Annotated in this window: 52 protein-coding genes and 1 tRNA gene (2 of these 53 only partly in view); 23 read left to right on the top strand and 30 right to left on the bottom strand. The window is 69.1% G+C overall.

The features are described 5' to 3' along the window. The 3 genes in view from ACTIE5_RS24630 to ACTIE5_RS24620 are tightly spaced (at most 14 nt apart) and all read right to left on the bottom strand, a layout consistent with a single transcriptional unit that may run on beyond the window. Positions 1-4 carry the beginning of a PDR/VanB family oxidoreductase gene (locus ACTIE5_RS24630; protein WP_439552373.1) on the bottom strand. The gene continues 1010 nt to the left of window position 1, outside the view, so the window shows 4 of its 1014 coding nt (coding positions 1-4); its start codon is at positions 2-4; its stop codon lies off the left edge, out of view. Positions 5-18: 14 nt separating this feature from the next. Continuing rightward, positions 19-744: a GntR family transcriptional regulator gene (locus tag ACTIE5_RS24625; protein WP_439552372.1), complete on the bottom strand. Its 726-nt coding sequence runs from the start codon at positions 742-744 to the stop codon at positions 19-21. Between the two features lies 1 nt (position 745). Next, positions 746-1798: an aromatic ring-hydroxylating dioxygenase subunit alpha gene (locus ACTIE5_RS24620; protein WP_439552371.1), complete on the bottom strand. Its 1053-nt coding sequence runs from the start codon at positions 1796-1798 to the stop codon at positions 746-748. A 251-nt stretch (positions 1799-2049) separates the two neighbouring features. Between ACTIE5_RS24620 and ACTIE5_RS24615 the strand changes: the two genes are divergently transcribed. Next, the gene (locus ACTIE5_RS24615; protein WP_439552370.1) at positions 2050-3033 is read left to right on the top strand and encodes a Bug family tripartite tricarboxylate transporter substrate binding protein; all 984 of its coding nucleotides are present in this window, start codon (positions 2050-2052) and stop codon (positions 3031-3033) included. A gap of 55 nt (positions 3034-3088) precedes the next feature. On the opposite strand, the gene ACTIE5_RS24610 is transcribed toward ACTIE5_RS24615, so the two are convergent. Then, entirely contained in the window at positions 3089-3544 is a 456-nt protein-coding gene (locus ACTIE5_RS24610) for an Lrp/AsnC family transcriptional regulator (protein WP_439552369.1), read from the bottom strand. A gap of 110 nt (positions 3545-3654) precedes the next feature. Here ACTIE5_RS24610 and ACTIE5_RS24605 point away from each other — a divergent pair, with 110 nt between their 5' ends. Next, positions 3655-7083, top strand: a complete 3429-nt coding sequence (locus tag ACTIE5_RS24605; RefSeq protein WP_439552368.1) for an indolepyruvate ferredoxin oxidoreductase family protein — start codon at positions 3655-3657, stop codon at positions 7081-7083. A gap of 170 nt (positions 7084-7253) precedes the next feature. Then, complete coding sequence (locus ACTIE5_RS24600; protein ID WP_439552367.1) at positions 7254-7826, top strand: hypothetical protein; 573 nt, start codon at positions 7254-7256, stop codon at positions 7824-7826. Between the two features lie 45 nt (positions 7827-7871). On the opposite strand, the gene ACTIE5_RS24595 is transcribed toward ACTIE5_RS24600, so the two are convergent. Both ACTIE5_RS24595 and ACTIE5_RS24590 read right to left on the bottom strand, forming a co-directional pair. Continuing rightward, on the bottom strand, positions 7872-8588 hold the full coding sequence (locus ACTIE5_RS24595) for a response regulator transcription factor (RefSeq protein WP_439552366.1): 717 nt from the start codon (positions 8586-8588) through the stop codon (positions 7872-7874). Further along, the gene (locus ACTIE5_RS24590) at positions 8585-10186 is read right to left on the bottom strand and encodes a sensor histidine kinase (protein WP_439552365.1); all 1602 of its coding nucleotides are present in this window, start codon (positions 10184-10186) and stop codon (positions 8585-8587) included. The genes ACTIE5_RS24595 and ACTIE5_RS24590 overlap by 4 nt, the downstream gene beginning before the upstream one ends. A 233-nt stretch (positions 10187-10419) precedes the next feature. On the opposite strand from ACTIE5_RS24590, the gene ACTIE5_RS24585 reads away from it, so the two are divergent. Beyond that, positions 10420-11730 (top strand): tyrosine-type recombinase/integrase, encoded by a 1311-nt coding sequence (locus tag ACTIE5_RS24585; protein WP_439552364.1) that lies wholly within the window; start codon positions 10420-10422, stop codon positions 11728-11730. A gap of 614 nt (positions 11731-12344) precedes the next feature. Next, a complete protein-coding gene (locus ACTIE5_RS24580) occupies positions 12345-13463 on the top strand; it encodes a DUF3631 domain-containing protein (protein ID WP_439552363.1) in 1119 nt (372 codons plus the stop codon). A 1042-nt stretch (positions 13464-14505) separates the two neighbouring features. On the opposite strand, the gene ACTIE5_RS24575 is transcribed toward ACTIE5_RS24580, so the two are convergent. Beyond that, positions 14506-15195, bottom strand: a complete 690-nt coding sequence (locus ACTIE5_RS24575; RefSeq protein WP_439552362.1) for a GIY-YIG nuclease family protein — start codon at positions 15193-15195, stop codon at positions 14506-14508. Positions 15196-15831: 636 nt separating this feature from the next. Continuing rightward, a tRNA-Ser gene (locus ACTIE5_RS24570) sits at positions 15832-15921 on the bottom strand. 110 nt (positions 15922-16031) lie between these two features. Here ACTIE5_RS24570 and add point away from each other — a divergent pair. Further along, positions 16032-17174 carry an adenosine deaminase gene (add, locus tag ACTIE5_RS24565; protein ID WP_439552361.1) on the top strand — a complete coding sequence of 381 codons (1143 nt, stop codon included), beginning with the start codon at positions 16032-16034 and terminating at the stop codon, positions 17172-17174. A 113-nt stretch (positions 17175-17287) separates the two neighbouring features. Here the strand turns inward: add and ACTIE5_RS24560 are convergent, their stop codons facing one another. After that, a complete protein-coding gene (locus ACTIE5_RS24560) occupies positions 17288-18271 on the bottom strand; it encodes a tripartite tricarboxylate transporter substrate-binding protein (protein WP_439552360.1) in 984 nt (327 codons plus the stop codon). Between the two features lie 234 nt (positions 18272-18505). On the opposite strand from ACTIE5_RS24560, the gene ACTIE5_RS24555 reads away from it, so the two are divergent. After that, on the top strand, positions 18506-19495 hold the full coding sequence (locus tag ACTIE5_RS24555; RefSeq protein ID WP_439552359.1) for a Bug family tripartite tricarboxylate transporter substrate binding protein: 990 nt from the start codon (positions 18506-18508) through the stop codon (positions 19493-19495). A gap of 62 nt (positions 19496-19557) precedes the next feature. Here the strand turns inward: ACTIE5_RS24555 and lepA are convergent, their stop codons facing one another. Together lepA and ACTIE5_RS24545 are read right to left on the bottom strand one after the other, a co-directional pair. Beyond that, the gene (lepA, locus tag ACTIE5_RS24550; RefSeq protein ID WP_439552358.1) at positions 19558-21363 is read right to left on the bottom strand and encodes a translation elongation factor 4; all 1806 of its coding nucleotides are present in this window, start codon (positions 21361-21363) and stop codon (positions 19558-19560) included. A gap of 60 nt (positions 21364-21423) precedes the next feature. Further along, entirely contained in the window at positions 21424-22581 is a 1158-nt protein-coding gene (locus tag ACTIE5_RS24545; protein WP_439552357.1) for an MFS transporter, read from the bottom strand. Between the two features lie 124 nt (positions 22582-22705). On the opposite strand from ACTIE5_RS24545, the gene ACTIE5_RS24540 reads away from it, so the two are divergent. Next, positions 22706-23110: a VOC family protein gene (locus tag ACTIE5_RS24540; RefSeq protein WP_439552356.1), complete on the top strand. Its 405-nt coding sequence runs from the start codon at positions 22706-22708 to the stop codon at positions 23108-23110. A gap of 6 nt (positions 23111-23116) precedes the next feature. On the opposite strand, the gene ACTIE5_RS24535 is transcribed toward ACTIE5_RS24540, so the two are convergent. Beyond that, the gene (locus ACTIE5_RS24535) at positions 23117-24118 is read right to left on the bottom strand and encodes a Bug family tripartite tricarboxylate transporter substrate binding protein (RefSeq protein ID WP_439552355.1); all 1002 of its coding nucleotides are present in this window, start codon (positions 24116-24118) and stop codon (positions 23117-23119) included. 136 nt (positions 24119-24254) lie between these two features. Here ACTIE5_RS24535 and ACTIE5_RS24530 point away from each other — a divergent pair, with 136 nt between their 5' ends. The 3 genes from ACTIE5_RS24530 (at position 24255) to ACTIE5_RS24520 (ending at position 25582) form a co-directional block, all read left to right on the top strand. Further along, positions 24255-24638: a RidA family protein gene (locus ACTIE5_RS24530; protein ID WP_439552354.1), complete on the top strand. Its 384-nt coding sequence runs from the start codon at positions 24255-24257 to the stop codon at positions 24636-24638. Between the two features lie 99 nt (positions 24639-24737). Next, complete coding sequence (locus ACTIE5_RS24525; RefSeq protein WP_439552353.1) at positions 24738-25295, top strand: PadR family transcriptional regulator; 558 nt, start codon at positions 24738-24740, stop codon at positions 25293-25295. 5 nt (positions 25296-25300) lie between these two features. Next, positions 25301-25582 (top strand): DUF2218 domain-containing protein, encoded by a 282-nt coding sequence (locus ACTIE5_RS24520; RefSeq protein ID WP_439552352.1) that lies wholly within the window; start codon positions 25301-25303, stop codon positions 25580-25582. Here the strand turns inward: ACTIE5_RS24520 and pheT are convergent. From pheT to rpmI, 4 genes are all read right to left on the bottom strand, one after another. Further along, positions 25579-28053 (bottom strand): phenylalanine--tRNA ligase subunit beta, encoded by a 2475-nt coding sequence (gene pheT, locus ACTIE5_RS24515; protein ID WP_439552351.1) that lies wholly within the window; start codon positions 28051-28053, stop codon positions 25579-25581. The two genes, ACTIE5_RS24520 and pheT, sit on opposite strands and share 4 nt — an antisense overlap. 4 nt (positions 28054-28057) lie before the next feature. Next, positions 28058-29143, bottom strand: coding sequence for a phenylalanine--tRNA ligase subunit alpha (pheS, locus tag ACTIE5_RS24510; RefSeq protein ID WP_439552350.1), 1086 nt, complete (start codon positions 29141-29143; stop codon positions 28058-28060). A 100-nt stretch (positions 29144-29243) separates the two neighbouring features. Continuing rightward, positions 29244-29609 (bottom strand): 50S ribosomal protein L20, encoded by a 366-nt coding sequence (gene rplT / locus ACTIE5_RS24505; protein ID WP_439552349.1) that lies wholly within the window; start codon positions 29607-29609, stop codon positions 29244-29246. 15 nt (positions 29610-29624) lie between these two features. Then, positions 29625-29831, bottom strand: a complete 207-nt coding sequence (gene rpmI / locus ACTIE5_RS24500; RefSeq protein ID WP_439552348.1) for a 50S ribosomal protein L35 — start codon at positions 29829-29831, stop codon at positions 29625-29627. Between the two features lie 228 nt (positions 29832-30059). Between rpmI and ACTIE5_RS24495 the strand changes: the two genes are divergently transcribed. Both ACTIE5_RS24495 and ACTIE5_RS24490 read left to right on the top strand, forming a co-directional pair. Beyond that, entirely contained in the window at positions 30060-30269 is a 210-nt protein-coding gene (locus ACTIE5_RS24495; protein WP_439552347.1) for a hypothetical protein, read from the top strand. A gap of 8 nt (positions 30270-30277) precedes the next feature. Continuing rightward, complete coding sequence (locus ACTIE5_RS24490; protein ID WP_439552346.1) at positions 30278-30625, top strand: hypothetical protein; 348 nt, start codon at positions 30278-30280, stop codon at positions 30623-30625. Between the two features lie 207 nt (positions 30626-30832). Here the strand turns inward: ACTIE5_RS24490 and ACTIE5_RS24485 are convergent, their stop codons facing one another. The 3 genes from ACTIE5_RS24485 to ACTIE5_RS24475 form a co-directional block, all read right to left on the bottom strand. Further along, the gene (locus tag ACTIE5_RS24485; RefSeq protein ID WP_439552345.1) at positions 30833-31804 is read right to left on the bottom strand and encodes an ATP-grasp domain-containing protein; all 972 of its coding nucleotides are present in this window, start codon (positions 31802-31804) and stop codon (positions 30833-30835) included. A gap of 157 nt (positions 31805-31961) precedes the next feature. Beyond that, the gene (locus ACTIE5_RS24480) at positions 31962-32810 is read right to left on the bottom strand and encodes a metallophosphoesterase family protein (RefSeq protein WP_439552344.1); all 849 of its coding nucleotides are present in this window, start codon (positions 32808-32810) and stop codon (positions 31962-31964) included. Between the two features lie 11 nt (positions 32811-32821). Continuing rightward, complete coding sequence (locus ACTIE5_RS24475; RefSeq protein WP_439552343.1) at positions 32822-34375, bottom strand: ABC transporter substrate-binding protein; 1554 nt, start codon at positions 34373-34375, stop codon at positions 32822-32824. Positions 34376-34492: 117 nt separating this feature from the next. Between ACTIE5_RS24475 and dapF the strand changes: the two genes are divergently transcribed. From dapF to ACTIE5_RS24445, 6 genes are all read left to right on the top strand, one after another. Further along, positions 34493-35359, top strand: a complete 867-nt coding sequence (dapF, locus tag ACTIE5_RS24470; protein WP_439552342.1) for a diaminopimelate epimerase — start codon at positions 34493-34495, stop codon at positions 35357-35359. Further along, positions 35356-36603 (top strand): tRNA (N(6)-L-threonylcarbamoyladenosine(37)-C(2))-methylthiotransferase MtaB, encoded by a 1248-nt coding sequence (mtaB, locus tag ACTIE5_RS24465; protein ID WP_439552341.1) that lies wholly within the window; start codon positions 35356-35358, stop codon positions 36601-36603. Before dapF ends, mtaB begins: the two co-directional genes overlap by 4 nt. A gap of 299 nt (positions 36604-36902) precedes the next feature. Continuing rightward, a complete protein-coding gene (ftsY, locus tag ACTIE5_RS24460; protein ID WP_439552379.1) occupies positions 36903-37853 on the top strand; it encodes a signal recognition particle-docking protein FtsY in 951 nt (316 codons plus the stop codon). Between the two features lie 191 nt (positions 37854-38044). Further along, the gene (locus ACTIE5_RS24455; protein WP_439552340.1) at positions 38045-38866 is read left to right on the top strand and encodes a DUF4189 domain-containing protein; all 822 of its coding nucleotides are present in this window, start codon (positions 38045-38047) and stop codon (positions 38864-38866) included. A gap of 10 nt (positions 38867-38876) precedes the next feature. Next, positions 38877-39890: a transporter substrate-binding domain-containing protein gene (locus ACTIE5_RS24450; RefSeq protein WP_439552339.1), complete on the top strand. Its 1014-nt coding sequence runs from the start codon at positions 38877-38879 to the stop codon at positions 39888-39890. Positions 39891-39906: 16 nt separating this feature from the next. Further along, a complete protein-coding gene (locus ACTIE5_RS24445) occupies positions 39907-40914 on the top strand; it encodes a transporter substrate-binding domain-containing protein (protein WP_439552338.1) in 1008 nt (335 codons plus the stop codon). Between the two features lie 135 nt (positions 40915-41049). Here the strand turns inward: ACTIE5_RS24445 and ACTIE5_RS24440 are convergent, their stop codons facing one another. The 4 genes from ACTIE5_RS24440 to ACTIE5_RS24425 form a co-directional block, all read right to left on the bottom strand. Beyond that, positions 41050-41541, bottom strand: coding sequence for a hypothetical protein (locus ACTIE5_RS24440; RefSeq protein WP_439552337.1), 492 nt, complete (start codon positions 41539-41541; stop codon positions 41050-41052). Continuing rightward, a complete protein-coding gene (locus ACTIE5_RS24435) occupies positions 41538-42092 on the bottom strand; it encodes an NUDIX domain-containing protein (RefSeq protein ID WP_439552336.1) in 555 nt (184 codons plus the stop codon). Before ACTIE5_RS24435 ends, ACTIE5_RS24440 begins: the two co-directional genes overlap by 4 nt. A 213-nt stretch (positions 42093-42305) precedes the next feature. After that, positions 42306-42581: a hypothetical protein gene (locus ACTIE5_RS24430; RefSeq protein ID WP_439552335.1), complete on the bottom strand. Its 276-nt coding sequence runs from the start codon at positions 42579-42581 to the stop codon at positions 42306-42308. A gap of 121 nt (positions 42582-42702) precedes the next feature. Further along, the gene (locus ACTIE5_RS24425; RefSeq protein WP_439552334.1) at positions 42703-43896 is read right to left on the bottom strand and encodes a phosphoglycerate kinase; all 1194 of its coding nucleotides are present in this window, start codon (positions 43894-43896) and stop codon (positions 42703-42705) included. Between the two features lie 108 nt (positions 43897-44004). On the opposite strand from ACTIE5_RS24425, the gene ACTIE5_RS24420 reads away from it, so the two are divergent. Then, positions 44005-44325: a DUF6636 domain-containing protein gene (locus ACTIE5_RS24420; protein WP_439552333.1), complete on the top strand. Its 321-nt coding sequence runs from the start codon at positions 44005-44007 to the stop codon at positions 44323-44325. A 133-nt stretch (positions 44326-44458) separates the two neighbouring features. Further along, positions 44459-44857: a DUF6636 domain-containing protein gene (locus tag ACTIE5_RS24415; protein ID WP_439552332.1), complete on the top strand. Its 399-nt coding sequence runs from the start codon at positions 44459-44461 to the stop codon at positions 44855-44857. Positions 44858-44900: 43 nt separating this feature from the next. Here ACTIE5_RS24415 and gap read toward each other — a convergent pair whose 3' ends face one another. The 4 genes from gap to ACTIE5_RS24395 form a co-directional block, all read right to left on the bottom strand. Beyond that, positions 44901-45923 (bottom strand): type I glyceraldehyde-3-phosphate dehydrogenase, encoded by a 1023-nt coding sequence (gene gap / locus ACTIE5_RS24410; protein ID WP_439552331.1) that lies wholly within the window; start codon positions 45921-45923, stop codon positions 44901-44903. Positions 45924-45945: 22 nt separating this feature from the next. Beyond that, positions 45946-47889: a transketolase gene (gene tkt, locus ACTIE5_RS24405; RefSeq protein WP_439552378.1), complete on the bottom strand. Its 1944-nt coding sequence runs from the start codon at positions 47887-47889 to the stop codon at positions 45946-45948. A gap of 216 nt (positions 47890-48105) precedes the next feature. Continuing rightward, positions 48106-49185 carry a calcium:proton antiporter gene (locus ACTIE5_RS24400; RefSeq protein ID WP_439552330.1) on the bottom strand — a complete coding sequence of 360 codons (1080 nt, stop codon included), beginning with the start codon at positions 49183-49185 and terminating at the stop codon, positions 48106-48108. 39 nt (positions 49186-49224) lie between these two features. Continuing rightward, on the bottom strand, positions 49225-50265 hold the full coding sequence (locus tag ACTIE5_RS24395) for an esterase (protein ID WP_439552329.1): 1041 nt from the start codon (positions 50263-50265) through the stop codon (positions 49225-49227). 109 nt (positions 50266-50374) lie between these two features. Between ACTIE5_RS24395 and ACTIE5_RS24390 the strand changes: the two genes are divergently transcribed. Further along, a complete protein-coding gene (locus tag ACTIE5_RS24390) occupies positions 50375-51112 on the top strand; it encodes a VIT1/CCC1 transporter family protein (RefSeq protein WP_439552328.1) in 738 nt (245 codons plus the stop codon). Positions 51113-51180: 68 nt separating this feature from the next. Here ACTIE5_RS24390 and ACTIE5_RS24385 read toward each other — a convergent pair whose 3' ends face one another. From ACTIE5_RS24385 to ACTIE5_RS24375, 3 genes are all read right to left on the bottom strand, one after another. Continuing rightward, a complete protein-coding gene (locus tag ACTIE5_RS24385) occupies positions 51181-52650 on the bottom strand; it encodes a hypothetical protein (RefSeq protein WP_439552327.1) in 1470 nt (489 codons plus the stop codon). A 137-nt stretch (positions 52651-52787) separates the two neighbouring features. Next, positions 52788-54065 (bottom strand): Zn-dependent hydrolase, encoded by a 1278-nt coding sequence (locus tag ACTIE5_RS24380; protein ID WP_439552326.1) that lies wholly within the window; start codon positions 54063-54065, stop codon positions 52788-52790. A 91-nt stretch (positions 54066-54156) separates the two neighbouring features. Continuing rightward, positions 54157-54726, bottom strand: coding sequence for a peroxidase-related enzyme (locus tag ACTIE5_RS24375; RefSeq protein ID WP_439552325.1), 570 nt, complete (start codon positions 54724-54726; stop codon positions 54157-54159). 69 nt (positions 54727-54795) lie between these two features. Here ACTIE5_RS24375 and ACTIE5_RS24370 point away from each other — a divergent pair, with 69 nt between their 5' ends. Next, positions 54796-55239, top strand: the 5' portion of a protein-coding gene (locus ACTIE5_RS24370) for an aldolase (RefSeq protein ID WP_439552324.1). It continues 345 nt past the right edge of the window; 444 of the gene's 789 nt are visible here — the first part of the coding sequence; it begins with the start codon at positions 54796-54798; the stop codon falls past the right edge of the window.

The following is a 55239-nucleotide window of genomic DNA, read 5'->3' as shown; positions in this document are numbered from 1 at the left end:
CCATGGCGTCTTCCTGCTTCAGGCCCAGCCGCGCCGGCGGATCAGGGCACCGCCCGGCACCAGGCGAAGTGAGTCCTGGTTGCGCATGACGAAATCCAGGTTCCGTCGTGCCAGCCGCGCATGTTCGCGCATCAGGGCCTCGGCGCGCGCGCCCTCCCGATGCTCGATCGCATCGACCACCGCCCGGTGATGCTCCTGCGCGGTGGTGAGGACGCGGTGCGCCTCCGGCAAGGCGGCCTGGGCGAGGACGAAGCCGGAGGGGGAGGCAAAGGGCAGCGCGACCACGCGGCCTATCTGGCGTGCGACGACGGAGCTTCCGGCGGCCTCCACCAGCAATTCGTGGAAATGTGCGTTCAGCGCGACGTAATCCGTGAAGTTCGCCTCCCGGATCGGGGGGCTGGTGGCCTCGTCCATCCGGGCGACCAGGCGCTTCATCTCTACCAGCGCTGCCGCGGGGGCACCCCGTTCGGCAGCGAGCCGGGCTGCGTGGCCTTCCAGCGTCCCGCGCAACTCGATGGCGTCCTTGATCTCCTCCTCCGCGAAGGACCGCACGGCGAAGCCGCCGGAGGGGATGGGTTCCACCAGGCCTTCTTCCGCCAGCCGCGCCAGGGCCGCGCGCACGGGCGTGCGCGACGCGCCGAGCCGTTCGGCGACGGAGGGTTCGGACAGGCGGTCGCCGGGGGGCAATTCACCGCTGACGATCAGGTCGCGCAGGCGGAGCTGAACCGAGAGGGTCTGCGACATGCTATTCGGCCGCCACTGCCTGCGGCGCACGCTCGGCCGCGATCATCGCCTGGATGATGCGACGCGCCCACATCGATCCCGCATCGATGTTGAGGTTGTAGAAGATGTGGTCGGGGTTCTCGTCCATCGCGCGCTGCTGAGCCTCCACGATCGCCTCGTCCTGCGCGAAGATGCGCGTCACGCCCTGCTTGATCTGCGTCGTGACCAGTTGTTCGTGCAGGCGGTAGTCGCGGGCATTGGCCCAGAAATAGTGGCAGGTCCGGTCGGTGGCGGGGGTGATGGTGTTGATCACCACCATGCTGACGCCCTGGCTGCGGTCGCCCTGCGGCGCGCCGGTGCCGGTGGCAGCAACGCCGACGTCGATGGCGACGGTGCAGGGGGCCTCGAAGCGGATGATCTGCCAGCGATCCACGCGGCCCGGGCGGCCGAATTGCGTGCGCCAGAAGGGCGGGGGCTCGATGTCGATCATCCAGCGGGTGACGGTCGTGGTGCGTTCGCCATGGGTGACGTCGAAGGGTGCTTCCGCCACGTGGTCGTCACCGATGCTGTCCGCGTGGATGAAGGTCTCGTGCGTCAGGTCCATCAGGTTGTCGACGATCAGGCGGTAGTCGCACTGCGCATGGATCAGGCTGCCGTCGCCCGCCCAGGCGGGGTCGCTGTTCCAGCGCAGATCGGGGATGAGGGCGGGATCGGCCAGGGCCGGATCGCCGGGCCAGATCCACACGAAGCGGTGGCGTTCCACGACCGGGAAGCTGCGCACCCTGGCGGCGGGGTTGAGGGTTTCCTGGGACGGCATGTGGGTGCATCGGCCGCGGGCGTCGAAGCGCAGGCCGTGATAGCCGCACTGGACCTCGTCCCCCCGCAGCTTGCCCATGGAAAGGGGCAGCAGGCGATGCCAGCAGGCGTCGAGGAGGGCGACGGCGCGGCCCTCCGTGGTGCGGAACAGCACGAGCTTGCGGCCGCAGATGGTGCGGGGGAGGAGTTCGCGCTTGACCTCATGGTCCCAGGCGGCGGCGTACCAGGCGTTGAGGGGGAAGGTCTGTTCGGTAGCCATGCTGGTTGCGTCCCGGTGGCGTGCCGGTGCTGTATACAGCCTGTCCTTTTTGGTGACAACGGGAATCGAAACCGACCATCGGGCGCCCCAGCCTGGCGGTCCCGGCGACGATTGGTCGCCCGACTGGCGTGATTCGGAGTGAGTTGAGTGATGTATGGACGGAACGTCACGTTTTCCTGCATACAGCCGCCAGGGTGACGCGCTGGCTCAAGGCTCGCCCACGCATCGCCGTCACGGAGGATCATCAGGAAATGCCCATCACCCGCCGCCAGGCCGCTCTGGCGATGCTCGCCACGCCGCTCCTCGCCCGGCCGGCGCTCGCCCAGGCCGAAGCCTACCCCGCCCGTGCGCTGCGCTTCGTCGTGCCCGTCGCCGCGGGGGGATCGGCGGATGCGCAGGCACGCCTCGTCGCGCAGCGCCTGTCCGAACGCTGGGCGCAGCCCGTGGTGGTGGAGAACCGCCCGGGGGCCAACGGCATCGTCGCCGCCCAGGCCTTCATGCAGGCGCCGCCCGACGGGCATACGATCTTCGCCACGCCCTCCGGCCCCATCGCCATCAACCCGCATCTGTACCGGCGCCTGCCCTACGACCCGATGCGGGACTTCGCCTTCGCCTCCCTCATCAGCGTCATCCCGCTGGTGCTGGTCGTGCATCCCTCCGTCCCCGCCAACACCCTGCAGGAATTCCTGGCGCTGTCGCGGCGGCTGGGCGACGGGCTGACCCATGCCTCCGCCGGCATCGGCACGCCCTCCCACCTCACCATCGCCATGACCCGATCCATGGGGCAGGGCGGCAACCCGACGCATGTGCCCTTCGGCGGCTCCGCGCCGGCGCTTACCTCCCTCGTCGGCGGCCAGACCATGGCGATGTGGGATGCCGCCTTCTCCGCCGCGCCCTTCGTGCGGGACAACCGCCTGAAGGCGATCGCGGTCGCGCATCCGGAACGCCTCGCGATGCTGCCCAGCGTGCCGACGACGGTCGAGCAGGGGGTGCCGGAGTTGATCTCCTCCACCTGGATGAGCCTCTGCATGGCGGCCGCCACCCCCACCGACCGGGTGCGGCGCTTCTCCGCGGAGGTGGACCAGATCCTCCGCGTGCCGGAGATGCGGGACAATCTGGCGGCGCAGGGCGCCATCGTGCGCGGCGGTACGCCGGATGATTTCGCCGCCTTCGCCCGCGCGGAATCCGACAAATGGGGCCGCCTGGTGCGGGAGACCGGCGCGACGATGGACTGAAGGCCGTGGCGGCGCTGCCGGCAGGTGGCGCCGCCCTGCCTACCCCCGGGCAGGTTCACCCAGGTATCGGCGCCATCTCCTGCTTCAGGCATTTCAGGGCGAAGCTGGTCCGCGTGTGCCGGATGCCGGCCAGGCGGTACAGCCGCTCCCGCAGCAGCGTCTCGTAGCCCTGGGTTCCGCTGACGGCGACCTTGATCATGTAGTCGTATTCGCCCGTGATCAGGTGGCATTCCAGCACTTCCGGGATGGCGTTCACCGCCGCCTCGAAGCGCCGCAGGCTTTCCTCGTCATGGCGCTCCATCATCACCTCGATGAACACCGTGTCCGGCAGGCCAAGCGCCGCCTGGTCCAGCAGCGCCGCATAGCCGCGGATCACGCCCGACTGTTCCAGCCGCTTCACCCGAGTCCAGCAAGGGGAGGGCGACAGCCCCACCTCCTCCGCCAGCTCCGCATTGGTCAGCCGGCCCCGCCGGGCGAGGGCCCGAAGGATCTTCCTGTCGATGAGGTCCATGCAGCAGATCCTCCCGTTCTTTCGGCGCTGCACAACAGACTACGGGAGGACTCCCTGGTGCCGCCAGGGCATCCTCCCTATGGTCCGGGACAAGATAGGGGAGACGTCGCATGGGCAGCCTCAACCGCCCCGAAGCGAGCCTCGATGACAAATGGGACCTGGCCGGGGAGCCGGTGGTCCTCACCGGCATCCAGGCCCTGGTCCGCCTGCCCTTGCTGCGGCGGGAACTCGACCGCGCGCTCGGCTGGAACACCGCGGGCTACATCAGCGGCTATCGCGGCTCGCCCATCGGCGGCTACGACAAGGAGCTGGAGAAGCAGGCCGCGCGCCTGGCCGCAGCCGACATCGTCTTCAACCCCGGGCTGAACGAGGATCTGGCGGCCACCGCGGTCTGGGGCACGCAGCAGGTCCCGCTTTCCGCCGGCGCGCGGCATGAAGGCGTCTTCGGCATCTGGTACGGCAAGGGCCCGGGGCTGGACCGCAGCGGCGATGCGCTGCGCCACGCCAATTCCGCCGGCACCTCGCCCAGGGGCGGCGTGCTGGCGCTGTCGGGGGACGATCCCTCCGCCAAATCCTCCACCGTGACCTCAGGCTGCGAGATCACCTTCCAGGACCTCGAGATCCCGCTGCTCGACCCCGCCGAGGTGGCGGAGGTGCTGGAATTCGGCGTGAAGGGCATCGCGCTGTCGCGCTTCGCCGGCACCTGGGCCGGGATGAAATGTATCGCGGAGACGATGGACGCCTCCGCGACGCTGCGCGTCGATCCCGGCGCCTATGTGACCCATGCGCCGAACGGGGTGGAGATCCCGCCGGGTGGGCTCCACATCCGCATCCCCGATCCCTCCGCGCTCGAACAGGAAAGCCGGCTGCGCCGGTTCAAGCTGCCGGCCGCCATCGCCTTCGCCCGCGCCAACGGCTTCGACCGCCTGGTGATCGATCCGCCTGCGGCGCGCTTCGGCATCGTCGTCCGCGGCAAGGCCTTCGCCGCGCTGCGCCAGGCCCTGGTCGATGCGGGCATCACGCCCGATGTCGCGCGGCGGGGCGGGCTGCGCATCTGGAAGGTGGGCCTTGCCTGGCCGCTGGATGCCGAAGGCGCCCGCGCCTTCGCGGAGGGGCTGGAGGAGGTGCTGGTGGTGGAGGACCGCCGCGCCTTCCTGGAGCCGCAGCTCAAGAACGCCTTCTACGGCATGGACCGTCGCCCGCGCGTCGTCGGCAAGCAGGATGAGCGCGGCGCGCCACTGCTGTCCGAACTGGCGGAACTCGACACCGCCGCGATCCTGCGCGCCCTGGCCGCCCGCCTGCCGGAGGCGCTGCGCACGGAAGCACTGGCCGCCCGGATCGCCGAACTGGATGCGCTGGCCCGCGCGGCGGCGGAGCCGCTGGTGGTGCGCGAGCCCACCTTCTGCCCGGGCTGCCCACACAACACCTCCACCCGCCTGCCCGAAGGCTCCCGCGCCATGGCGGGCATCGGCTGCCACTGGCTCACCACCAAGATGCCGGAGCGCAACAGCCAGCCCTTCACGCATATGGGCGGTGAGGGCGTCACCTGGCTCGGCATCGCGCCCTTCACGGATGAGGCGCATGTCTTCGCCAACATCGGCGACGGCACCTTCGCCCATTCCGGCAGCCTCGCGGTCCGCGCCGCCGCCGCGGCGAACGCCAATATCACCTACAAGGTACTCGTGAATTCCGCCGTGGCGATGACGGGCGGCCAGGCGGTGGAAGGGGCGCCTGGCGTGCCGCGCATCGCGGCCCAGCTGCGGGCGGAGGGCGTTCAGCGCATCGCGCTCGTCGCCGATGATCCCGATCGCCACAGGGCCGATCCGGAGATGCCCACCGGCATCACCTATCACCACCGCAGCGCGCTGGATGCCGTGCAGCGCGAATTGCGGGAGGTGAAGGGCATCAGCGCCCTCATCTACGACCAGGAATGCGCCACCGAACGCCGCCGCAAGCGCAAGCGCGGCACCGCCGCCGTGGCGGAACGTCGCGCCGTGATCAACCCGCGGGTCTGCGAGGATTGCGGCGAATGCTCCCGCGTCTCCAACTGCATCGCGGTGGAACCGCTGGAGACGCAATGGGGCCGCAAGCGGAAGATCGAGCAATCCGCCTGCAACCAGGACCTGTCCTGCGTGCAGGGGTTCTGCCCGTCCTTCATCACGCTGCTGGGCGCCGAACCGACGCGGCCGGCATCGCCCGCGCGGCCCGACGGCGCGCTGCCGGACCCCGTGCTGCCACAGCCCGTCGATGGGCGCGCCTGGAACGTGATGGTGGCCGGCGTCGGCGGGCAGGGGGTCACGGCGCTCGGCGCGATCCTGGCCATGGCCGCGCATATGGATGGGCGGCCGAGCCGCAGCGTCGATACGCTCGGCTTCGCGCAGAAGGGTGGCGGCGTCTATGTGCAGCTGCGCATCGGCCAGCCGGGCACGGATGAAAGCACCATCCCGGCGCCGCGCATCGGGGCGGGCCAGGCGGATCTGCTGATCGCCTCCGATATGGTGGTGGCGCATGGGCGCAATGCGCGTCCGCTGCTGGGCGCCACCCGCACCGTGGCGATCGTCAATGCGGACCTCGCCCCCACCGCGCAATTCGTGCGCGACACGAGCACCCGCTACGACGATGCGGGGATGATGGCGAGCCTCGCCGCCGTGACGCGCGAACTGCATGCGGTGAACGCCGCGACGGAGGTGAGCGGCACCTTCGGCGACGCGATCTACCTCAACATCTGGCTGCTCGGCATGGCGTTCCAACGCGGCCTGGTGCCGGTCTCCGCGGCCGCGATCGAACAGGCCATCCGCCTGAACGGCGCCCAGGTGGAACGCAACCTCGCGGCCTTCGCACTCGGCCGCCAGGCCGCGATGGAAGGGCGGGACGCGACCCCGCGTGGACCGGAGGCGCTGGAGGCGCTGGTCGCCCGCCGCGCGGCCGACCTGACGGACTACCAGGATGCGCGCTACGCCGGCCGCTACGCCGATTTCGTCGCAGCGGTTCGCCGCGCCGAACAGGCCGCGATGCCCGGGGAGGACAGGCTGTCCCGCGCCGTCGCCAGCCAGCTTTATCGCCTGATGGCCTTCAAGGATGAGTATGAGGTCGCGCGGCTGCACAGCCTGCCGGAATGGCAGGCGCAGCTGGCCAAGCAATTCACTGGCACGCAGCGGATCGAGCTGCACCTCTCCCCGCCCGCGATATCGAAGCAGGACCCCAACACGGGCATGCCGGCGAAGCGCGCCTTCGGGCCCTGGATGCTGCGCGCGATGGGACTGCTGCGGCATGGCAAGCGGCTGCGCTTCACGCCGCTCGACCCCTTCGGCCATACGGAGGAGCGGCGGATGGAGCGGGCGCTCGTCGACGAATACCGCGACGCGATCGAGGGCTTCCTGCGACAGCTTTCCCCCGCCACCCATGCCGCGATCTGCGACTGGGCGGAGGCGGCTGCCGGCATCAAGGGCTTCGGCCCCGTGAAGGCCCGCAACGTCGAACGCACCCGCGCCCGCTGGGCGGAGATCGCAGGCGGGATCGCCATGCCGCCTTCGCGCTGAAACGCCCCCTGGTGAAGGTCACGCAACAGCCGGCCGGCGCCCGCCCCGTTCATCCTGCGTTCATCTGCCGCGCGCTTCGCGTTCATGCCCCCGACAGCCGGCTGCCATCCCGGGGGTCCATCTTCCGGTCAGGGGCGCAGTGCCAGCGCCTGGAAGATGGAGATGTCAGCATGTCCCGTATCGCCCGCCGCGTTACCTTCGGCTTCGGCCTTGCCCTCGGCCTGTCCACGGTCGGCTTCGATGCCGCGGCGCAGACGCCGCTGCGCAACGACAACATCACGCTGGAGGAGGTCGTTGCCGCCCAGCGCGCCTGGGGCGAGGGCCTGGTGAGCATCGCGACGGCGCATCGTGAAGGCGGGCCGGAGCGTGGCCGCGCGGTCGCGGCCCAGGTCCTGGACGGTGCCTATGGCTACGCCACCGGCCCGGTGCTGTTCAAGCCCACGCTGACCCAGGGGCCGCAGACCTTCCGCGTCACGCGCGAAGGGGCGCTGGCCTACTTCGCCGGCGGCAACCCCGCCTTCCCGAATGACAGCGGCTTCGCCTTCAACAACTGGGCGCGGGTCGAGGTAGCGAACGCCGCCATCTTCATCGTCGGCCGCACGGCGATGACGCAGGGCAATGTCCGGATCATCGATACGCAGGGCCGCGTGACGACGGTGGACAAGAGCTGGGGCTTCCATCGCGACGATGCCGGCGTGGTGCGGATCGTCCTGCACCATTCCTCGCTGCCCTACACGCGCTGAGGATGCGGCGGGCGGGTGCCACGGCGTCGGCACCCGCTTTGCGCATCAGCCCTTGGGCGGCGCCGCATCCAGCCGGTAGCCGAGCCCGCGCACCGTCTCGATCATCGGCGTCGGGAAGGGGTCGTCGATCTTGGCGCGCAGCCGCCGGATATAGACATCGACGACGTTGGTGAGGGGATCGCTGCTGGCGCCCCAGGCGGCGGCCAGGATGCGTTCGCGGCTCAGCACGCGGCCTGGCGCGGAGATCAACAGGTCGAGCACCGCGAGTTCCCGCGCCGTCAGCCTGATCTCCACGCCCGCCCGGCGCGCGACGCAGCGCGCCCGGTCCAACTCCAGGTCACCCAGGCGCAGGCAGTCTGGCCGGGTTGGCCTCGTCTCCCGCCCGCGCCGGCCCAGTGCCTCGATCCGCGCCAGCAATTCCTCGAAGGCGAAGGGCTTGGCGAGGTAGTCATCCGCCCCACCGCGCAGGCCCGCGACGCGCGCCGCCGTGCCGTCATTGGCCGTGAGGACGAGGATGGGCAGGTCGTTGCGCTCCGCCCGCAGCGTTGCCAGCACCTCCATCCCCGACAGGCCCGGCAGGTTCATGTCGAGGATCATCATCGCCGGCTCGCCCGTGCCGGCGCCCTCCCGCGCCAACTCCCGCGCGGCCTCCAGCCCATCCGGTCCGGTCCTAGCCAGGCGGATGCGGTAGCCTTCGGCGCGCAGGCCGCGTTCCAGGAAGCCGGCGACGCGCGCGTCATCCTCGACGATCAGGACATTCATGCCGCTGCCTCATGCCGGACCAGGGGAAGGCGCAGCCGCGCCACGGTGCCGCCGCCGTCGCGGACGGAGAGGGTGACATCGCCGCGCATGCGTTCGGTCAGGGCCCGGGCGATGGCCAGGCCGAGCCCGGTACCATCGGCGCGGTGGTCGCGCGCCGCAGCCGATCGGTAGCCGCGGGCGAAAAGCCTCGGCACCTCCTCCGGCGCGATACCGATGCCGCGGTCCAGGACCTCCAGCAGCCACTCCCCCCGCACGGTATCGATCGTCTCGCTCACCACCACCTCGCCACCGGGATGGGAGTAGCGCACGGCATTGTCCAGCAGGATGCCGGCCACCTGCCGCAGCCGGCCGGCATCGGCCAGCAGGATGGCGGTGCCGGCGGCGGGCAGGTGGTGCAACACCACGCCACGTTCGCCCGCCATCACCCGCCCTGCCTGGATCACCGCCTGCAGTTGTGGCGTGGCCGCAACCTCCGCCAGATCGACCGACAGCGCGGCGGCTTCCGCGCTGGCCAACACGAGGACGTCCTCGATCAGGGCGCCAAGGTCGAGGGCCGTGCCGCGGATGCGCGCCAGCACATCCCGGTATCCGTCGGCATCCATCGCCCGCGCCCGCAGCGCCACCTCCGCCTCGCCCCGGATCACGGTGGCGGGTGTCCGCAGTTCATGGCCGATATCGGCGAGCAGCTGGCGGCGCTGCGGCTCGGCCTGCGCCACCTGGTCGAGCGCCTGGGTCAGGTCCCGGGTGCGGGCCGCGACCTGGTGCTCCAGCCCCTCCCGCAGCGCGCGTTCCGCCGCCTGGCTGTGCGCGAGGTCCGCCGCCATCTGGTTCATGCAGGCGGCGAGTTCGCCGAACTCGTCGCGGGCCATGCCATCGATCCGGTGGCCCAGGTCGCCGCGCGCCAGGGCGGCCGCCCCGGTACTGAGCCGCTCGACCGGCCGCCGCAACGCCACGGTGAACAGCAGCGCGAGGAGGATGGCGAGGCCGACCAGCGTGGCGGTGCCTGCCGTGACCACCTGGCGCACGCGCCGGAGGGAAGCATCCGCCGCCTCGCGTTCCTGCGCGACGGAGGCCGCCTCGGCACGGATCCCGGCCCGCAGGACCTGCCGGAGATCGGCGGCATCGGCTGCCTCGAACAGCGCATCGAGCCGCGCCCAGGCCGCCACAGGATCGCTCGGCGGCGGCTGGCCGGGCAGCCGTCCGACCTCCGCGCGCAGCGACTGGATCGAGGCCTGCAGCGCGCTGAGGGCGGCCTGGCGGGGCGCGTGCTGCGACAGGTCCTTGCCGCGGATCCGGTCGATCTGTTCCGCCGTCTCACTGGTGGCGCGCAACGCCGCGATACGATCGGTCATCGACCCCAGCAGGCTCTCGCCGACCGCCGGATCGGGCCGCGCGCCCATCAGCGTCTCGAGCGACCAGGTCTGGAGACGGAGCTTCTCCGCCGACAGCTCAAGCAGCCCGGCCTGCAGATCGGCGGCGAGGCGTCCACGCAGGATGCGGTGCTCGGCTTCTCCCGCGACCCACCAAGCCATGCCGCCGAGCGCGACAGCCAGCGAGCCCATCAGCAGGAAGGCGAGGCGGAGCCGGCGGGAGAACATGCGTTGCCGATACGATCCGACGGATCGGATGTCGAGGGCATCTCAGCTGTGGGGAATGCTGGCGGACAGGGTGTCTGCCAGAGTAGGGGCCAGGGGATGTCAGAGTCGTATAAGATAGAAGGAAAAACAGTGTGGTAGTAGGCGTTCGCGGTCCATCTCCGTCTAGTGCGATCTTCTCCTACCCCCATCGACCATGGGGGTATATATGGGGGTAGAGGATGGGAGGTCCTGCTATGGCTAAGCTCAATGCTCTGTTGGTGAAGAAACTTCGCCATGATCCCGCGAAGGGTAAGCGCCCGGTCAGGTTCCCGGACGGTGATGGCCTCTATTTGCAGATCGCGCCTGGCGCCAAGGGCGACACGAAGTCTTGGCTGTTCCGCTACACGCTGCACGGCAAATCCCGCGAGATGGGCCTAGGGCCGTTCTCGGACAGTGCGCCGGGCGTGACGCTTGCAGAGGCCCGCAAGCGGGCGGCAGGGGCGCGGGCGAAGCTCGCAGAGGGCCTAGACCCTATCAACGATCGGGACGCCAAGGCAGAGAAGGCAAAGCGCGACGCCGCGAAGGCTTCCGCTCACACGTTCGAGGCCGCAGCCCGCGCGTTGGTTGCCGCGAAAGCCCCCGGTTGGCGCAGCGCCAAACATGGCGCGCAATGGCTGGCCACGCTGGAACAACACGCATTCCCCGTCATAGGCCACAAGGCCGTCGCCACCATCGACACGGCTGATGTGTTGGCGGTTCTCAGGCCGATTTGGAGCAAGACGCCGGAAACGGGCTCCCGTATCCGGCAGCGCATTGAGGCGGTTCTTGATGATGCTCGCGTTCAAGGCTGGCGTGACGCGAACCTCGCCAACCCAGCGCTTTGGAAGGGACACCTCTCAGCGACGTTGCCCAGCCCGAAGAAGGTCAGGCCGGTTGAGCATCATCCCTCCTTGCCGTGGCAGGAGATGGGGCCGTTCATGGTGGCGCTCTCTGAACACAAGGGCATGGCGTCAAAGGCCCTCCGCTTCGCCATCCTGACAGGAAGTCGGACGGGCGCCGTGCGCTTCATGAAGTGGGGCGAGATAGACCCCGCAACTAAGGTTTGGACTGCGCCTGCCGCAAACATGAAAACCAAGCGCCCGCACCGCACGCCGCTATCCGCTGCCGCGCTGGCGTTGCTTGAAGAGGTCAAGCCGTTGGCGAAGACCGCCGACGACTGCGTCTTTCCGGGTGCCCGATCCAAGCGCCCGCTGTCTGACATGGCGCTGTCCATGTTGGTTCGCGGGATGGCGTGCGACGGGTTGGGGGAGGGTGAGGCCCCGCGCTGGCGTGACGGTGAAAACCGGCCAGTCGTGCCGCACGGCTTCCGCGCCTCCCTCAAGGGATGGTCGCTCGCGACGGGGTATCCGGACCAACTCTCTGAGTTGGCTTTGGCCCACGCGGACAAGGACAAGGTACGGGCAGCCTACGCACGCGAGGACATGTGCGAGGAGCGGCGCCCGATGATGGACGCGTGGGCACTCCACTGCGGAACGGCGCCAAAGTCGGCGAGCGCATCGGAGTAAGCATCTTCGCAAAGTCAAAGTAGGGGCGTTTCTATAACGATTCTATTTTGAGAATAGACAAGAGATCAACATGACACGAAAGAAGTTTCTTGGATAGCCGCAAGTCGGTCTGGCAAAAGCGAAGTTCCTCGACCTCGGGGCTGGGTGGCTGGGCACCCAAGGCATAAGGTCTTGAAAAGAAACAAAATATTCTCAGCGTGACATATTTGTGGCGTAGTTGAATTTTGCGACGGAGCCGGGTTATCTTGCGGGCATCAACCTCGATTGGAGATGCCCCACGACGTGACCCAACCCACCGTTATCCGTTCGCGGCGGAGCCTGCCGCTTCCACCAACTCCGGCATTTGTAGCTCAAGACCCATTGCTGACGGCCAGAGAGGCCGCAGCCTACCGACGCCAAGGCCTTTCAACCTTCTGGCGTGACGTGCGAGCTGGGACGGTTCCCGCGCCCGTACGCATCACCCCGAAAGCGCCCCGTTGGCGTCTCTCGGGCCTCTGTCCGGCTATGGCCGGAGGGCAGGGGCGGTAACGGCACCACCGTTGAAGGTGCTGGGTTTACTACGATTAAGAAATCTATCGGCTGCATTGCAGCCATCTTGCGTGTGGAAATTGTATATGTCCGGCAATGATACTAAGTCAGAGTTGCTTTCGACGTCCGAAATTTTGGACAAAGTTAACGCAACCTTCAGGCGGCACATGGTGATGAGCGAGGCGCAGAGTGCAGCGGCCTCCCTCTGGGTGGCCCACACATGGGTCTATGAGCGCTTCCAGCACACCCCAAGGCTCAACGTCCTGTCGGCAGAGAAGCAGTCCGGGAAAAGCACTCTGATGGACCTGCTGAACAGTCTGTGCCGCAATCCCAAGAAGGCGGACCAGATCAGTGCCGCCGTGCTACCTCGCTTGGTTGAAAGCGGGGGACGGCTAACGCTGCTGATCGATGAAGCGGATACCTACGTCTCGGGTGACGAGGCCCTTCGGGGAATCCTCAACTCCGGCTTCGAGGCGTCCGGCCGCAAAATCATCAGCGCGCGCACTGGTCCCAACGGCGAATGGGAGCCGCAGGAGTTTGCCACCTTTTGCGCCGTAGGTCTCGCCGGCATTGGTCTCCTGCCGTCAACCATCGCGGATCGGTCGGTCCCAATCGCTCTTCGGAGGAAACTGCCAAGCGAGTCCGTCACAAAGCTCCGGATGCACCGTGCCGGAGTGAAGCAGCTAGGCGAGGCTCTGGCGGCGTGGGCGGAAGCCACCGACCTTAGCCCTCACTCGGAGCCGGAGATGCCGGACGGCTTCTCTGACAGGCAGGAGGATATCTCGGTGCCGCTGCTGGCCATCGCGGACCACGCCGGAGGTGCCTGGCCGCAGCGCACCAGATCGGCGCTGTTGGAGTTGTTCACCGCAGAAGCCAACCGGGAGGCGACGGGAAGCGATGGCGTAACGCTGCTCGGCGATATCCGCGCCATCTTTGAGGCTGAGAAGGCGGACCGGATGTTTAGCGCGGCCATCTGCGAAAAATTGGGGGAGATGGAAGACCGCCCATGGCCCGAGTATCATCGGGGGCAGTGCATAACCCCTGTGCGCCTCGCCTCGGTCCTCAAGTCTTACCAGATCGCTCCCGAAAATTTCCGGGATCGTGATGTTGTGAAGAAGGGCTACGCACGTTCCGCCTTCAAGGATGCGTGGGAGCGATATCTGCCGCCCCTTGGCAAAGAGGCTCCGGGCGCGGAAGAGGGCTAACCCCCAACGTGTAGCGGTGTAGCGCCCCGTGGGAGCATGACCGAGGGGAGGAGGGGCAGTCGATAGGCGCCCCTCCCGATGTATGCGTGCTTTCCCTTACACTCCCAGAACGCCGCTACACCGCTACGGATCGCCAGCCACTAACGCCGCAAGGACACAGGCAACCCAGGATGTGACGGTTTAGATAAGAAATTTGGCCAGGTGGCGTCGAAAGGAGGCGCTCTGGCAACGCGCTGCAAGGGTACGGATCGGCGGCAGAGAATTAGGCTTGTTTTCGCTGCGTTGAAGGTATGCCCCTAGATTATTACCATATCCTATCTCTATAAAAAATCTCCTCTTGCTGTTTTTTATTGGCATGTGGTCGTCCATGACCCAGGCAGCCTTGTGCAACTAATCACAGGGTTTGGCCGCGTTGGCGGGTTTAGCATTTGCAAACTCTGCTGCATTCGCATCGCTCTCGCGGCTTCCGCATTGGCATTATTCTGTAGTTCGACTTGCTGTTTCTGTAGTTCGACTTGCTGTTGTTGATATATGCACTGATTGAAGGCGGGTGTCCCCCGCTGCATCCCAAACGAATCACACAAGCTTGCCAATCCTTGAAAATATGCCTGTCTTTGCAACTCTCTCTGTGCATTTTGCAACTCTCTCTGTGAATTTTCTGTTTGGGCGCTTGCTCTTTGCAAGCAATCCCATCGTGCCCCAGATGCTCGGGGCGTTGTTCGTTGACACTCTTCCACAAGATGTTGGGCTGGTGGTGTTCCACATCCACCAATCATTCCGGCCAGCATAAATGTGACCAAGGTAGTTTTCCGCATATGTTGATTTGCCTCTTCCGGAGCATAAGCGCGCTAACTATTTATCCTCAACTACTCGAATGTGGACGTCAAAGTATGTTGATGGCTTGCCTTTGGAGATAGCAGCTGGCCCGCGTCCGCTCGCTTCAGCTGCGAGCGCGCGTTGCCGTCTACTCCGGACGAGCCACCACAGCGCCATAAGTTGGCACAATTGAGTAAATTAAACTATAGAATTAAACGACAGAACATCATCCCTGGCGGTTTTTTGACCACCTTTCGTGAATTTGCAGCGCTAAATCGTAGGGATTGTCTCTGCAGAGATTTCTGAATAATTCCAGCTGCTGCTCCAAAGAGTGAATATATTTATCATGTTTGGATTTTTCACCAGAAATTCTTTGTTCATAATTCACTTGCGTGTCGTGTGCAAGAACGTGGAGGGAATTTTGCAGATGGGTTATGGTGGATTTTAAATTATTTTTTTCATTTTGTAGCTTAACTAGGGAAGATTCAAGAAGCGCATTTTTTCTTTCTAGGTCTAAAATCTCTCTTTTGAGGGTCGCGACTCCCGCTCCATGCTGGACATTAGTAAATCCCATAATATCGATCATATGGGCGTTTTCTGAAATTGCCGAAACAAAATTATTTCTCGCGTCGCTTACGTCATTAAACTGAAAAAACTCTCTGGCTTGGTTTATCCTTCGGCCCTCAAATTTTTGATGTAAATGGCTCTCGATAAAATAACAATCAATAACAAAAATCGCACAAATTAAATTAAACTTAACTGGAATTCCGGTTGCGGCTGATATCTCTGCAATTCGCTCATAGGGATTTCTTGATGTTCTCCCAATTTTAAATAAACTCGGCATGGCTTCGCATCCAATTAGGTAGCAGAAACCTTCTTGGCGCGGCCTTTCTGATGAGCTATCGTGACCGCTCATTCTTGAGAACCTTTTTTCTTGGGTGATGTCAGAATTTGATGTAAAACCAGAACCATTAAGCCGATGCAAAATACAACAATGCTGAATATTATATCCCCGGGAATCTCAGCCTTCAGAAAACAAGATCGCTGCCCTACAGGACGATCGAAAGCGAGTTCGACTCGGGGGGCACTCTTCCATAACTCGGGGCATGCCTAACCCTAATTCAAGTGCCCGCCGGTACCTAAATTCGCCGGTTATTCTGCCAACTTCCAGCACAGCAGTGCGGGTGATTATTGTAGAGTTTTTCATTCGAGGGCCGCGAGCCTGTCGGCGCGGCATCCAGAGCCAAGCACGGCGGGGGGCTTTTTCTGTCCCCCGGGGTGCCTACCCCACCCCAAAACACGCCTAAACACAAGGCCACTGCGGCTTTCGTCCAAGGCCCCCCCTAGCTACCGAACGGGGTGCGGTGCTCCGAATCGGTACGCACCTTGAGGCGCGTCGTCCGGTCAGTTGGAGGAGGTGACGGGCAGCGGTAGGGCCGCGCCGTCTAGCTCCCTCCACAGGCGTCTCGCCGCGCGGTGGGGGTGGGAATGGGGGTAGGTTTTCCGGGTTTTCAGGAAAACGCCGACAAATCAATGAGATGGGAGGTTCTGGTGGCGGACAGGGTGGGATTCGAACCCACGAGACGCTTTCGCGCCTACACACTTTCCAGGCGTGCGCCATCGACCACTCGGCCACCTGTCCTACGCGGCGGCGTTCTAGCCAGCCGCGGGCGGGGGGGCAACCCCGGCTGGGGGGAAATGCGACGCGTGATTGACGCTCTCCGGGCTGAATAGGAAGGTGGAGCCCCACCTGTGCGGAACCTGCCCGATGTCGCCCGCTGCCTTCCCGCCGAAGACGGCACCGTCGCGCTGATGCCCGGGCTGTCCTTCTCCGACTATCTCGACGCCGTCCCGAAGGTGGAACTGCACCTCCACATCGCCGGCGCCATCCGGCCGGAGACGCTGGACGAACTCGCCTATCTCAACGAACTGCGCCTGCCGAAGCCGGCCGCGGAACTCTATCGGTTCGAGACCTTCTACGATTTCCTCGAAGTGCTGCGCCTGGCCGCGCTGGCGGTCGCGACGCCGCAGGATTTCGCGCGCGTCGCCTTCGAATGCATCGAGGACCTTCACCGGCACGGCAACACGCGCCACGCCGAGATCTTCTTCAACCCGCATTACTCGACACCCACCGGCATCGGCTACCCGGAACTGGTGGATGGGCTGATCGAGGGGCTGGCCAAGGGCGAGCGCGCCTATGGCGTTTCCTCACGCCTTATCGCCTGCATCGACCGCAGCGTGTGCCTGCCCTCGGAAGCGCTGCAGATGCTCGACTGGATGGCGCAGCACCCGCGGCCGGAGGTCGTGGGCATCGGCCTCGATGGGGCGGAACGTGCCGGCCCGCCCTTGGTCTGGGTGGAGGCCTGGCGCCAGGCCGGCCGCGCGGGCTACCGGCGCACCGCCCATCTGTGCGAGGACAACCAGGCACCGTTCGAGGCACCGCCCGCGCATTTCACCCATTGCCGTGATGCGCTGGGCTGCGACCGGCTGGACCATGGCTACGGCATCCTGGCGGACCCGCTGGTGGTGGCCAGGGCGAAGGCGGAACAGGTGCCCTTCACCATGGCCTGCTGGTCCGGCATGAACTTCAACCGCGCTCCGCGGCGGCAGCGCATCAAGGCGATGCGGGAGGCCGGGCTGAACCTGGTGCTCGGCACCGATGACCCCGCCATCTTCGGCACCACCATGGGCCATTCCTGGCGCACGGTGTTCTCGGGCCTTGCCTGGGGCCCGCAGGAGGCGCGGGCACTGTCCCTGGCGGGTGTTGAGGCGAGCTGGCTGCCGGAGGCGCGCAAGGCCGCTCTGCGGGCTTCCTTCAGCGAGGCGCTGGACGCGCTGGAGCGGGACCTGGACCCCGGGGACCGGACGCTGGACCTGGCCGTCACCCGCCGCTGAAACGAAAAGGGCGGCCCCTTCGGACCGCCCCCTCTTCGTACAGCCTCGAAGCCTGCGCCGGCTGCGAAGCGATGTCGCCCCGCTTCGCAACCCGCCCGCGGCAGCCTGACGAATCAGTCGGCGAATTGGCCGGCGGCCTGGATCAGGGGGCGCCACTTGGCGATGTCCGCCTGCCAGAAGGCGCGGTGGGCCTCCGGCGTCGCGCGCTCGATCGCGACCGGCGCCGTGCCGAGGTCGTTGAAACGGCGCGCGATCGTTTCATCCCGCAGGGCGGCGACGAGGGAACGGTTCAGCCGGTCCACGATCGGGCGCGGCGTGGCGCGTGGCGCATAGAGGCCGTGCCAGACGCTGACATCGAAGCCCGGCAGGCCCGCCTCCGCCGCGGTCGGCAGGTCGGGCAGGGCGGCGACGCGGTTCGGCGTGGTGACGGCGAAGGCGCGGATGGTGTTGCCGCGGATCTGTTCCGTGGTGCTCGTGGTCTGGTCGCACATCAGGTCCACGGTGCCCGCGACCAGGTCGTTCATGGCGGGGCCGGTGCCGCGGTAGGGCACCGTCGTCATCGGCGCGTTGATGGCGTGCATGAACAGCAGGCCGCAGAGGTGGCTGGCCGCGCCGATGCCCGCATTGGCGTAGTTCAGCTTCTCGCGGTCCCGCTGGACCACCTGCACCAGTTCCTGCAGGTTGTTGGCGGGGAAGTTGCGGCGGGCGACGAGCGTCATCGGCACGTCGGTGACCAGGCCGATGGTCTCGAACCCGTTGATCGGATCATAGGCCACACGACGATAGAGCGTCGGGATCGTCGCCATGCCGATATGGTGCAGCAGGATGGTGTAGCCATCGGGGCGCGCCTGCGCGACGCGCTGCGCGCCGATCGTGCCGCCGGCGCCGCCGACATTCTCCACCACCACGGGCTGGCCGAGTTCGTTGCCCATGGTCTGGGCGATCAGCCGGCCCACCGTGTCCGTCGGGCCGCCGGCCGCGAAGGGGATGATCATGGTGATGGGGCGCGTGGGGTAGGGGGCCTGCGCCAAGGCGGGGGCGGACAGCATCGCTGCCGCCGCAAGCCCCATCAGCGCGCGCTTGCCGATTCCGATCATTGTGCTGCGTCTCCTCTTGAACAAAAGCGGGTCCCTGTCTCGGGAAAGGCTCGGACCGTTGACGGGTCGTCTATGTCATCCGTTCCAGGCGCGCCAGTTCCGTTTTCGTAAGCGGGCCGGGGCGGGGCGGGCCGCAACCCAGGGTAGGGGTCGCGCGGTTTTTCTGCGCGTGCCTCTTGAATACGATATCATGGATGAAAGATTACAAGAAATCCATAAACAGGGAAGCATCCGATGATACGTCTGAACCGCCGCGCCATCCTGGGCGGCGCCGCCACCCTGCTTGCCGCGCCGCTGGCGCGCCCGGCGCTGGCCCAGTCCGGCCTGCCGGACCGGCCCATCCGCATCATCGTCCCCTACAATGCCGGCGGCATCACGGATGTGATCAGCCGCGGCGTGGCGGTCGGCCTGCAGGCCACGCTCGGCCAGCCGGTGGTGGTGGAGAACCGTGCGGGCGCCAACGGCACCGTCGGCACCCTGGCCGCGGCGCGGGCCGCGCCCGATGGCACCACGATCACGATGGGCATCACCGACACCTTCGCGATCAACCGCTCCACCTTCCCCAATCTGCCCTACAATGACGAGACGGATTTCGCGCCGATCTCCATGGTCACGCGCGTGCCCTTCGCGCTGATGATCGGCGCCCACCGGCGGGAGATCACGGATTACGCCAGCTTCGTCAGGGAAGCGCGGCGAGAGGCCGGGCGGCTTTCCCATGCCTCCTGGGGCGTCGGCTCCTCCTCCCACCTCGCCTTCGAATTCGTCGCCCGGGCGCAGGGGTTCGAGAAGCTGCACGTGCCCTTCGCCGCGCAGGCGCCGGGGATGCAGGCGGTGGCGGCGGGGCAGGTCGATTCCATGATGCTGCCGGTCGGCGGCGCGGAGAGCCTGGCGCGCGACAACCGCGCGCGGATCGTGGCCCTGGCCCATGCGAACCGCATCGACCTGACGCCTGGTGTGCCGACCCTGGCGGAACTGGGCGTGCCGCTGTCCACCGGCCTGTGGCTGGCGCTCTACGCCCCCGCGCGGACGCCGCCCGCCATCATCGCCAGGCTGAACGAGGCGGTGCGCACGGGCATGCGGCATGAGACGACGCAGGCGGTGTTCCGCCAGCAGGCCGGGGTCGCCGAGCCCTCGACTCCGGATGAACTCGCGGCCTTCGCGCGCGCGGAGCGCACGCAATGGGCGCAGCTGGTGCGGGAGAAGAACATCCGCGTCGAGGCCTGACGGGAACCGGGGCGGCGCCCTCTGTGAAGAGATAGGCCGCCCCGGGTGCTAAACTGGCCGCCTCAGGCGTCCATCTTGAGCGCGGCGATGAAGGCGCTCTGCGGAATTTCCACCTTGCCGAACTGCCGCATGCGCTTCTTGCCCTCCTTCTGCTTGTCGAGGAGCTTGCGCTTGCGGCTGATGTCGCCGCCGTAGCATTTGGCGGTCACGTCCTTCGACATGGCGCTGATCGTCTCACGCGCGATGACGCGGCCGCCGATCGCGGCCTGGATCGGAATCTTGAACAGCTGGCGGGGGATCAGCTCCTTCAGCTTCTCGCAGATCTGGCGGCCGCGGCGGTCCGCCTGGCTGCGGTGGGCCATGAAGGACAGCGCGTCCACCGGTTCCGCATTCACCAGGATCGAGATCTTCACCAGGTCGCCGGCGACGTAGTCGTCCACCGCGTAGTCGAAGCTGGCATAGCCGCGGCTGATCGACTTCAGGCGGTCGTAGAAGTCGAAGACCACCTCGTTCAACGGCAGGCGATAGACCGCCATGGCGCGGGCGCCGACATAGGTGAGTTCCAGCTGCTGCCCGCGGCGTTCGCTGCACAGCGTCAGCACGGGGCCAAGGTACTCGTCCGGCACCATGATCGTCGCCTTGATCCAGGGCTCCTCGATCTCCTGGATCACGGAGGGGTCCGGCATGTCGGCGGGGTTGTGCAATTCGCTGCGCTGCCCGTTGGTGCGCAGGATCTTGTAGACGACGGAAGGCGCCGTCGCGATCAGGTCGAGGTCGAATTCGCGGGACAGCCGTTCCTGCACGATCTCGAGGTGCAGCAGCCCGAGGAAGCCGCAGCGATAGCCCATGCCGAGTGCCGCGCTGTGCTCGGCCTCATAGTGGAAGCTGCTGTCGTTGAGGCGGAGCTTGCCCACGCTCTCCCGCAGTTTTTCGAAGTCATCAGCATCGACGGGGTAGAGGCCGCACCAGACGACGGGGACGCTCGGCTTGAAGCCTGGCAGGGCTTCGGCCGCCGGGTTGCGTTCCTCGGTCAGCGTGTCGCCGACATTCGTGTCCGCCACGGTTTTGATGGCGGCGGTGACGAAGCCCATCTCACCGGGGGAGAGGTAGTCCACCGGCACCATCTTCGGCGTGAAGACGCCGACCTGTTCGACGGTGTGGCTGGACCCGTTCGACATCATGCGGATCTTCATGCCCTTGCGGAGCACGCCGTCCTTGACGCGGACGAGGACGACGACGCCCAGATAGGCGTCGTACCAGCTATCCACCAGCAGCGCCTTCAGCGGCCCCGCGGGGTTGCCGGTGGGGGCGGGCAGGCGCGTGACGATGGCTTCCAGCACGCCTTCGATGTTCACGCCGGTCTTGGCGCTGATCATCACGGCGTCCGAGGCATCGATGCCGATCACATCCTCGATCTGCTGCTTCACCCGGTCGGGCTCGGCGGCGGGCAGGTCGATCTTGTTGAGGACGGGGACGATCTCGTGATGCGCGTCGATGGCCTGGTACACATTGGCCAGCGTCTGCGCCTCTACGCCCTGGGAGGCATCGACCACCAGCAGCGAACCCTCGCAGGCCGCCAGCGACCGGCTGACTTCATAGGCGAAGTCTACATGGCCGGGCGTGTCCATCAGGTTCAGCGTGTAGACCAGCCCATCCTGCGCCTTGTAGGCGAGGCGGACGGTCTGCGCCTTGATGGTGATGCCGCGTTCCCGCTCCAGCTCCATGTTGTCGAGGAGCTGTTCCTTCATGTCCCGCAGCGCGACCGTGCCCGTGGTCTGGATCAGGCGGTCGGCGAGCGTGGATTTCCCATGGTCGATATGGGCGATGATGGAGAAGTTGCGGATGCGGTCGAGGGGTACGTCGGTCATGAGGGGCCTGCGGGTTTGAGGCTCACATAGGGGTTGTGTGGCGCGGAGGAAAGCTTTGGCTTAACGCTGGACCAGCAAGGGGCGCAGCCTGAGCATCGCGATAGCCCCCAGCAGCGGCCCCGGGGCCAGCACGGCGAAGGCCCAGTCCCAGCCCAGCCACCCCACTGCGGCCGGCACCAGGAAGATGGTCAGCGCCGTCAGCAGGAAACCCAGGCTGGTCTGCACGGTCAGCATGGTGCCGACATAGTCGGGCGGAGACAGCGTGACGATGCAGGCGGAGAACTGCGCCGAATCCGCCACCACCGCGAAACCCCACAGAAGCGCCAGGCCCAGCACCACCGCCGGCCCCAGCGCCGTGGCCGGCCCGGCCAGCAGCGCGCAGCTGCCCGATACCAGCATGCATAGCGCGGCGACACTCGCCCTGTTCCAGCGATCCGCCAGCAGCCCTGCCGCCACGCAGCCCAGCGCGCCGGATGCCACCACCGCGAAGGTCCAGGGCCCCGCCTGGCCGCCCAGCACCCCCGCCAGGAACAGGCCGACCCAGGCCCACATGGCATAGAGCTCCCACATATGGCCGAGATAGCCGAGGTTCGCGAGGCGCAAGCCCCTGTTCCGCCAGGCCTCCAGCGCCTGGGCCGGGCGGAAGGGCGGGCGGCTGCCCATCAGCGGGCCGGGCGTGAAGGCCAGGATCAGCAGCCCCCCCGCCGCCGCCAGCACCCCCGCGCCGAGATAGGCCGCCTGCCAGCCGAGCCCCACCAGCAGCGTGGGCGCCAGATGCGGCAGGGCGGAGCCCAGCGTGACGGCACCGACCAGCAGCCCGATCAGCAGGCCGAGGTCCCCCTTCGCCCAGCTGGCCGCGAGCTTCATGCCGACGGGATAGACCCCCGCCATCGCCGCGCCCGCCACGAATCGCAGCAGCAGCGCCGCGGTGCCCGATGGCGCCACCTGCGTCTGCGCCAGCGTGGCGGCGGAGGCCAGCAGCGCGGAGGCCAGGAATAGCCGCCTCGGATCGCGCCGGTCCGCCAGCGAGAGCACAGCGGAGACCAGCGTGCCCGCCACGAAGCCCAGCTGCACAGCCATGGTCAGCGACCCCGCCTGGCCCGGCTCGATCAGCCCCTCCGCGATCAGCCGCGGCACCGCGGCGGTGCCCGCGAACCAGACGGACAGCACCAGCACCACCGCCAGGCACAGCACCGCCAGCTGCCGCGTCTTGCCCATCACCCGCCTCCGCCCATGCGCGCCAGGGTGGCGCAGAACAGGGCCGGCGTCAGGCCCGCCGAACCCCTTGCCGGGCGGGGCACATTAATTTACCGATTGGTTAATTGATTGAGGAAGGCCAGCGATGCCCATCCAGCCCTACCTGTTCTTCGAAGGCCGCTGCGAGGAAGCGCTCGGCTTCTACCGGGATGCGCTGGGCGCGGAGATCGTCGCCCTGATGCGCTTCCGCGACAACCCGGACGGGCTGTATGGCCCGCCGGGGTCGGAGGAGAAGGTGATGCATGCCGAGATGCGCATTGGCGATGCCAGCGTCATGGCCTCCGACGGCGGCTGCACCGAGGCCACGCGCTTCGCCGGTTTCGGCCTGGCGGTGACCCTGGCGGATGAGGCGACGGTTGATCGGCACTTCGCGGCGCTGGCGGAAGGCGGGGAGCCGCGGATGCCGCCGGAGAAGACCTTCTTCTCCCCCCGCTTCGGGGTCGTGGTGGATCGCTTCGGTGTGCAGTGGATGCTGATGGTGGCGGGCTGACCGCCGCTATTCGATCCGCGCGCCGCTGATCTGCACCATCTCCGCCCAGCGCGGGCGGTCCGCCAGGATGCGGGCGCGGACGGCGGCGGGCTCCACAGGGGGCAGGGAGAGCAGGCCGTTCTGGCGCAGCCGATCCTCCAGCCCAGGGTGGGTGTTGGCGCGGCGGAACAACTCCACCGTCCGGGCCTGCAACTCCGGCGGCAGGCCAGCGGGGCCGGACAGCACGTTCCAGGATTGCAGGTCGAGGTCGCCGATGCCGAGATCCGCGAAATCGCCCATCCCCGGCACGTCCGGCAGGAAGGGCACCCTTTCCCGCGACCCGACCGCCAGCGCCCGCAGCGTGCCGGCGGCGACATGGGGCAGCAGCGCGGGCATGAAGTCGAAGGCCATGTCGATGGTGCCGGCCAGCAGGTCGTTCAGCGCCGGCGCGCCGCCGCGATAGGGCACCACGGTGATGTCGGCCCCCGACCGGCGGGCGATCGTCGCCGTCAGCAGGTGGGAGGCCCCGCCGCTGCTGGCCGCGCCGTTGGTGAGCCCGTTGCCCGGCCGCTTCGCCCATTCCACCAGCGCGCGGAAATCCGTCCAGCCGCGTTCCCGCGCCCGTCGTTCCTGAACCACGCAGAGCACCGTGCTGGTGACGACGCTGGTGATGGCCGTCACGTCGCGTTCCACGTCGAGCGGCATGCGCGGCATCATCGCGGGCAGCGAGGTGAACATGGTGATGCTGAACAGGCCGGTGGTGAGGCCATCCGGCGGTGCCTTGGCGACCACATCCATCGCCAGCAGGCCGTTGGCGCCGCTCCGGTTCTCCACCACCACCGCCTGGCCGGAGGTCGCCTGGATGGCCTCCCCATAGAGCCGCGCGATGGTGTCCGACTGGCCCCCGGGTGGGTTCGGCACGATCAGGCGCATCGGCCGGTTGGCGGATATCTGGCCGAGCGCCGGTGCGGCGAGGGGCATGGCGCCAAGGGGCAGGATTGCGGCGAGGAGCGTGCGGCGGAGGATCATCCGGCAAGGCTAGCAAGGGCCATCACCTGGGCGGAAGGCCATGAATCGGTCACGCTGGCATTACCCCGACCAGGGCTGCCTGCCAGGCGCGCAACGGTTCTAGGATGGGCCCGCAATCGCAGCAGGAAGCCGCATCATGCCGAAACGCTCCCTCACCTCCAGCCAGGTCTTCAAGGGCGGTCGCCCCTTCCCGCACGCCACCATCGCCGGGGGCTTCATGTTCGTCTGCTTCACCGGGCGGGACCGGGAAGGCCGCTTCGCCATCGGCGATGTACGCGCCCAGACGCAGCAATGCATCGACAGCATCCGCACCGTGATCGAGGAAGCCGGCGGCACGCTGAAGGACGTGGTGAAGTGCACGGTCTACGTGACCGACCGCGCGAATTGGGAGCCGATGAACGAGGTCTATTTCGCCAATTTTGCGGAGGATGGGCCGCACCGCGTTTCCTGCATCGTCAGCGGGCTGGGCTCCCCTGACTGCCTCGTGGAGATCGACGCGACGGCCTATCTCGGCGACTAGGCGGGCTGAGTTACATATCGTCGATATATCTTACTTGAGGGTTCCGACTGCACTTCGATATATCGTTCTTCAGATATATCGGAGTTAGTCGGAGACCCCATGTTCCACCACCATTTCCGCCATGAAGGGCGGCGCTTCGGCCATGGCTTCGGCCGCGACGGCGGCCACGGCCCCCACCATCATCGCCGCGGCGGCTTCGGCGGCCGCATCTTCGCCCAGGGCGACCTGCGCCTGGTGATGCTGGCCCTGATCGCGGAGAAGCCGCGCCATGGCTACGAACTCATCAAGGCCATCGAGGAACGCCTGGCCGGCACCTACACGCCGAGCCCGGGCGTCATCTACCCCACCCTGACCCTGCTGGAGGAGATCGGCCAAGTTACCGCCACCACGGAGGGCAGCCGCAAGCTCTACACGCTGACGCCGGAAGGCGAGCAGGCGTTGGCGGAGCAGAAGGCGGTGGTCGACGCGATCTTCGCGCGCATGACCCAGGCCGGTGGCGATGAGGGCGTGGCCGCGATGCTGCAGATTCGCCGCGCGATGGAGAATTTGAAGCTCGCGCTGCGGATGCGGATGTCGCAGGGCCCGATCGATGCCGAACACCGGCAGCGCATTGCGGACGCCATCGACGCCGCGGCGCGCGCGGTGGAGCAGGGATGAGCACCATGATCACGACAGCCCGCGTCGAGACCGCGACACCGGCCCGCTTCATGGGCCAGCTCTGCAAGCATTTCGCCCACCGCATCCCGGCAAGCCATGACGAGACCCATGGCCGCATCGAGTTCGCCGACGCGCTGTGCGAATTGGAAGCGCAGGAGGGCGTGCTGGTCATGCGCCTGACCGCGGCCGACGAAGCCGCGACGGCGCGGATGCAGAAGGTGGTCGCCGACCACCTGCTGCGCTTCGCCTTCCGCGAACCGCCGCAGGTGGTCTGGCGGGAAGGCTAGCCGCGCAGTGTCGCGCCCGTCGCCTTGGTGACGGCGGCGACGATCTTCTGGCTCGCGGCCTCGATCTCCGCATCCGTCAGCGTCCGCTCGCGCGGTTGCAGCGTGACCTGGATGGCGAGGCTGATCATGCCCTCCGCCACCTTCTCCCCGGCATAGCGGTCGAACAGCACGGCATCCGTCACCAGCGCCTTGTCCGCGTTGCGGGCGGCGCGGAGGACGGCGTCGGCGGAGACGCTGGCCTCCGCCAGGAAGGCGAAGTCGCGGCGCAGCGGCTGGAAGGCTGGCAGGTCGGGCACGGACTTCTTGCGGCGCTTGGGGTCCGGGATCGCGTCCAGGAACACCTCGAACGCCACGGCGGGGCCGGCCAGGTTGATATCGCGGCGGAGCTTCGGATGCAGTTCGCCGAAGGTCGCCAGCACCACCTTGGGGCCCTGCCGCACCACGCCGGACCGGCCGGGGTGGTAGAAGCCCGGCGCATCGGTGGTGACGGAAACGGCCGCCATCGGCACGCCGAGCGCCGCCAGCACCGCCAGCGCATCGCCCTTGGCATCCATTGCATCGACGGGACGCGCGGGGGCGGCCCAGTTCGGCGCCGTCATGCCCGTGCGGACCCCCGCGGCCACCGCCAACTGGCTGCTGCCGGAAGCGGGGTCGCGATAGGCGCCGCCGATCTCGCCGAGACCAACATCCGCGAAGCCGCGCGCGGCATTGCGGGCGGCAGCGAAGGCGAGGGAGGCGACCGGCGTCGGGCGCATCTGGTCGAGGTCGCTGGCGATGGGATTTTCCAGGTGCAGATTGTCCGGCGTCTCCCCGAACAGCGCAGCCTGGTCCTTCGCCAGGAAGCCGTAGGTCACGCAATCCAACAACCCGCGGGACGCCAGCACGCGACGGGCCAGCGCGGCGCGGGACTGCTTCGCGGACAAAGCCGGGCGCGGGACCGGGGAGGCGACGGGCAGCGACACCGCCGGCACCGCATCAAGACCGCCGAGGCGCAGAACTTCCTCGACCAGGTCGCATTCCGGCTCGATCGCCGCGCAGCCCTCGGCGGCGGCCTGGGCGCGGGCGGCGGGCAGGGACGGGTCCTGCGCCAGCGTGCCGGCGCCGGCGATGTCGTTGCGCCAGGGTGGCACGGCGACCGTCACCGATGCCTCGTCGCGCTTGACGGGGCAGAAGCCGAGGCGCGTCAGGCGCTCCACCGCGAGGTCGGCGCTGATGTCGAGGCCGCCGAGGTCCTTCACGCGGGCGAAGCGCAGCGTCGCCTCCCGCTGCCAGGCGGGCTCCGCGCCGGCGGCGGCGACCTCGCTGGGCTCGCCGCCACACAATTCCAGGATCATCCGCGTCGCGGCGTCCAGCGCCTTGGGCAGCAGCGACGGATCGATGCCGCGTTCGAAGCGGGACCGCGCATCGGTGCGGACATCATGGCGGCGGCCGGAGAGCGCGATCCTCACCGGGTCGAATAGCGCGCACTCGAGAAAACATTCGGTGGTGTTCTCGTCGCAGCCGGAATGCTCGCCACCGATGACGCCGCCCAAGGCTTCCACGCGGGCATCGTCGGCGATGACGCCGTCTTCGGAAGTCAGCGCGTAGGTCTTGCCGTTCAGCGCCAGCAATTCCTCGCCGTCCTTCGCCATGCGCATGGACAGCGTGGTACCCACGACCTTGCTCGTGTCGAAGACATGCAGCGGGCGGCCGACGGCGAAGGTGAAGAAGTTCGTGACGTCCACCAGCGCGTTGATGGGCCGCAGCCCGATCGCGACCAGCCGGTCCTGCAGCCATTGCGGGCTGGGGCCGTTCTTCACGCCACGGACGGCGCGGCCGAGCACCCAGGCGCAGGCGCGCGGATCCTCGATGCGCCAGGCCAGCGGCGCGGGATAGGCGGCCGCCACGGGCTCCACCAGCCAAGGCTTCAGCGTGCCGAGGCCCGCCGCCGCGAGGTCCCGCGCGATGCCGCGGACGGAGAGCGCATCGCCGCGGTTCGGCGTGACCTTGATCTCGATGATCGGGTCATCGAGGCCGGCGTAATCCACGTAGCGCGCGCCGACGGGCGCATCCTCCGGCAGGTCCACGATGCCGGAGTGGTCGTCGCCCAGGCCCATCTCCCGCGATGACAGCATCATCGCTTCCGACTTCACGCCGCGGATTTCGCCGATTTTCAGCGTGATGCCCGTGCCGGGGATGAAGCTGCCGGGCAGCGCCGCCACGCCGACCATGCCGGTGCGGGCATTGGGTGCGCCGCAGACGACGGAGTATTCGCGCCCATCGCCAAGATCGACGCGCAGCGCGCGCAGGCGATCGGCGTTGGGGTGCTGGGTCGCCTCGATCACGCGCGCGATGCGGAAGCCGGAGAGGGCGGCGGCGCGATCCTCGATGCCCTCCACCTCGATCCCGATGGCGGAGAGGGTGGTGCTGATCTGGTCGAGCGTGGCCTCGGTCTCGAGGTGCTCACGCAGCCAGGACATGGTGAACTTCATGAGGTCAGATCCCCTCGTGCAGGGAGGCGGGGGCGAGCGGGTCCGCGGCGTAGTGCTTCAGCCAGCGAAGGTCGCTTTCGTAGAAGGGGCGGAGGTCGGGCATGCCGTGCTTCAGCATGGTGATGCGCTCGATCCCCATGCCGAAGGCGAAGCCCTGCCATTCCCGCGGGTCGAGCCCGCAATTGGCCAGCACCTTCGGGTGGACCATGCCGCTGCCCAGGATCTCCAGCCAATCCCCGCCACCGCCCAGTTCGCCCGTCTTCCGGTTCCAGCCGATATCCACTTCCATCGAGGGCTCGGTGAAGGGGAAGTAGGAGGAACGGAAGCGCACGGGCAGGTCGCTGATTCCGAAGAAGCTGCGCAGGAAATCGATGAGGCAGCCCTTGAGGTGGCCCAGCGTGATGCCGCGGTCGATCACCAGCCCCTCCACCTGGTGGAACATGGGGCTGTGCGTCGCGTCATGGTCGGCGCGATAGGTGCGGCCGGGGGCGATGATGCGGATGGGCGGGGCCTCGCCCAGCATGGTGCGGATCTGGAGGGGGCTGGTCTGGGTGCGCAGCACGCGGCGATGGCCGTTGGCATCCGTGCCCGGCATGTAGAAGGTATCGTGGTCCTGGCGCGCGGGGTGGTGGTCCGGGATGTTGAGCGCGCCGAAATTGTGCCAGTCGCTCTCGATATCCGGGCCTTCGACGACGCGGAAACCCATGGCGCCGAAGATCGCGGTCAGTTCCTCGATCGTGCGGCTGATCGGGTGGATGCCGCCATCGGCCGCCGTCGCAGGCGCGAAGGGGCGGGGCGGCAGCGTGACGTCGATGCGCTCCGCCTTCAGGCGGGCGTCGAGCGCCGCTTCCTCCAGCAGTTGCCGCCGCGTTTCCAGCAGCGCCTCGATCTCGTTCTTCAGGCGGTTCAGCGCGGCGCCGCGGTCCTTCCGCTGGTCCGCCGGCACCTGGCCCAGGCCCTTGAGCAGGCCGGAGAGGCTGCCGGACTTGCCGAGCACCGCGACCCGCACGGCATCGAGCGCGCGCAGGTCGGCGGCGCCGGCCAGCGCGGCCTCGGTCTCGGCCCGCAGCGTGGAAAGATCGTCGCTCATCACCCGAGGCTCCGGATAAGAAAAGGGCCGCCCCCTGGCGGGAGCGGCCCTCTTGTCTTCGATAAACCTGCTGCCCGGAAGGGGCTCAGGCCTAGAGGGCTCAGACCTGGGCGGGGAGGGCGCCCTTCGCCTTTTCGACGATGGCGGCAAAGCCCGCGGCGTCGTCATAGGCGAGGGCGGCCAGCACCTTGCGGTCGATCTCGATGTTCGCCGCCTTGATGCCCGCAATGAAGCGGGAATAGGTGATGCCGTGTTCCCGGACCGCGGCGTTGATGCGCTGGATCCAGAGGCCGCGGAATTCACGCTTCTTGTTGCGGCGGTCGCGGTAGGCGTACTGAAGCGCCTTCTCGACCCGCTCAAGCGCGGGGCGATAGGCGGTGGAGGACCGGCCGACATAGCCCTCCGCCAGCTTCAGGATCTTCTTGTGACGGGCGTGCTTGGTTACGCCCCGCTTTACACGTGCCATGCTCTCGCGCTCCCCTTACCGTGCCGAACCGTAGGGCATCCACTGCTTCACAGTGTCGCCGTCCTGCTTCCGGAGCACGAAGGTGCCGCGATTCTGCAGCTTCATCTTGTTGGTCTTGGCGGTGAGCATGTGGCGCTTGTTGCCCGCCCCCGCCTTGACCTTGCCGGTCGCCGTCAGCGTGAATCGCTTCTTCACGCTGGACTTCGTCTTCATCTTGGACATTTCGGACCTCCTGGTCGGGTCGGGCACGTCCCACCTTGCACCCTACATCCCTTGCGGGGTTCGGGGCCGCACCATGCGGCGGGGACGCGTATCCACGGACAGGCATGTCCAACACAAGGCCTGGCGCGTGGAGGCGGGCTTCTAGCGGCGGATGCGGCGCGACGCAATCCCTGGCAGAACGGGGCGGAACTTGGTCGCGTTACTGCGGCGGGGAGGAAGGAGAGACCGATGACCGACAGCTACATGCAGGAACAGGCCGAGGCGCTGGCCGCGAAGCTCAAGCTGAATGACGGCAAGAACGGCTATGTGGAACCCACCGCCGAGGGCTTCGCCGTCTATACCCGCCGGAAATGGCCGGGCAAGCAGATCACCAGCTGGGACGGGCTGCCGGTGGAGTGGCATGAGAATGTGGGCTCCAACAAGGCGGCCAACCGGTAGCGCGCGGGGTGCCGAAGCGCTTTCTGCCCGTCCTTGCCCTGCTGGCCCTGGCGCCCCCGGCCGCCGCCCAGCCGCAGGCCTTGCAGCCCCACAACATCTACGCCTCCCTCGACCCCGATGCGCCGGACCAGGCGACCTTGCGGCGGGTGCAGGGGGCGCTGACCCGCTGCGGCATCCCCAACGAGCAGGATGCGTCGCTCGCCTATGTCGGGCTGCGGGAGGGGTTCTACCTCGTGATCTCGGGGCCTCATGCCTCCGCGGCGGTGGCGGCGGCGGAACTCGCCCGCGCCCGGGGCTGCGGGGTGGAAGGCTATACCCGAATGGCCAGGCGCCGGCCGGGGGTGATGGAGGATTGAGGCGTCGCGGTCCTAAAAAATACTATGGATTTAGGTGTTTAGTCCTTTTAGCACCGTTTTCGGGGGGGTGCCGGGGCGCCGCTGGCGGGGCGACTTCCAAACGAAACACCCGCCCCAGCCCATTCGGGCGCAAGGCGGGTGCTTGATGTCGGGAACGTAGCACGAACACAAGCGCCCGTGCCACGGTATTCTCAGGCAGTCGGTTTCTCAGGCAGCCTGGGCCAGCACGTCCCGGCGCAGCAGGGCGGTGAGGTGGGCGGCGATGGCGCCCATGCCGGTCTGGGCGCCCATGCGCCCGGTCCGGCGTTCGGCGTCCCCGTTGTAGTTGGTGTTGGTGTTCACGTCATAGGCGAAGGTCTGGCCGGCCCGGTCCGTGATGAATTCGATGGCGCCGACGCCAATGCCATTCGCGATCAGGAAGGCCTCCATCCGGTGGATCAGCGGATGGGTGAAGCCCTCGATGATGCTGAACTTGTGGGTGGGCGCCACCGCCGGGCAGACGGCGCCTTCACCGATCGCGCAGACATCGGCGGGGCAGAGCTCGAAGCCCTCGCTGGTATCCACGCGGACGGCGTAGAGGAAGCGGCCGCCGACGAATTCGGCGCGGGTGATGAAGGGCTCCGGCGCCTCGATGTAGCGCTGGACCAGCCAGATGCCGTCGCGGGGATGGGCTTCCGGATCGCCTGTCATGTCCAGCAGGGCGAGCGCTTCCTTCAACCCGGCCTCGCTGTTCACCAGCCGCACGCCGAGCCCCTTGCCGGCGCGGTTGTGCTTCAGGATGACGGGATAGCCGAGCTTCGCCGCGGCTTCCGGGATGTTCTGGCGGCCCACCACGGCGATGGTGGCGGGCGTCGGGATGCCATGGATCGCCAGCGCCTGGTACTGCGCGACCTTGCTGAGTTCGAGCTGCAGCGCGCGCCGGCCATTCACCAGCGGGCGGTTGTGGCGTTCCAGCACCTCGATCACCGCGCCCGCATATTCCGGGGCGTAGAGGTGGCCGCGGGTGTGCGACGACGCGCTCATGCGGTTGTAGAAGACACCGGGGGGCGGCGGGCGCGTCAGGTCGACGATGCCGGTATCGAGGAACCATTCCTCATAGGGCGTGCCGAGCGCGTCGAAGGCCGCGCGCAGCGGCTCCACCCAGGCGTCGTTCTCGTGGATGACATGGACCTTGGTCACGGGCGAAGACTTTCCCTGAAGGGGCGGCATTTCGACCCCAGAGAAGATGATTCTTCTCCCGTTCGGCAATAGCTGGCGCGAAGAAAGAATTACCATCTTTTCCATGCCCGTTGCGCGCAGAAAAATTTCCCTCGCCCGGTGGGGTGCCGGAAATCCCCTACTCCGCCGGGGGCGGGCTTTCCGGCATGTCGCGCAGGAAGCGGTAGCGGCCATGGCCCTTGATGGCGGCCAGGTCGTGCGGCGAGAGCGGGGGCACGGCGAGTGGCATGACGGAGGCGTCGGCGCCCGCGAAATCCACCACCACGGCGCCGACGGCCGGGCGACCGCCATGGTCCCCGCTGCCGAGGAAGGCGAGTGCGGGCAGCCAGAGGTGGCGGATGCCGCCCACGACCCGGTCGCGTTCCGCATGCAGATGCCCGCTGATGACCAGGCCCACGCGGTGGCGGCGCAGCAGCGCCAGCAGCGCGGCGCGCGGCCCGGGCGTCATGCAGGACGCGGTCTCGGCCGTCTCGCCCTCATCCTCGATGAACAGCGGCTTGTGCAGCACCAGCGCGATGCGGCGATGGGAGGAGGCGATGAGGCGCCCTTCCAGCCAATCCCACTGCTCCGCCTCCCGCTCCAGCCCCGATCCGAAGAGCTGCGCGTTCACGCCGATCAGCCGCCAGGCGCCTGCATCCAGGGCGAAGCGGTCCGTGCCGAAGCGGGCATCCCAGCGGTCCATCCGCGCCTCGTTCACCAGCTGGGCGGGGTCCTGGCCGGGCGGTTCGTCGCCGACATCATGGTTGCCGGGAAGCGCGAGGACGGGGGTGCGGAGCTTCCCCAGCGCATCACGGGCGAAGTCCATCTCCGCGTCGCTGTCCGGACCGTTGATGCAGAGGTCGCCATTGACGATCACGGCCTCCGCCCCCGCCTGGTCGGCGGCATCGCGGCTCAGTCGGAAATTCTCCCAGAAGAAGCCATGCGTGGGCGAGAGGTGGAGGTCGGAGAGGAAGACGATCTTGGACATGGGGGTGGTCCTCAGGCGAAGGAAAGCTGGGATGCGCGGAAATCCATGAAATACAGCGGCGGGTGGCTCCACCGGATGGACCGCCGCTTCGCGAAGTATTCGCGGACGGGATAGAGGATGAGGGCCGGGGCCTCGGCCTCGAACTCATCCATCAAGGCGATGAACAGGCGCCGGCGCTCCGCGGGGTCCGTCGCGACGCGCAGCGCATCGACGATGTCGTTGAACCGCACGGGCTGCCAGAAGCCGCCCTGCTGGAGCGAGTATTCGCGGGAGAGATGGACGGCCAGGCCGCCGCCCAGCGGATCGGGGAAGCGGAAGGCGATGGAGGTCGGGCGGATATCGGCGCCGGGCTGGGTGAGCAGGGAGAGGTTTTCCCGGGTCTCCAGCTTGGTGTTGACGCCGACGGCCAGCCACATCTGCTGGATGACCTGCACGGCCTGGAGCATCTGGAGGTAGTAGCCGGGGGCGATGCGGATGGTCAGTTCCTCGCCGCGATAGCCCGCTTCGCGCAGCAGGCGGCGGGAGAGGTCGGGGTCGAAGGCGAAGCCGCGGCGGTTGGCGTCGTAGAGGTCCCCGAAGGCGGGGATCTGCAAGGCGCGCATCGGCTTGAAGGCCGGGCCCCAGAGGCTGCGGCCGAGGCTGTCCGTATCCACGGCATGGTTCAGCGCGCGGCGGACACGGGCATCCCGCAGGAAGGGCCGGCGCGTGTCGTAGTAGAGGATATGGGCGAAATCGAGCGCGACATCGACACCCTCGATCGTCGGGTTCCGGTCCAGCCCCTCGATCTGCTCGGGCAGGAGGTTGGTGACGAGGTCGTAGTCACCCGCGCGGAGGCCGGCGAGGCGGGAGGAGGCTTCGGGCACCACGGTGAAGACCACCTGGCGGGCGGGCGGGCGGCCGCCCCAGTATTCATCATGGGAGTCGAGCACCACGCGCTGGTCCCGCTGGAAGCTGGCGACGCGATAGGGGCCGGTGCCGATCGGGCGCGCGCGCAGGCCCTGCAACCCGCTCTCGGCATAGGCCGCCGCGCTGTGGATCCAGCCGCCATAGGCGGCCAGGCGCTGGGGCATCACGGCATCGGGCGTGCGGGTGCGGAACACCACGCGGTGCGGGCCATCGGCATCGACGCCGGCGAGGTGGCCGAAATTCACGCGGCCCTCAAAGGTCTGGACCTGGGGGCCCCACATGCGTTCCGCGGAGAAGGTGGAGAGCACGTCGGCGCTGGTCATCAGCCCGCCATCATGCAGGCGGGCATCGGGGCGGAGCGTCGCGACCCAGGTGAGGGGGTCCCGCTGTTCGAGGCTGGTGGCCAGGAAGGGCGCCAGGCGCTGGCCGCCATCGCGCGCCTCCGCCGCGAAATCCCGGCGCCAAAGCGTGTCGAAGACATTGCCGGTGACGCGGAGGCCAACATTGGAGATGGCCTCCAGCGGCTCCAGCGTCGGCGGCAGGGCCTGGACGGCCACGCGCAGCACGGGGCGGGTATCGGCCGCCTGCGCCCCGGCGATTCGGGGCAGCAGGGCGGGCAGCGCCAGGGTCGTGGCGAGAACAGCACGGCGGGTGGGCATGGCGGCCTCCTTCGTCCCGCCGCTTCTAGGGGGCGCGGGCGACAGGCCGATGACGGGCCGTGGTCGGGCGTGTGACCGCGTGCTGCCCGGGTTCCAACGGGGGTGGTGGCGCTCTATATGCCTGATGTCATGATCCCCTTCCGCAAGATGCACGGCCTGGGCAACGACTTCGTCGTGATTGATTCACGCGGATTGAAGTCGCTGGATGGGCGCGCCGGTGACCTCGGGCTGACGCCGCGCCAGGCGGCCGGCATCGCGGACCGGCATTTCGGCATTGGCTGCGACCAGTTCATCGTCATGGAGCCGCCTTCAGAGGGCGCGGATGTCTTCATGCGCATCCGCAACCCCGATGGGTCGGAAGCCGGCGCCTGCGGGAACGCCACGCGCTGCATCGCCTCCCTCGTCGCGGATGAACTGGGCAAGGACCGGGTGGTGGTGCGGACCATCGCCGGTGAACTCCCGGTGGAACGGCTGCCGGGCGGGCTGTGGCGGGCGGATATGGGGCCGGCGCGCCTCGGCTGGCGGGAAGTGCCGCTGGCGGCGGAGGCCGATACGCTCCACCTGCCCCTGGCGCTGGGGCCGGTCAGCGACCCCGCCGCGTGTTCAATGGGCAATCCGCACGCGACCTTCTTCGTCGATGACCTCGACGCCATTCCGGTGACGGAGATCGGGCCGAAGCTCGAAACCCACCCGATCTTCCCGGACCGCGCCAATATCGGCTTCGCGCAGGTCATGGCGCCGGACCATATCCGGCTGGTGATCTGGGAACGCGGCGCGGGGCTGACGCTGGCCTGCGGGTCCGGCGCCTGCGCCACCATCGTCAACGCCCATCGCCGCGGCCTGGTCGGACGGCGCGCCACCATCACCATGCCGGGCGGCGACCTGGTGATGGAATGGCGGGAAGCCGATGGCCATGTGCTGATGACCGGCCCCGTCGCCACCAGCTTCTCCGGCACGCTGGACCCTGCGGCCTATCGCGGATGAGCGTGGAGGTCCTGACCTTCGGCTGCCGGCTCAACACCTATGAATCGGCGGCGATGCGGGCGCTGGCGGATCAGGCCGGGCAGGGCGAGGGCACCGTCCTGGTGAACACCTGCGCCGTGACGGCGGAGGCCGAGGCGCAGGCGCGCCAGGCCATCCGCCGCGTGGCGCGCGAACGGCCCGGCGCGCGCATCATCGTCACGGGCTGCGCGGCGCAGATCGCCCCCGATGCCTGGGCCGCCCTGCCGGGGGTGGAGCGCGTGATCGGCAATGCGGAGAAGCTGAAGCCCGAAACCTGGGCGGCGCTGTCCGGCCCCGCCGCGTCGGTTGGCGACATCATGATGGCGGAGCCCGTGGCGCCGCCACTCGTGACGGAATTCAGCGGCCGGGCGCGCGCCATGCTCCAGGTGCAGCAGGGCTGCGATCATCGCTGCACCTTCTGCGTCATCCCGCAGGGGCGGGGCCCGTCACGCTCCGTGCCGCTCGGCGTCATTGTCGACCAGGCGCGGGCGCTGGTGGCGGCGGGGTACCGGGAAGTGGTGCTGACCGGCGTCGATATCGCGAGCTACGGGCCGGACCTGCCGGGGCAGCCCAGCCTCGGCCAGGCGGTACGGCGGCTGCTGGCGCTGGTGCCGGAATTGCCGCGGCTGCGGCTGTCCTCCCTCGACCCCGCGGGAATGGACGATGATTTGTGGCGGCTGCTGGCGGAGGAACCGCGGCTGATGCCGCATCTGCACCTGTCGCTCCAGCATGGCGACGATCTGATCCTGAAGCGCATGAAGCGCCGGCATTCGCGCGCCGATGCGGTGGCCCTGGCGCGGCGGGCGCGGGACTTGCGGCCGGGGATCGCGCTGGGCGCGGACCTCATCGCCGGCTTCCCGACGGAGACCGAGGCGCATTTCGCGGCGATGATGGCGCTGGTGGAGGAAGCGGGGCTGAGCTTCCTGCACGTCTTCCCCTATTCCGAGCGTCCCGGCACCCCCGCGGCGCGGATGCCGCCGGTGCCGGTGCCGCTGCGGCGCGAACGGGCGGCCCGGCTGCGAGCGGCGGGGCGCGATGCCGCGCGGCGCTTCCATGCCGGGCGGCTGGGGGCGGAGGAGCTTGTGCTGTTCGAGGCCTCCGGCCGCGGGCATAGCGAGCATTTCGCGCCGGTGCGGCTGGCGGAAGGGCGGGGGGTGGCCGGCGAACTGCGCCGGCTGCGCGTCGTTGGCGTGGACGACCAGGGCCTGATCGCGGAGGCGGCGTAGCATCCATGGCATTCAAGGGCCTCTGGGACCGCATCCGCGGCAAGGAACCGGCGGCGACGCCGCCAGTGGAGGCGCCGCCGGTTTCGGACCAGCCGGGGCATCCCGCGGAGAGCTACCCGCCAGGCAACGCCGCGCCCGTGCTGCCGGTGCCCGCCGCGCCGCCCGCCGCCGGCACCGCGCCGGATTTCGAGGCCCGGCTGCCCGAGCCCGCGGAACCCCTGGCCCCGCCGCCCCCGCCTCCGCCCGCCCCGCCGCCCACTGATGACGGCGCGGCGCTGCGGGAGGCGCTGGCGACGAGCGTGCCGGAACCCCAGCCCGAGGAGGCGGCGAAGGGCGGCTGGTTCGCGCGCCTCAAGGCCGGGCTGTCACGCTCCACTGCGCGGCTGACCGACGCCATCACCACCGTCTTCCGCAAGCGCCGCCTGGATGAGGAGGCGCTGGAGGAGCTGGAGGAGACGCTGATCGGCGCGGACCTCGGCGTGGCCGCCAGCCGCCGCATCGTGGAGGGCTTCCGCAAGACCCGCTTCGGCAAGGAAGTGACGGATGAGGAGGTGAAGGCCGCGCTGGCGGAGGCGATCGCGGAGATCCTGGCCCCCGTCGCGCAGCCGCTGGTGATCGACCGCGGCCATGCGCCCCATGTCGTGCTGATGGTGGGCGTGAACGGCACGGGCAAGACGACCACCATCGCCAAGCTCGGCCAGCAATATCGCGACCAGGGCCTCAAGGTGATGTTCGCGGCCGGTGATACATTCCGCGCCGCGGCGGTGGAGCAGTTGCAGATCTGGGGCGACCGGACGGGCTGCGCCGTTGTCGCGCCCGCGAAGCAGGGCGCCGATGCCGCGGGGCTGGCGCATGACGCGCTGGCACGCGCGAAGGCCGAGGGCGTGGACGTGCTGCTGGTGGACACCGCCGGGCGGCTCCACAACAAGAGCGCGCTGATGGAGGAGCTGCGGAAGATCATCCGCGTCATGCGCAAGCTCGAACCCTCCGCCCCCCATTCCGTGCTGCTGACGCTGGATGCGACGACGGGGCAGAACGCGATCCAGCAGGTGCGCATCTTCAAGGAGATGGTGGAGGTCTCCGGCCTGGCCGTCACGAAGCTGGATGGCAGCGCCAAGGGCGGCGTGGTGGTGGCGCTGGCGCAGGAGATCGGGCTGCCCGTGCACATGGTGGGGGTGGGTGAGAAGGCGGGCGACCTGCGGCCCTTCACGGCGCGGGACTTCGCGCGGGGGCTGGTCGGTTTGGAGTGACCGGGGGGGCGTCAAGGTCGCCCCTCGACGGCGGGGAGGTCACGAAACCGAGATAAACTTAAATACGTCGTCATTCATTGATTCGTGAGCGGTGTGGCCCCCCGCAGTGGCTTGTCCACTGTCGTGATACGCGCGAACCATGGCGAGACATTCGCGTCGGACGTGAATCTGGACGCAGGGGGCGCCGTCTCATGCTTCGCAATCAGCCGCGTCGCGCGGCATTTCTTTCCGGCATTGTGTCGTTCCTGGCGTTGATCGGTGGCGCGGTGCTGCCCGCCGGCGCGGCGCGGGCGCAGACCGGCAACCCGCTGCATGACCAGCTGGCGGGGATGGAGGAGCCGGCGCGGCGGGCGGAGGTGTTCCGCTTCGTCACCGGCACCGGCGCCGGCTGCCAGGCGATCATCGCCATGGCGTTCTCCGGCTTCGACGCAGCCCGCACGGCCTATTGGGACGGCCGTTGCCGGGAAGGGACGATGTACCGCATGGCGCTGCCCGCACAGCGCACCGGGCGGCCGCGGCTGAACCTCTGCGGGGCGACCACGGGCGGGATCGAATCCGGGCCCTGCTTCCAGGCCGTCGGCACCGCGCAGGCCATGGTGGCGTCGGGCGATGGGCGGGGCGTCACGGCCGGGCCCTCCGCCGCGCCGCCCGCGGGCAGCCGCTTCGGCGCCATCTACGCGACCGATGCGCCGATGGCCGCATGGGGCTTCGGCAATGGGGGCGCGGACCGGCTGGCGGTGAATACCCAGGCCGTGCGCGCCTGCCAGACCATGGCCGGCAGGGTACCCTGCAAATTCGTGGAGGAGATCGTCAACCGCTGCGGGGCGCTGGTGCAGGCGGTGTCGCGCCACCCCAGCGCCGTCGCGATGACCAGCGACATCAGCACCATGGTGCTGAACCGCAACCTGACCGCGACGGCGCAAACCGCGCAGGCGGCGGAAGCGGCGGCGCTGGAATCCTGCCGGCGCCTGCCGGGCGGGTCCACCTGCCGCGTCGTCGCCACCGGCTGCTGAGGACCACGCCATGATCCGCCATGTCCTTGCCGCCCTGCTGCTGGCGCTGCCCGCGGCGGCCCAACCCGCTTCCCCGACACTGTCGGATATCCGCGCGCGGGGCGAAGTGCGCTGCGTCGTCAATGGCGGCCTGCCCGGCTTCTCCGCCTCCGATGCGGGGGGCGTGATGCGCGGGATCGATGCCGATTTCTGCCGCGCCGTCGCGGCCGCGACGCTCGGCGATGCCGGAAAGGTGCGCTTCACCCCCGTCGCCACGGTGGCGGAGGCGCTGGAGGCGCTGGAGGCCGGGCGCGCCGATTTGGTCGCGCGCAACGCCACGCGGCTTTACCAGCGGGAGGCCGGGCGGGGTGTCGCCTCCGCCGGCACGCTCTATTTCGACGGGATGGGGTTCATGGTGCCGGAGGCATCGCCCGTGACGCTGCCGGGGGATCTGGCGGGGCGGCGGGTCTGCATCAGCGCCGCCGGCGGCGTGGCGACGCGGGAGGCGCTGGAATCGATCCTCGGCACCGGGCTGTCCTTCACCGAGGCACCGGACGGCACGGCCATGGTGCGCGCGCTGGAAGCCGGGCAATGCGATGCGGCGGCGTCGGATGCCTCCCAGCTCATGGTCCGGCGGGTCAGCGACCTGGCGAACCCCGCGGGGTTCCGCGTGCTGCGGACGGTGGTGACGCGGGAGCCGCTGGGCCCCTTCGTCCGCGCCGGCGACGCGGCCTGGCGATCAATCGTCTTCTGGACGCTGCAGGCGATGCTGGAGGCGGAGGAGCTGGAGGCGGCGAGCACCAACCTGGTGGCGGTGATGCAGCGCAACGAGCCTGCGCTGTGGCGGCTGCTGGGGGTGGAGCCCGGGAGCGGCGCTGCGCTGGGGCTGGCGGAGGATTGGGCGCTGCAGGTGATCGCGCAGATCGGCAACTATGCCGAAATCTTCGACCGCAGCCTGGGCGCCGGCAGCCCCTTCGGGCTGGATCGCGGGCTGAACGACAATTGGAACCGCGGCGGGCTGCACTACCCGATGCCGTTGCGCTGACGCGAAGGACGACGCCATGCGCACGCTGATCGCGATCCTGATGATGGGCCTCCCGCTCGCTGCGGCGGCACAGCCCTCCACCCTTGATGCCGTGCGGGCGCGCGGCGAATTGCTCTGCGCGGTGCATACCGGCCTGCCCGGCTTCGCGGCGGCGGGGCCGGATGGCCGTGTCGCGGGGATCGATGCCGATACCTGCCGCGCCGTCGCGGCCGCGGCGCTGGGGGATGCGGGCAAGGTCCGCTTCGTGCCCGGCAGCATGGCGGACAGCCTGGCCGCCACCGCCGCGGGGCGGGTGGACCTGCTGGCCCGCGCCGCGACCCAGACCATGATGCGCGACACCGCGCTCGGCCTGGCGGCGGCCGGGGTCACGGTGTTCGACGGCCAGGGCTTCGTGGTGCGCCGCGCCTCCGGCATCGAGGACATGGCGGGGCTGGAGGGCCGCAGCGTCTGCGTCACCGCGGGTTCGACCAATGAACAGGCGCTGGCGGATGCGGCGAAGCGGGCCGGGATCGCCATCACCCCCGTGGCGCTGCCGACTCTGCCCGAATTGCTGGCCGCCTATGGGGAGGGCCGCTGCGAGGCGCTGAGCGCGGACATGGTGCCGCTGGCCGGGCTGGTGGCGACGCGCTTCGGGGCGGCGGGGCACCGGATGCTGGCCGATGTCATCAGCCGGGAGCCGCTGGGCCCCTTCGTGCGGGATGGCGACCGGCAGTGGGAGCAGGTCGCCTTCTGGACGGTCAATGCGATGATCGAGGCCGAGGCGATGGGCATCACATCGGCCAATGCGGCCGCGATACGGGATGGCGGCCCGGCGCGGGTGCGGCGGCTGCTGGGCGGGCTGCCGGGGATCGGCGCGCCGCTCGGCCTGGGGGATGACTGGGTGTTCCGGGTCGTCACGCAGGTCGGCAACTACGCCGAGGTGTATGAGCGGAACCTGGGGGCGGGATCGCCGATCGGGCTTGCCCGCGGGCTCAACCAGCTCTTCGACCGCGGCGGGCTGCTGTATCCGATTCCGATGCGGTGATGACACGAACGGCTGCGCGGCGCGATCTGCGGTCGACGAACGCGGCCCGCGGCCTGTGCCGCGAAGCCAAGCCGGCGCCCGGCGTCTGAGGGCAGGACAACAAGACCAACGTGCCGCTGCAAGCGGTCGTTGGTATCAGTCCAGCGGGATGCGCAGGCGGGCGCCGGGGGCGATCTCGTTGAACAGGCGGTCGGTGCGGTCGGGGGCGTGTTCGCGGCCGAAGGTGAAGCCGCGGCGGCGCTCATAGGGCTCGATGATCGCGGGCTCCAGCGTGGTGCGGGGCGGGCGGGCGAAGCGGTCGGGCGGGGCCTCGATCGCGCGGTTCGGCACCGGGGCGGCATCCCAGCCGGCAAAGGGCGTCAGCGCCGGGGGCGCGGGCGGCGGCGGCAGGGGCAGGACCGCGGCCGGGCGCACTATGTGCGGGCGTTCGGGGCGCGGGCGTTCGGGGCGGGCGACCACCGGCTTCGGGGCCTCCGGGCGGGTGACGCTGGGGGGCGTCGTCACGGGGCGCGTCACGGTCGCGCGGGGCAGGGTGATGGTTTCCGTGGTCGTGGCCGGCGTGCCCTGGGCGGCGACGGGCAGGCTGAGCAGGGCGGTCAGCAGCGCGGGCAGGGCCTGGGTCCTCATGCGCCCTCCGCCAGGCCGCCGGTGCCGCGATGATCCTCCGCCGGGTTGCCGCGCGGCGCGCCGATCGGGCCATCGCCGATCTCGCGCCAGGCCTTCAGCACCCAGTGGACGGAGGGGAAGGCGAGGTCGTCCCAGGGGATCTCCTCCCAGTCGAAGAGGCGGACTTCCAGGCTTTCCGGCCCCGGTGCGAAGCCCGGGGAGGCCAGGCGGGCGCGGAACAGCACCTGCACCTGGCCGATGCGGGCGATGGAATAGACGGCGAGGATGCCGTCCAGCGCCAGATCGGCGCAGGCTTCCTCCCGCGCCTCCCGCATCGCGGCTTCCTCCACCGTCTCGTTCAGTTCCATGTAGCCGGCGGGGATGGTCCAGAAGCCGCGGCGGGGTTCGATGGCGCGGCGGCAGAGCATGACCTTGCCGCCGACGATGACGACGGAGCCGGTGACGATTTTCGGGTTTTCGTAGGCGATGTAGCCGCAATCCGCGCAGGTCAGGCGTTCGCGATCCTCCCCTTCCGGGGTGCGTCGGACGAAGCGGGTGGCGGTGCTGGACATGGCCGAAGGGTGGCCCCGCGGCGCGCCGGGGGCAAGCGGTTCGGCAGGGGTAGAACGGTGCGGTGGCGCCGATTCGCGCGAAATCGGGTTCGAATCTAAACCGGTTCGACTCGGTGCCCGGTCCGGCCAGCGCGGCAGGCCTTTCGCGTCACCCGGCTGGCGTCATCCGGCCGCGGTCAGCGGGGGCGCGCCAACCCGTGGGCGCGCGGCGCGTCAGACGCGAAGGTCGAGCAGCGATCCGCGCGGGGTGGGGGCGCTGGGCATGGAAGGCAGGGCTTCCAGCTTGCGCTGCTGCGGTTCGGCATTGCCGGTCTGGCCCTGTTGGCCGGTGACGCCGCGGACCTGCGCGAGGCCCGGCATCCGCGAGACCTCGGCCGTGAAGGCGGCCAGGGAGTTCATGCTGATCATGCGCACCACCATGGGGCGGAGATCTGAACGCTTCGTGAAGCGTCCGGAGGAATTCGCGGGGATGGGGCGGACGATGCGCATGGGGGGAGCCTGGGCCCCCCCACCGTTAACGGTCCAGCAACTTCCGGTAGAGTCCCTGACAAATCTTCAAAAAGCGTGAAGATTGTCGGAAAATGTCGGCCGCGCTCTACCGTACTCAGGCTCAACCCTGTTCGAGCGCCGCCACCCCCGGCAGCGTCTTGCCTTCCAGCCATTCCAGAAAGGCGCCGCCGGCGGAGGAGACATAGGTCATCCGCTCCATCACCCCGGCATGGCGGAGCGCCGAGACGGTGTCGCCGCCACCCGCGATGGACTTCAGGCCGGAGGAGGCGGTGAGGCTCGCGACCGTCTGCGCGACCGCGACCGTCGCGGTGTCGAAGGGCGGGATCTCGAAGGCGCCGAAGGGGCCGTTCCAGACCAGGGTGGAGGCGGAGCGCAGCCGGTCCTCCACCATCGCCACCGTGTCGAGCCCGACATCGAGGGCCATCATGTCCTCCGGCACCCGGTCGATCGCGACGGTGCGGGAGGGGGCGTTGGCCTTGAACTCGCCAGCCACGACGAGGTCCACGGGCAGCAGGATCTCGCAGCCCTTGGCGGCGGCTTCCGCCATGATGGTGCGGGCGGTGTCGTGCATCTCCGCCTCCTGCAGCGACTTGCCCATGGGGTGACCCTGGGCGGCTAGGAAGGTGTTGGCCATGGCGCCGCCGATGACCAGCACATTGACCTTGCCCGTGAGGTTGCCCAGCAGGTCGAGCTTGGTGCTGATCTTGGCGCCGCCGACGATGGCGACCACCGGGCGGGCCGGGTTGCCGAGGGCGGCGTCCAGCGCCTTCAGCTCCGCCTCCATCAGCCGCCCGGCATAGGCGGGCAGCAGGCGGGCCACGCCCTCGGTCGAGGAATGGGCACGATGGGCGGCGGAGAAGGCGTCGTTCACGAAGACGTCGCCGAGCCTGGCCAGGCCGGCGGACAGCGCCGGGTCGTTCTTCTCCTCGCCGGCGTGGTAGCGCGTGTTCTCCAGCAGCAGCACATCGCCATCGGCCAGGGCGGCGACGGCGGCCTCGGCCTCCGGGCCCACGCAATCATCGGCGAAGGCGACGGGGCGGCCGAGGGCGGCGGCGAGCGCCTCCTGCATCGGCTTCAGCGACATCTCCGGCACGCGCTTGCCCTTGGGGCGGTCGAAATGGCTGCAGACGATGACGCGCGCGCCCTTGTCCGACAATTCCTTGATGGTGGGGGCCAGGCGTTCGATCCGCGTGCGGTCCGTGATGCGGCCTTCGCGCACCGGCACGTTCAAATCGGCGCGCAGCAGCACGCGCTTTCCCTGCGCATCGAGGGCGTCAATGGTTTTGAAGGTCATTGGGACGATCATCCTGCCGAGAGAAGCGCTACGGGGTGACGAATGATCCGATGGATCGCGGTTTTCGGTCTCGTTCCGGTCCTAGCATCGGCCCAGGAAGGCTTCCAGTTGCCGTCCGGCAATATCCGTTGCCAGGTGTGGGAGGGGGCGGTCCGCTGCGAGATCGTGAACTTCAGCTTCCCCCGCCCGCCATCGCCGGAGGAATGCGACAGCGATTGGGGCCATGCCTATGGGCTGGCTGCGCGCGGGCGGTCGGAGGTTCTCTGCGCGGGGGATCTGATCGTCAGCCGCCAGGTGCCGGTGCTGGGCTACGGGGCGCGATGGCAGGGCGTGGGGGTGACCTGCACGGCCAGCCAGGCGGGGCTGCGCTGCAGCAATGCGGAGGGGCGGGGCTTTGAACTGGCCCGTGCCCGACTGAACCGCTTCTGAAGGAATGCGCCGCCGGCCTGGCTGGGGGGCGCGGCGGATCGATGATACGAGGGTGGAACGCCCCCCGCTTTCCTCCTGCTTGGCCTGTTCGGGGTGGTGCGGCTGGCGTCAACATACTGCTCGAGGACGTCGCATGCGCTGGCTCGCTTCCATCCCGGTTTTCGGCCTTCTCCTGCTGCCTGGCGTGGCGCATGCGCAGGACGGGTTCCAGTCGCCGTCCGGGAACATCTTCTGCGAGGCGGATGGGGACACCATCCGCTGCGACCTCGTGAACTCCAGCTTCGCCAAGCCGCCGCGGCCGCGGGATTGCGACACCGATTGGGGCCATGCCTACAGCGTCGGGCCGCGGGGTGCGTCCAGCGTGCTGTGCGCGGGGGATACGGTGGTGAACCGGGGGGCGCGGGTGCTGCGCTATGGCGCCCGCTGGGACAGCAAGGGCGTGACCTGCTTCTCGGAGCAGACGGGCATGCGCTGCATCAACATGGATGGGCGCGGGTTCGAGATTTCCCGCACCAGGCTGAACCGGTTCTGAAGCGCGATCGCCCGGCCCCCGAGGGGGCCGGGCGACGCAGGCCTCAGAGGCTGCCGAACAGCGCCGCCGTGTCGGACATGCGGTTCGAGAAGCCCCATTCATTGTCGTACCAGGACATCACGCGGACCAGGCCGCCATCGACCACCTGGGTCTGGGTGGCGTCGAAGGTGCTGCTGTGCGGGTCGTGGTTGAAGTCGATGCTGACCAGCGGGGCGGTGTTGTAGCCGAGGATGCCCTTGAGGGGCCCGCTCTCCGACGCTGCCTTCATCACGGCGTTGATCGCTTCCTTGGTCAGGCCTTCCGTCTTCGCGGGCACGAAGTCCAGGCTGACGAGGGAGACGTTCGGCGTCGGGATACGGATGGCGGTGCCGTCCAGCTTGCCCTTCAGTTCCGGCATCACCAGGCCCACGGCCTTGGCGGCACCGGTCGAGGTCGGGATGGCGGAGACGGCGGCCGCGCGGGCGCGGTGCAAATCCTTGTGCAGCGTGTCGACCGTGTTCTGGTCGCCCGTATAGGCGTGGATCGTCACCATGTAGCCGCGCAGGATGCCGAAATTGTCGTGCAGCACCTTGGCGATGGGCGCCAGGCAGTTGGTGGTGCAGGAGGCGTTGGAGATGACCGTCATCTCCTTCGTCAGCGTCTGGTGGTTCACGCCATAGACGATGGTCGCGTCGGCGTTGTCGCCGGGGGCGGAGATGACGACCTTGCGCGCGCCCGCCGTGATCAGCGCGGACGCCTTTTCCTTGCTGGTGAAGATACCCGTGCATTCGAGGGCGACGTCGACGCCCTGGAAGGGGACCTTGGTCGGGTCACGCTCGGCGCTCACGACGATGGGCGCATAGGTGCGGCCATTGGCGGTGATGATGATCTTGTTGCCGTCCACGGCGACTTCGCCGGGGAAGCGGCCATGCACGCTGTCGTAGCGGAACAGGTGGGCATTGGCCTCCACGCTGCCGAGGTCATTGATCGCGACGCACTCGACGTCCGTGCGGTTGCTCTCGATCATCGCGCGCAGCACCAGGCGGCCGATGCGCCCGAAGCCGTTGATGGCGACCTTCACTGCCATAACCCGATCTCCCCTTCCTTGATCAACCCAGTCGCTTCTTCACGGCGGCCACCGTGGCCTCCGCGGTGATGCCGAAGTGGCGGAACAGGTCTTCCGCCGGCGCGCTGGCGCCGAAGCCCTGCATGCCGATGAAGATGCCCTCCGGCCCGAGCCAGCGATCCCACCCGAAGGGGAGCGCTGCCTCGATGCCCACGCGCAACGCGCTGCCCAGCACCTGGCTGCGATACACTTCGTCCTGGAGGGCGAAGAGTTCCCAGCACGGGAGCGAGACCACGGCGGTCGGGATGCCATCGGCCTCCAGCACATCGCGCGCGGCCATGGCCAGGTGCACTTCCGACCCCGTGGCGATCAGCGTGGCGCGGCGTTCGGCGCTGGCTTCGGCGAGCACGTAGCCGCCGCGGGAGGAACGATTCTCACCGCTATCGGTCCGCAGCGCCGGCAGGTTTTGGCGGGTCAGCGCCAGGACGGAGGGGCCGTCGGCGCGCTTGACCGCGAGTTCCCAGCATTCCGCGGTTTCCAGCGCATCGCCGGGGCGGAAGACGCAGAGGTTGGGGATGACGCGGAGGCTGGCCAGCGTCTCGACCGGCTGGTGCGTCGGGCCGTCCTCGCCCAGGCCGATGCTGTCATGCGTCAGCACATGGATGACGCGCTGGCGCATGAGCGCGGCGAGGCGGAGTGCGGGGCGCAGGTAGTCGGCGAACACGAGGAAGGTGCCGGAATAGGGGATGATGCCGCCATGCAGCGCCATCCCGTTCATCGCGGCCGCCATGCCGTGTTCGCGCACGCCCCAATGGACGTAGCGGCCGGCATAGTTGCCGGGGCTGATGGAAGGGATGCCCTTGACGTTGGTGTTGTTGGAGCCGGTGAGGTCGGCCGAGCCGCCCACCATCTCCGGCACCGCCGGCACCAGGGCTTCGAGGGCCTTCTGGGACGCGATGCGGGTGGCGATCTTCGGCTTGTCCACGGCCTGCTTCGCGCGAAGCGCGGCGAGCGGCTCGTGCCAGGATTCCGGCAGGCGGCCGGCCATGGCGCGGTCGAAATCATCGCGGCTGGCGTGGCTGGCCAGGCGCTTGAGCCAGGAGCGGCGGGTGCCGGCGCCGCGGCGGCCGGCGGCTTCCCAGCGTTCCTTGAGGCCTTCGGGCACCTCGAACGGCCCGTGGTTCCAGCCCATCGCAGCCTTGGCGGCGGCGGCTTCCTGCGCGCCCAGCGGGCTGCCATGGCTGGCGGCGGTGCCGGCCTTGGTGGGGGCGGCGAAGCCGATGATCGTGCGGCAGGCGATCAGCGTGGGCTTGCGGCTGCGCATGGCCCAGGCCATGGCGCTGGCCACTTCCTCATGGTCATGCCCATCCACGCGGCGCGTCGCCCAGCCATAGGCCTGGAACCGCTTCAGCGCGTCATCCGACAGCGAGATCGAGGTGTCGCCATCGATGGAGATGTTGTTGTCGTCATAGAGGACACAGAGGCGGTCCAGCTTCATGTGGCCGGCGTAGGACGCGGCCTCATGGCTGATGCCTTCCATCAGGTCGCCGTCGGAGGCGATGACCCAGGTGCGGTGGTCGACCAGGGACTTGCCGAAGCGCGCTGCCAGCATCCGTTCGGCCAGCGCCATGCCGACCGCGGTGGCGATGCCCTGGCCGAGCGGGCCGGTGGTGGTCTCGATCCCGGGATGCTCGCCGTATTCCGGATGGCCGGCGGCGGGGGAGTGGAGCTGCCGGAATTTCTTGAGGTCCTCGATGCCCATGCCGGCACCGGTCAGGTGCAGCAGGGCATAGAGCAGCATGGAGCCGTGGCCGGCGGACAGCACGAAGCGGTCCCGGTCCGGCCAGCGGGGATCGGCCGCGTCGTACTTCAGGAAGCGGGTGAAGAGGACGGTCGCGACATCGGCCATGCCCATCGGCATGCCGGGGTGGCCGGACTTCGCCTGTTCGACCGCATCGATCGCGAGGGCGCGGATGGCGTCGGCCATGCGGCGCTCCTCCGTCGCGGGACGAGCGAGCAGGAGGGCCTGGGCGACCTGGGCCGGGGTCGGCTCCGCGCGCGGCTGGGTATCGGGTTCGGTGCTAGCCAAGGGGAAATGGACCTCGTGCGCGGGGGGGCTTCGCGGGCGCCGACCCTATAAAGGGGGGGGCGCCCAGCGGCAACCTTGCCTGCTTCCGGGGGGGAAGGTTCCCGGCGGTCAGGTTCAGGGCACGAAGACCAGGAACAGCCAGGCCAGCCCGAGCGTCAGGTGGACGGCGCCCTGCAGCACGGTGGTCCGCCCGGCGCCGAGGGTCAGGATGGAGACCATGAAGGTCGCCGCCAGCAGCACCATGCCCGACGGCTCCAGCCCCAGGATCAGCGGCTGGCCGAGCAGCAGCGCCACCGCCACGACGCAGGGCACCGTCAGGCCGATGCAGGCGAGGACGGAGCCCAGCGCCAGGTTCAGCGCGGTCTGCAGGCGGTTGGCGCGGGCGGCGCGGAGGGCGGCGACGGATTCGGGCATCAGGATCAGGCTCGCGATGATGACGCCGACGGCCGCGACCGGCGCGCCGACGGCGCCCAGCGCCTGTGTCACCGTGGGCGTCAGCGACTTTGCCATCAGCACCACCGCGACCAGCGACAGGCCGAGCAGGCCGAGCGCGATCCAGGTGGCGCGGAGGGAGGGGGGCGCGGCATGCGCGCCTTCCGAATCATCCTCCGGCAGGAAGTAGTCGCGGTGGCGGAGCGTCTGGACGAAGACGAAGGTGAGGTAGAGGCCGAGCGCCGCGACGGCGACGAAGGCCATCTGCGACCCGGTCAGGTAGGGACCATTGGCGCTGGTGGTGGTGTTGGGCAGCACCAGCACGAGGACCGCCAGCACGACGGCGACCGACAGGAAGGCCGAGGCGCTGCGGGCCTGGAAGCCCTGTTCGTGGTGCCTGGCGCCGCCCAGCAGCAGGCAGAGCCCGACCAGGAGGTTCAGCACGATCATCACCGCGGCGAACAGCGTGTCCCGCGCCAGCGCCGCCTGGCCTTGGGGGTCCGAGATCATGAGCGAGACGATCAGCGCGACCTCGATCACCGTCACGGCGACGGCGAGGATCAGGGTGCCGAAGGGCTCCCCCACGCGGGCGGCCACGACTTCCGCATGGTGGACGGCGGCGAAGACGGTGCCGCCGAGGACCGCGGCCATGGGCAGCGCCATCCAGCCGCCCGCGCCGTAGAAGGCGGCCAGCAGGCCGGCCGAGGCAAGCGGGAAGACCCAGGACCAGGCGGGAAGGGGGGCGTGGGAGGAGGATGCCATCCGCCCGGTGTGCAGGTCCGGGCGCGGGATGACAACCTGTTATCGCATCAGCCCGCGTCGATCCAACCAGGTGTTGATCCGCGCGGCGACGTCGTCGCTGTTGGTGTCCATCATGATCATGTGGCTGTTGCCGCGCACGCCCTCCGCCGGCATGTCGAGCGTATCCGCCACGCCGCCCGCCGCCCGGATCTGCGCCTGCCAGCGATCGATGTTCGCCCGGATGCGCTGCCAGAAGGGGTTGTCCGCGGTGTAGTCGCCCCAGACGACCAGATGCGGGATGTCCTTCAGCGCGGCCGCGTCCTGGCCCTCCGGCGGCGCGCCGGAGGGTTCGACGGCGATCACCGCGCGGATCTTGTCTGGCGCGTTCAGCGCGGCGCGGAAGCCGAAATTGCCGCCCTGGCTGTGCACCAGCAGCACGCAGGGGCAGATCTGCTGGACGAGGGCATCGTAGCCCGCCTGGATCTGCCGGTCCGTCGTCACCCATCGCGGCACCGCCTGCATCATGAACTGGTTCCAGGCGCCGGTCGGGAAGCGGCTGTCGGGGAAGGCGCGGCGCTGGGCGGGGTCGATGTTCCAGCCATCGCCCGGGCCCACGCGGAACAGGCCCCAGCCTTCGCCCATGGTGCGGAAGACGGGTTCACCCTGGAACACCTGGGGGAAGCGCGCCCAGCCGGACCGGCCGCGTTCCACCGCATCCGTCACGAACACATCATGCCCGGCGCGGAGGAAGGCCATCTGCCAGCCGGGCCTGCCATCCGGCGTCGTCTCATAGGTCACGCCCGTCAGGCCGCCGCCATGGGCGAGGATGAGGGGGTAGCGCGCGCGGGGATCGGCCAGGCGGACATACTGCGCGTACATCTGCTCCACCTGGAACTGGCCGTTCGGGTTGATGCGCAGCGGCGGCGCGCCGGGGCTGAAGGTGATCTCCTGCTCCGGCAGGCCGCTGACCTCCGCCACGCGGCCGCCGACATGCAGGCTGCCGATCTCCCGGATCTGGATGGGTTGCGCCTGAAGGGGTTGGGCCGGCGCCTCGGCGGCGACTGACGCGGTGAGCAGCGCGGCGATGGCGATGCGACGCATTTGCAGTTCCCTCCTCGGGTTTCTCCAACCATGCCAGAGCCGTGCGGGGCGCGGGAAGGGCGTGACGGCGGGTGGCGCGGGCCTGTAGTGTCGGCCGATGCAGGATGTCTTGAACCCACCCGCGCTTGCCGAGCCGTCGCGCGACGGCCTGCCGCCCATGCCGCCCGGCCCGCCGCATGAGGAGCGCCATTTCGCGCAGGATGGCGCGGGGCGGGACCTGGTGGTCGGTGCCGCCCAGGGGCTGGCGCTGCCCTTCGCGCTGTCGGCCGCGCTGGCGGGTGCCGGTGCCTCCGCCGGCGTGATCGTCACCGCCGGCCTCGTCGCCGTCGCGGCCTCCTCCCTCGCGGTTGGCCTGAATGGCTGGGCGCAGGCGCGGGAGGAAGCGGCGCATTACGCGCTGGAGCGGGGGCGGGAGGAGGAGGAGAGCATGCTCTACCCCGACCGCGAGCGCTGGGAGGTGGCGGCGATCCTGCACCGCTATGGCGTGAAGGGCGATGTGCTGCGCCAGGCGGTGGAATCCATTGCTGCCGACCGCCGGAAATGGGTGGATTTCATGATGCGGTTCGAACTGGACCTCAGCGAGCCCGATCCCTTCCGCGCCGCGCGATCGGCGCTGGCGATGGGCGGTGGCGGGGCGCTGGCGGGGCTGGTGCCGCTGCTGCCCTTCATGGTGGGTGACCGACCGCTGCTGGCCTCCGCCGTGATGACCGCGCTGGCGATGCTGGGGCTGGGCGCCGTGCGGGCGCAGGGCAAGGGCCTGCCGGCGGCGGTGGGGGCAGCCCAGGCGCTGGGGATTGGCGCGGCGGTGGCCGCGGTGGCCTGGTTCGTGGGCCGACTGGTCGCGTAGCGGACGTCCGAGCGGGCGGCGTCCCCCACCCCGACCCTCCCCCGCCAGTGCGGGGGAGGGAGTAAATGTCAGTTCTGCGCTGGCGCCGGGGTGCGCGCCGCATCGGTGGCGCGCTGCTCGGTCTCCCGCAGCCGCCGCTCCGCTTCCGCGATGGATTGCTGCAGGCGGGCGAGGGTCGCCTCCGCGGCGCGGATTCGCTGCTCGGCCTCCTGCTGCACGCCGCGCTGGCGGGCGGCAGCGGCTTCCGCCTGGCGGGCCTGGTCGGCCAGGGTGGCGGCGCGCTGCGTCGCCTGCTCGATCGCGGTGCGGCGCTCCGTCAGAATGGCCTCGGCCTGGCGGGCCTGGGTCGCCAGGGCGGCGACTCGCTGCTCGGCCTCCGCCGCGCGGCGGCGGCGTTCCTCCAGCGCGGCATCGGCGGCGGTGGCGCGCTCCGCCTGCTCGGCCTGGCGGGTTTCCGCCTGCTGGGCGGCGCGGGCGGCTTCGTCCCGCGCGGCGGTCAGGCGGGCGATTTCCGCCTGGGCACGCTCCGCGGCCTGGCGGCGTTCGTCGCGCTGCTGCTCGGCCTGCTGCGTTTCGGCGCGCAGCGTGGAGAGGCGGGTCTGCGCCTCCCCGGCCGATGCCGTGGCGCGGGCGATCTCGGCCTGGGTGGCGGCCAGGCGGCTGGCGGCCTGTTCGGCGCCCCGCGTCGCCTGGTCGAGCCGCGCCTGAACCTCGGCCAGGGCGGCGCGGCGGGTGCTGAGATCGCCCTCCCGCAGCGCGACCTCGTCATTCAGGCCGCGCAGGCGCTGTTCCGTGCTGGCGACGGCGGCTTCGCGGGTGGTCAGGGCTTCCTGCGCCCGGCCGGTCTCGGCCGTCAGGCTGGCGAGGCGCGATTCAGCCGACTGCACCCCGGCGGAGGCCTGGGCAAGGCTGGCTTCCAGGCTGCGCAGCGCCTCCGCCGTGCTGTCGCGGCTGGCGGACAGGCGGGTCTGATCCGCTTCCGCGGCGCGGGCGGCCTCGGTGCGGCGGGCGATCTCCTGCTCCGCCGCCTGGATGGCCTGGGTGAGTTCCGCCAGGCGGGTTTCGGACTGGCCGATGCCGGCGGCGAGTTCGGTGGCCCGCGCGGTCGCGGCCTCGGCCTCTCGCGTCCGGGCCTCGAGGTCCGTGCGCAGCGCGGTGGTGCGGGTCTCGGCCTCGGCCCGGGCGGCCTCGGCCTGGGTGCGGGCGGCTTCCGCCTGCGCGCGGGCCGCTTCCGCCTGCTGGGCGCGGGCGCGGATGGCGGCCATGTCGCCATTGGCGCGGCGTTCCTCGGCCAGCGTCGCCTCGATGCTGGTGCGCTGTTCCTGCTGGACGCGGGCGCGGGCATTGGCGTCGCGGATGTCGCCGCCGCGGCTGATGGCGACGACCCAGCCCACCAAGGCGAGGAGGAGGAGGAGGCCGGATGCGATCTGCGCCGGGCGCGGCCAGAGCATCGGGTTCAGCGTCGGGTTCATGGGGGTGCGTCGCTCGCTGCTGCCTGGGACGGAAGAAGCCATCGGCGGCGCGGCCGTGCCACTCACGGAAGGGTTTTCCCCCTTCACGGTTGCGGCAGGGCGCGCCGCCGTGGCGGGCTTCCCCGGGGAGCGCGGGGGAGGCGGCGGGGTTCCCCGCCGGCGCCCGCCTTTGCCCCCACCTTTGTCAGCGCCTTTGCCGGCCATCAGACCAGGCTCCGGTTGGCGCGGGCGACCACGGCTTCGAACAGCACCTGGCAGCCGGCTTCCGCTTCCTCCGGCTCGATGCTCTCGGCCTCGTTGTGGGAAAGCCCGTCCTTGCAGGGGGTGAAGATCATGGCGGCGGGCATGCGGCGGGCGACATAGACGGCATCGTGGCCGGCGCCGGACACGACGCGGCGCGCGGGGTAGCCGAGGCGCTTCGTCGCGGCCTCCACCAGGGCCACGCATTCCGCATCGAAGGGCTGGGCGTCGTAGTGCAGCACGGGCGTGAGTTCGAGGGTGCAGCCGGTGGGGGCCACCGCGTCACGCGCCATGGCGGGGAAGTCCCGCGCCAGCACCGCGATGGCGGCGCTGTCGGGGTGGCGGAATTCGATGCTGAAGGAGACCTCGCCCGGGATGACGTTGCGGCTGTTGGGCTCGACCTTCAGGAAGCCGACGGTACCGCGGCCGTCATCGCCCCGCCCTTTATCGCCCCGCCCTTTATCGCCCAGGTCGCGCATGAGGCGGTCCACCAGGGTGATGACCTGCGCCGCGGCCACCAGGGCGTCGCGGCGCGCATAGGGGGGCGTGGTGCCGGCGTGGCTGTCCTGGCCGGTGATGCGGGCATCCCACCAGACCTGTGCCTGCGCGCCGGTGACGATGCCGATCTTGGCGCCCTCCTTCTCCAGGATCGGGCCCTGTTCGATGTGGAGTTCGAAATAGCTGTCGGCGGGAAAGGGGGCGGCGGGTTCGGGGCCCTGGTAGCCGATCTCGCGCAGCGCGCTCTCGACCGTCACGCCATCGATGTCCCGCAGCGCGTAGCTGCGATCGATCGGGTAGACCCCCGCCCAGGTGCCGCTGCCCATCAGGCTGAGGCCGAAGCGGCTGCCTTCTTCATCCGTCCAGTTCACCAGTTCCAGCGGTGCTTCCGTGGTGATGCCGAGGTCATGCAGCGTGCGCATCACCTCCATCCCCGCCATGACGCCGAGCGCGCCGTCGAATTTCCCGCCCGACGGCTGGCTATCGAGGTGCGAGCCGAGGAGGACCGGCAGGCGGGTAGGGTCGCGGCCTTCCCGCCGGGCGAACATGTTGCCGATGGCGTCCACGCGCACGGTCAGGCCGAGGCTTTCGCATTGCGCGCGGAAATCTTCGCGCGCGGCCTGGTCGATGGCGGTCAGCGTCAGGCGGCGGACGCCGCCCCTGGGCGTGGCGCCGTGGCGCGCCATGGCCATCAGGCTGTCCCACAGGCGCTGGCCGTCGATGCGCTGGTTGCTGCCGGTCATGCTGTCGGTCCCTGCCTGGTCGGGGCGTATCTATCCTGGGGGACGCCCCGCGCCCAAGCCCCGGCCTGGGGGGCGCTCCGCGCCCACGCCGTCAGCCTCGGCCGATCTTCTGGAACTCCGCATTGGGCTTCAGGTCGATGGCGTTGGCCAGGCGGTTGGACATGGAGAAGAAGGCGGCGATGGCGGCGACGTCCCAGCTTTCCTCCTGTGTCAGCCCGGCATCGCGCAGCGCCGCGCGGTCGGCTTCCGTCACCAGATGCGCTTCCGCCGCCACCTTTGTGGCGAAGGCCAGGATGGCGCGGCCGCGGGGGGTAAGGGGGGCCTTGCGCCAATTCGCGCCGACCAGCTCGCTGATGGCGGGGTCCTTCGCGCGCACGCGCAGGATGGCGCCATGCGCCACCACGCAATACTGGCACTGGTTGGCGGCGGAGATGGCGACGACGATCATCTCCCGCTCCGCGCCGGTCAGCCCCTCCCGCTTGTTCATCAGGGCGTCGTGATAGGCCATGAAGGCGCGGAACTCGTCAGGCCGCCAGGCGAGGGCCAGGAAGATGTTGGGGACGAAACCGGATTTCTCCTGCACCGCCAGGATGCGGGCGCTTATGTCGTCCGGCAGGGTGGCGATGTCGGGGACGGGAAAGGCGCTGATCGGGGTGGTCATGGCTTTGTCCTCCTTGCCGGATCGGTGCCGGCTTGCGATTGATGGCAGCAGAACGCGGAGGAACCCCCCATGGCCCATGCCCTTGGCGGCGCAGCGGCGCCTGTCGTGCTGCGGAATACGGCGCTGGATGCCGATGCGGTAAGGCAGGCGCGCGTTGATCTGGCCGCCTGTTTCCGCATGGCGGCCCGCCTTGGCCTGCATGAGGGCATCTGCAACCACTTCTCCTTCGTCGTTCCCGGCCGGGATGATTTGTTCCTGGTGAACCCCTATGGCTGGGCGTTCAGCGAAGTCACCGCATCCCGCCTGCTGATCTGCGACTATGAGGGCAATGTGATCGCCGGCGATGGCGTGCCGGAGGCGACGGCCTTCTTCATCCATGCCCGCATCCACAAGAACATCCCCCGCGCCAAGGCGGCCTTCCACACCCACATGCCGAACGCGACCGCGCTGGCGATGACGGAGGGCCCGCCCCTGCTGTTTGCCGGGCAGTCCGCGCTGAAGTTCCTCGGCCGG

The organism is Falsiroseomonas sp. (assembly GCF_051859025.1).
Taxonomy (GTDB): domain Bacteria; phylum Pseudomonadota; class Alphaproteobacteria; order Acetobacterales; family Acetobacteraceae; genus Falsiroseomonas.
Note: the sequence above shows the minus strand (reverse complement) of the source record. Positions and strands in the feature narration are given on the sequence as shown.

Excerpts from the sequence above, each read along its gene's own strand:
- ACTIE5_RS24625 (WP_439552372.1), bottom strand. The coding sequence starts at position 744 with ATGTCGCAGACCCTCTCGGTTCAGCTCCGCCTGCGCGACCTGATCGTC.
- ACTIE5_RS24620 (WP_439552371.1), bottom strand. The coding sequence starts at position 1,798 with ATGGCTACCGAACAGACCTTCCCCCTCAACGCCTGGTACGCCGCCGCC.
- ACTIE5_RS24615 (WP_439552370.1), top strand. The coding sequence starts at position 2,050 with ATGCCCATCACCCGCCGCCAGGCCGCTCTGGCGATGCTCGCCACGCCG.
- ACTIE5_RS24610 (WP_439552369.1), bottom strand. The coding sequence starts at position 3,544 with ATGGACCTCATCGACAGGAAGATCCTTCGGGCCCTCGCCCGGCGGGGC.
- ACTIE5_RS24605 (WP_439552368.1), top strand. The coding sequence starts at position 3,655 with ATGGGCAGCCTCAACCGCCCCGAAGCGAGCCTCGATGACAAATGGGAC.
- ACTIE5_RS24600 (WP_439552367.1), top strand. The coding sequence starts at position 7,254 with ATGTCCCGTATCGCCCGCCGCGTTACCTTCGGCTTCGGCCTTGCCCTC.
- ACTIE5_RS24595 (WP_439552366.1), bottom strand. The coding sequence starts at position 8,588 with ATGAATGTCCTGATCGTCGAGGATGACGCGCGCGTCGCCGGCTTCCTG.
- ACTIE5_RS24590 (WP_439552365.1), bottom strand. The coding sequence starts at position 10,186 with ATGTTCTCCCGCCGGCTCCGCCTCGCCTTCCTGCTGATGGGCTCGCTG.
- ACTIE5_RS24585 (WP_439552364.1), top strand. The coding sequence starts at position 10,420 with ATGGCTAAGCTCAATGCTCTGTTGGTGAAGAAACTTCGCCATGATCCC.
- ACTIE5_RS24580 (WP_439552363.1), top strand. The coding sequence starts at position 12,345 with ATGTCCGGCAATGATACTAAGTCAGAGTTGCTTTCGACGTCCGAAATT.
- ACTIE5_RS24575 (WP_439552362.1), bottom strand. The coding sequence starts at position 15,195 with ATGAGCGGTCACGATAGCTCATCAGAAAGGCCGCGCCAAGAAGGTTTC.
- ACTIE5_RS24560 (WP_439552360.1), bottom strand. The coding sequence starts at position 18,271 with ATGATCGGAATCGGCAAGCGCGCGCTGATGGGGCTTGCGGCGGCAGCG.
- ACTIE5_RS24555 (WP_439552359.1), top strand. The coding sequence starts at position 18,506 with ATGATACGTCTGAACCGCCGCGCCATCCTGGGCGGCGCCGCCACCCTG.
- lepA (WP_439552358.1), bottom strand. The coding sequence starts at position 21,363 with ATGACCGACGTACCCCTCGACCGCATCCGCAACTTCTCCATCATCGCC.
- ACTIE5_RS24545 (WP_439552357.1), bottom strand. The coding sequence starts at position 22,581 with ATGGGCAAGACGCGGCAGCTGGCGGTGCTGTGCCTGGCGGTGGTGCTG.
- ACTIE5_RS24540 (WP_439552356.1), top strand. The coding sequence starts at position 22,706 with ATGCCCATCCAGCCCTACCTGTTCTTCGAAGGCCGCTGCGAGGAAGCG.
- ACTIE5_RS24535 (WP_439552355.1), bottom strand. The coding sequence starts at position 24,118 with ATGATCCTCCGCCGCACGCTCCTCGCCGCAATCCTGCCCCTTGGCGCC.
- ACTIE5_RS24530 (WP_439552354.1), top strand. The coding sequence starts at position 24,255 with ATGCCGAAACGCTCCCTCACCTCCAGCCAGGTCTTCAAGGGCGGTCGC.
- ACTIE5_RS24525 (WP_439552353.1), top strand. The coding sequence starts at position 24,738 with ATGTTCCACCACCATTTCCGCCATGAAGGGCGGCGCTTCGGCCATGGC.
- ACTIE5_RS24520 (WP_439552352.1), top strand. The coding sequence starts at position 25,301 with ATGATCACGACAGCCCGCGTCGAGACCGCGACACCGGCCCGCTTCATG.
- pheT (WP_439552351.1), bottom strand. The coding sequence starts at position 28,053 with ATGAAGTTCACCATGTCCTGGCTGCGTGAGCACCTCGAGACCGAGGCC.
- pheS (WP_439552350.1), bottom strand. The coding sequence starts at position 29,143 with ATGAGCGACGATCTTTCCACGCTGCGGGCCGAGACCGAGGCCGCGCTG.
- rplT (WP_439552349.1), bottom strand. The coding sequence starts at position 29,609 with ATGGCACGTGTAAAGCGGGGCGTAACCAAGCACGCCCGTCACAAGAAG.
- rpmI (WP_439552348.1), bottom strand. The coding sequence starts at position 29,831 with ATGTCCAAGATGAAGACGAAGTCCAGCGTGAAGAAGCGATTCACGCTG.
- ACTIE5_RS24495 (WP_439552347.1), top strand. The coding sequence starts at position 30,060 with ATGACCGACAGCTACATGCAGGAACAGGCCGAGGCGCTGGCCGCGAAG.
- ACTIE5_RS24480 (WP_439552344.1), bottom strand. The coding sequence starts at position 32,810 with ATGTCCAAGATCGTCTTCCTCTCCGACCTCCACCTCTCGCCCACGCAT.
- ACTIE5_RS24475 (WP_439552343.1), bottom strand. The coding sequence starts at position 34,375 with ATGCCCACCCGCCGTGCTGTTCTCGCCACGACCCTGGCGCTGCCCGCC.
- dapF (WP_439552342.1), top strand. The coding sequence starts at position 34,493 with ATGCCTGATGTCATGATCCCCTTCCGCAAGATGCACGGCCTGGGCAAC.
- mtaB (WP_439552341.1), top strand. The coding sequence starts at position 35,356 with ATGAGCGTGGAGGTCCTGACCTTCGGCTGCCGGCTCAACACCTATGAA.
- ACTIE5_RS24455 (WP_439552340.1), top strand. The coding sequence starts at position 38,045 with ATGCTTCGCAATCAGCCGCGTCGCGCGGCATTTCTTTCCGGCATTGTG.
- ACTIE5_RS24450 (WP_439552339.1), top strand. The coding sequence starts at position 38,877 with ATGATCCGCCATGTCCTTGCCGCCCTGCTGCTGGCGCTGCCCGCGGCG.
- ACTIE5_RS24445 (WP_439552338.1), top strand. The coding sequence starts at position 39,907 with ATGCGCACGCTGATCGCGATCCTGATGATGGGCCTCCCGCTCGCTGCG.
- ACTIE5_RS24440 (WP_439552337.1), bottom strand. The coding sequence starts at position 41,541 with ATGAGGACCCAGGCCCTGCCCGCGCTGCTGACCGCCCTGCTCAGCCTG.
- ACTIE5_RS24435 (WP_439552336.1), bottom strand. The coding sequence starts at position 42,092 with ATGTCCAGCACCGCCACCCGCTTCGTCCGACGCACCCCGGAAGGGGAG.
- ACTIE5_RS24430 (WP_439552335.1), bottom strand. The coding sequence starts at position 42,581 with ATGCGCATCGTCCGCCCCATCCCCGCGAATTCCTCCGGACGCTTCACG.
- ACTIE5_RS24425 (WP_439552334.1), bottom strand. The coding sequence starts at position 43,896 with ATGACCTTCAAAACCATTGACGCCCTCGATGCGCAGGGAAAGCGCGTG.
- ACTIE5_RS24415 (WP_439552332.1), top strand. The coding sequence starts at position 44,459 with ATGCGCTGGCTCGCTTCCATCCCGGTTTTCGGCCTTCTCCTGCTGCCT.
- gap (WP_439552331.1), bottom strand. The coding sequence starts at position 45,923 with ATGGCAGTGAAGGTCGCCATCAACGGCTTCGGGCGCATCGGCCGCCTG.
- tkt (WP_439552378.1), bottom strand. The coding sequence starts at position 47,889 with ATGGCCGACGCCATCCGCGCCCTCGCGATCGATGCGGTCGAACAGGCG.
- ACTIE5_RS24400 (WP_439552330.1), bottom strand. The coding sequence starts at position 49,185 with ATGGCATCCTCCTCCCACGCCCCCCTTCCCGCCTGGTCCTGGGTCTTC.
- ACTIE5_RS24395 (WP_439552329.1), bottom strand. The coding sequence starts at position 50,265 with ATGCGTCGCATCGCCATCGCCGCGCTGCTCACCGCGTCAGTCGCCGCC.
- ACTIE5_RS24380 (WP_439552326.1), bottom strand. The coding sequence starts at position 54,065 with ATGACCGGCAGCAACCAGCGCATCGACGGCCAGCGCCTGTGGGACAGC.
- ACTIE5_RS24375 (WP_439552325.1), bottom strand. The coding sequence starts at position 54,726 with ATGACCACCCCGATCAGCGCCTTTCCCGTCCCCGACATCGCCACCCTG.